The organism is Actinomycetes bacterium, assembly GCA_036000965.1.
GTDB lineage: Bacteria > Actinomycetota > CALGFH01 > CALGFH01 > CALGFH01 > DASYUT01.
The window spans coordinates 1-57,671 of sequence record DASYUT010000188.1 but is presented as its reverse complement, the minus strand read 5'-3'; the positions used below and the strand labels follow the sequence as shown (position 1 = coordinate 57,671).

Here is a 57,671-nt window from a genome sequence, read left to right as displayed (position 1 = left end):
GATCAGCGCGAGCCGGACGACCTCGGGCTTGCCCTCGATCACCCGCTCGATGTTGGCCCGGATCTTGTCGAAGGATCCTGCGAGGTCAGCCATGCCACCCGTGTCGGGGCGCGTCGTTGCCACCGGCCCGGCTCCTTTCCGCTGCGTTCGAGGACTCGATTGTAGAAGGGCTTCGCCGGTTACGAGTCGGATATCCTTTCGCTCGAGATGCCGAGCGCTCCCGAGACCAGAGCGAAGCTGCTGGCCGCCGCCAGGCAGGCCTTCGCCGACCTTGGCTACGGCAAGGCCAGGGTGGAGGACATCGTGAGCCGGGCCGGGGTGGGGCACGGCACCTTCTACGCCTACTTCCCGAACAAGCGGGCCGCGCTGGCCGCCCTCATCCACGAGAACGCGGCCACCCTGGTCGCGCTGGCCGAGCGGCCCTGGGGCGTGGGGGACGTACGGGCCAGCCTCAAGTCGGTGCTGTCGGGGCTGGCCGACCTGTACGACGCCGACGCCGACCTGATCGCCCTGTGGACCGAGGCGTCCATGGGCGACCCCGAGCTCGGGCGCGTGCTCGACGAGGTGCGGCGCCAGTTCGTGGCCCGGATCGCCCGCAACGTCGAGCGGGCGGCGTCCCAGGGGCTGACCCGGCCCGTCGACGCCCACACCGCCGCGACCGCGCTGGCCGCCATGGCCGAGCAGACGATGTTCCTGCGCGCCGTGCGGGCCGAGCCCCTGGACCGCGACCTCACCGTGGAGACCCTGGCCGACCTCTGGTACCACGCGCTCTACGTCGACCGCAGGGACTAGGGCCTGTCGACGCATCCGCCGAGTACCCCGGCCGTGGCACCGGCGCTGTTGGGGGGCGTGGGGGAGCGTGCCACCGAGCGAGCAGAAGCTGGCCGAGCGGGCCAGAGCCCAGCGGGAGCTGGCCGCGGGCCGAGGCGCGCTACCGGGCGCTGCTCGAGCACCCGGCGCCGAATAGGCGAGCGGTGCCCGCCGGAGCACTGGTTATACTTCTGACAGGTGTGACCACGGTACGGAGCGGGAGCGCACATGGAGCGAGCACTCGTCTTGAACGCCTCGTACCAGCCGATCTGTGTCGTGCCGGTGCGCCGGGCGGTCGTGCTCGTCCTCAAGGAGAAAGCCGACGTGCTCGTGCCCGGGGCGAGGCTGGTCCGGGGCGCCACCATCGCCGTCCAGGCCCCCAGCGTGATCCGGCTCCGCTACGTGGTGAAGGTGCCCTTCCGGGCCCGGGCCGGCCTGTCCCGGCGCGCGGTGTTCGTGCGCGACGACTACACCTGCCAGTACTGCGGCGCCCGGGCCGAGAACGTCGACCACGTCATCCCCCGCTCGCGCGGCGGCCTCCACGTCTGGGAGAACGTCGTGGCCGCCTGCCGGCGCTGCAACAGCCGCAAGGAGGACCGCCTGCCCCACGAGGCCGGCTTCCGCCTGCGCCGCGAGCCACGAGCGCCCAGGGAGACGCTCTGGATCGTGATCGCGGTCGGCCACATCGACCCCGGGTGGGCGCCCTACCTCGGCCTGGAGCCGGACGCGGCCCTGCCCGCCTGACCCGCGCCCGATCCAGATGCAACCCCGGCGAGGCGCTCGACCAGACGCTCCGCCGGCCGGCCCCGCCCACCGCGCCCGGCCGGCCCAGGCCGTGCTGGCCGCCCGCCGGGGGGTCGTCCGGGTGGCGCGGGCGCTCGCGCCCTGGGCGCTGCCGCTTGGCGTCGGCGCGGTCGGCGCCCTGCTGCTCGTCACCCTGCTCGGCAGGCAGGACGCCCGGGTCGGCCCGGCCACCGTGCGCCTGTCGGTCCACCCCGCCCTGAGCGGCTCGAGCCGGCTTGCCGTGCCGCCGTTCGGGTCGGTGTCGGCCCGAACCCACCTGGGCCTGGTCCAGTTCCGGGCCACCCTGGACGACGTCGACGTCCCCGCCCTGCGTGACGAGCTGGACGACGACGCGCCCGCCGGCGGGCTGCGCCGTCCCAGCCTCTCCGCGGCGCTGCTCCCGCTCGAGCAGGAGGCCAGGCGGGCTGCCCGCCAGTTCGTCGTCCGCCTCTGCCTGCTCGGCCTGCTCGGCGGGGTGGCCGCCACCCTGCTGTACGCCCGCCGTACCCGCGCGCGGCTGCTCCGCTGCGGGCTGGGCGGCGCCCTGGCCACGGCCGCGCTGCTCGTCCCGGCGCTGGCCACCTACGACATCGGCGCGTTCCGGGCGCCCCGCTACGAAGGCGCGCTGGAGTACGCGCCCGCGCTCATCGGCGACGCCCGGACCGGGCTGGACCGCCTGCGCACCCTGCGCGAGGAGATGGCCCGGATCAGCGAGAACCTCAACCGCGCCTACGACGCGCTCGGCAAGCCGGTACCGGTGCTCGGCGGCGCCACCGTGCGGGTGCTGCACGTCGCCGACGTCCACCTGAACCCCGCCGGCTTCGACCTCGCCCAGCAGCTCGCGACCAAGTTCGACGTCCAGGCGGTGGTCGACACCGGCGACATGGGCACCTGGGGCCTGCCCCCGGAGCGGAGCGTCACCCGCCGGGTCCGGGAGTTCAAGGTCCCCTACCTGTTCGTCAAGGGCAACCACGACAACGCCGCCATGGTCAAGGCGGTCGCCGCCAACCCCAACGCCCGGGTGCTGGACTCCTCGGCCACCGAGGTGGCCGGCATCCGCTTCTACGGGGTCGCCGACCCCGTGTTCTCACCCGGCCAGGGGTACCGGGTCCCGGCCTTCGACCGCCTCAAGGAGCAGCGCAGCGTCGTCGTGGGCGCCGCCCTGGACGGCCTCGCCGAGCGGCCCGACGTCCTGCTCGTCCACGACCCGAGGCTGGCCACCTACGCCCTCGGCCACGTCGCCACCGTGCTCGACGGGCACCTCCACGCCTTCCGAACCTCGCTGGTGAACGGCACCCGGACGCTCACCACCGGGACGGTGGGGGGCGCCGGCCCGGACGGGCTGCGGGCCAAGGAGCCGGTGCCCTACACCGCCCAGGTCATCCACTTCGACCCGGGGACCCGTCGGCCGGTCGCGGTGGACCGCATCACCGTGGGCGCGCTCGAGTCGTCGTTCTCGGTCGACCGCGAGCTGCTCCCGGAGGGCGGCACCGCCTTCACCCCGGCCCCGGTCGAGGTCCCCCCGGAGCTGCTGCCGGCGCCGCCGGCGGACCAGGTCACGGGCGGGCCGGCCCGCCGGCAGCCCCCGCTCGGCCTGCGCGGCCCCTCCGCCCGCTGAGCCCTGTTCCGCCCCCGCGGTGGAGTGGAGTGGAGAAACGGGCACTGGGTGGGCAAGCCTCGAACGCGCGTTCGCATTCGTTCATTTTGCCTGCTCAGAGCCATGAAAGAGCCGTCTCCAGGGGGTCCGTCCTGCGTTGACGGTGGATAGGCGGTGGAGTAAAGTGGCGGCCAGTGGAGGGGAGCGACCGCGGCGAGGGGGATGGCGGGGGTGTTCATTGGCACCTACGACCACTCCCTCGACCCCAAAGGCCGCGTGATCCTTCCGCGCAAGTTCCGCGACGAGCTGGGGCAGGACATGGTCTTCACCAAGGGCATCGAGCGCTGCCTCTACGTCTTTCCGCTGGCCGAGTTCGAGGCCTTCGCGGTCAAGTTGCGCACCCTGCCCCTGACCGAGCGCCCGAGCCGCGACTTCGTGCGCGTGTTCGTCGCCGGGGCGAGCCAGGAGAGCGCCGACGCCCAGGGCCGCGTGGTCATCCCGCAGCCCCTGCGGGAGTACGCCGGCCTGGCCAAGGACGTGGTCGTGGTCGGCCAGCTCTCCCGGATCGAGCTCTGGGACAAGGCCGAGTGGGAGCGGTACATCCCGGCCGCCCAGGCCACCTACTCCGCCGAGACCAACGCCCCCCACCTCGCCGAGCTGGGGATCTGATGGTCTTGACCGCCGAGGGCCACGTGCCGGTCATGCTCGACCGCTGCATCGAGCTGCTGCGGCCGCGTGCCGGCGGGACCTACGTGGACGCCACCCTCGGCCTCGGCGGCCACGCCGAGGCGGTGCTGGCCGCGAGCGCCCCGGGTGGGCGGGTGATCGGCCTCGACCGCGACCCGGACGCCCTGGCCGCCGCGGCTGCGCGCCTGGCCGGCGAGGGCGACCGGCTCACCGCCGTGGCCGCCTCGTTCGCCGACCTGGCCCGGGTCGCCGCCGACCTGGGCGTCGGCGCGGTGGACGGCGTCCTGTACGACCTCGGGGTCTCGTCGCTGCAGCTCGACCAGGCCCGCCGCGGTTTCAGCTACCGCGCCGAAGCGCCCCTGGACATGCGCATGGACCCCACCCAGGGCCCCACCGCTGCCGACGTGGTCAACACCTACCCGCGGGCCGAGCTGGCCCGGGTCCTGCGGGAGTACGGCCAGGAGCGCTTCGCGGGCCGCATCGCCCGGTTCGTCGACGACGCCCGCCGCCGCGCCCCCGTGCGCACCACCTCCGAGCTGGTCGAGCTGGTCAAGGCGGCGGTGCCGGCGGCGGCCAGGCGGACCGGCCCCCACCCGGCCCGGCGCACCTTCCAGGCGCTGCGGATCGAGGTCAACGGCGAGCTGGCCGCCCTGGCCGAGTCCCTGCCCCAGGCGATCGACCTGCTCGCCCCGGGTGGGCGCCTGGTCGTGCTCGCCTACCACTCGCTCGAGGACCGCATCGTGAAGCGGACGCTGGCAGGCGCCGCCGCCGGCGACTACTCGCCTCCCGAGCTGCCCGAGCACGTGGTCCACCGCACGCCCAGCCTGCGCCTGCTCACCCGCGGGCCCGAGACCCCCGGGGCCGGCGAGGTGGCCGCCAACCCGCGCGCCGAGAGCGCCAAGCTGCGCGCGGCCGAGAAGCTCGCCCCGAACAGCCCGAGCGGGGTGGCCGGCGACCCCCACGCCGGGACGTCACGACCCGACTTGCCAGAGGGGGCAGCATGAGCATGGCCGCAACTCGCGCAGCAAGACCGCGCCCGACGCCGCCGCTGCCAGAGCAGCCGCTCGCGCGCCGGCTGCGTGCCGTAAGGCCCGTCCGGCGCGTGCCGAGGCTGCCGTTCCTGCTGCTCACCGTGGCCATCATCGTGGCCGGGGTGCTCGGCCTGGTGTCGCTGAACGTCAGCGTGAACCAGCAGGCGTTCGAGCTGGCCCGCCTGGCCCGCGAGAACCGGGCCGCCGAGCAGCGCTACACCCTCTTGCAGGCCGAGGTCGACCGGCTCAAGGCCCCGGCCCGGATCGTGCGGGTGGCCACCCAGCGGGGCCTGGTCCCGGCTGGACGGCCCCGGCTGGCGACCTGGCCGGGCAGCCGCCCGGCCGGCAAGGACTCCCCGGGGGCGGCGACTTCCCCCGCCGCCCCCGGGGCGCACCAGGCGGGCGACGCGTCCGCGTGGGCCCAGGACCCGTTCCCGATCAAGCCCTACCTGGCTCAACCCTGACGCCGGTCCCCGGGGGCCACTTCCCCGGCTCCCGGGGACCGCTACGCCACACGGACCTGCCGCAAGGTCCCGCATTCGAGCAGCACCGTTCGGGGGGCGAACGGCCAGCAGCTGTACCCCCGCATGCACCGAGAGATGGGGGAGCCAGTGCAGAAGCAGCGACGAGGTCCCGTGCCTCGGGGGGTGCGGGTGCGCCGGCGGCGCTCGCGCCGGGCGACCGGCGCGAACCGGCTGCTGGTCGTGCTCGGCGCGACGGTGCTCGCCTTCCTCGCGATCTCTGGCCGGCTGGTCGTGCTGCAGGTGCTCGATGCCGGCCCGCTGGACCAGGCCGCGGCCAGGCAGCGCCTGCGCGCGGTCGAGCTGCCGGCCGACCGGGGCCGGGTCTTCGACCGCCACGGCGGCGACCTCGCCCTGTCGGTGGACGCCCGCACCGTCTACGCCCAGCCCCGGCTGGTGACCGACCCGGCCGCCAGCGCCCGCCGCCTGGCCCCGCTGCTGCGCCGCCCCGCCGCCGAGCTGCACAGGAAGCTCGCCTCCGGCAAGCCCTGGCTGTACCTGGCCAGGAAGATCCCGGTCGCCCGGGGCGCGGCGGTGGAGCGCCTCCGGCTGCCCGGGATCGGCGTGCTGAACGACACCGTCCGCAACTACCCGTCGGGCACGGTCGCCTCCCAGGTGCTCGGGTTCGTCGGCGACGACGGCCGCGGCCTGGCCGGCACCGAGCTGCAGTACGACTCCCTGCTGCGGGGCCGACCCGGCCGGCTGCTGCTCGAGCAGGACCCGGCCGGCCGGCCCATCCCGCAGGGCCACCGCTCGGTGGAGCCGGCGCAGCCCGGCACCGACGTGGTCCTCACCATCGACCAGCAGCTGCAGTTCGTGGCCGAGCGCTCCCTGTTCCTGGCGGTGCGCAGGTGGCAGGCCAAGGGCGGCTCGGTGGTGGTCCTCAGCCCCTCCACCGGCGAGGTCCTGGCCATGGCCAACGTGCCCGGCTTCGACCCCAACCGGTTCGCGGCGGCCACGCCCGACGCGGTCCGCAACCGGGCCGTGGAGAACGTGTTCGAGCCCGGCTCGACCAACAAGACGATCACGGCCGCGGCCGCGCTGGAGGCCGGCATCGTCACCCCGGGCACCCGCATGCTGGTCCCGTCGCGGATCGAGCTCTGCCCCGGGGTGAAGACCTTCCGCGACTCCCACGAGCACGCCACCGAGTCGATGTCGTTCGCGGACGTGGTGGCCCAGTCGTCCAACGTCGGCACCATCAAGGTCGCCGCCCGGCTCGGCGCCCAGCGGCTGGCCAGGGCCGAGCGCGCCTTCGGCTACGGCAGGCGCACCGGCGTGGACCTGCCCGGCGAGTCCGCGGGCATCGTCACCCCGGTGCGCGACTGGCGCTGCACCGACCTGGGGGTCAACGCGATCGGCCAGGGTGTGGCGGCCACCTCCCTGCAGATGGCGGGGGTCTACGCCGCGGTCGCCAACGGCGGCGTGCTCGCGCCCCCGTCGATCCTGCACGGCACGGTCGACCAGCGCGGGCGGTTCCAGCCGGTGGAGCGCAAGCCCGCCCGGCGGGTGCTGTCGGCCCGCACCGCCCACACCCTGACCCGCCTGCTCGAGGGCGTGGTGCAGGGCAAGGGCACCGGGACCGGGGCGGCCCTGGCCGACTGGTCGGTCGCGGGCAAGACGGGCACCGCGCGCGTGCCCAACCCGAAGGGGCGCGGCTACCTCCCGGGCGCCTACACGGCCTCCTTCATCGGCTTCGCGCCCGCCCAGCGCCCGGCCGTGGTCGTCGCCGTCGTGCTCGACCAGCCGGCCAAGGCGATCTTCGGCGGGGTGGTCGCCGCCCCGGTGTTCCGCGAGGTGGCCGGCTACGCCCTGGCCCGGCTCAAGGTGCCGCCGGACCGGCCGGTCCTCCCGCCTGAGGCGCGCGAGGCCACCGCGGACGCCGGGCCGTCCACCACGGGTGGGACGGCTGCCGCCGGCGGTCCCGGACCCGGGCCGGCCGGCGCGGCGCCGCCGCGACGACACGAACTGTGACCCGGGCGAGGCCACCGGGACATGGCGCGGATGCTAGGCTTTCGCGGGCCCACACCCTGGTGTCGGCCAGCGTTCTGCGGGGCCCGGCGTTCCCGCCGCCGGGCGCCCGGCCCTCCGATGCGGGTTCCCACGTTCATGACCTTGACGCCCAGGCGCGTCCCCCTCACCGCACTCGCCGCCGCCGTGCACGGTACCGTCCGGGGCGCCGGCGAGACCGCCGTCTCGGACGTCGTGCTCGACACCCGCAGGGTCATCCCTGGCGCGCTGTTCTGCTGCGTGCCCGGCGCGCGGGTGGACGGCCACGACCTGGCCCCGGCGGCGCGTGCGGCCGGCGCGGCCGCCCTGTGCGTGGAGCGGCCGCTCGACCTGGCCGCGCCCCAGCTCCTGGTCGGCTCGGTCCGGGCCGCGCTCGCGCCCCTGGCCGGCGCGTTCTACGGCCGGCCGTCGCGCCGCCTGGACCTGGTCGGCGTCACCGGCACCAACGGCAAGACCACCACCACCTTCATGCTGGAGGCGATCTTCCGGGCCGCCGGGCTCGTCCCCGGGGTCATCGGCACGGTCGAGGTGCGCGTCGGCCAGGAGCGCCGCCCGGTCGCCCACACCACCCCGGAAGCCCCCGATCTGCAGCGGCTGCTGGCCGAGATGGCCGACAGCGGCGTGCAGGCGGCGGCCATGGAGGTGTCCAGCCACGGCCTGGCCCAGGGCCGGGTCGACCAGACCCGCTTCCGGACCGCCGTGTTCACCAACCTCACCCAGGACCACCTCGACTACCACCCCGACCTCGAGGCGTACTTCCTGGCCAAGCGGAAGCTGTTCACCCGCGCGTTCACCGGGCTCGCGGTGGTCAACACCGACGACCCCTACGGGCGGCGCCTGGCCGGGCCGGACGGAGAGGTCCCGGTCGTCACCACCGGGACCGGCCCGGCGGCGGCCTGGCGGGCCTCGGCGGTCGACGCGTCGCTCGAGGGCAGCAGCTTCCGGCTCGACAGCCCGGCCGGGTCGCGCACGGTCCGGCTCCGCCTGGCCGGCCACTTCAACGTTGCCAACGCGCTCGGCGCCCTGGCCGCGGCCGACGCCCTCGGCATCGACCTGGACGCCGGCGTCGCCGGCCTGGCCGGCCTGGCCGGCGTGCCCGGCCGCTTCGAGCGGGTCGACGCCGGCCAGCCGTTCACCGTGCTGGTCGACTACGCCCACACCCCCGACTCGCTCGACAACGTCCTGCGGGCCGCCAGGGCCGTCACCGCCAAGCGGCTCATCGTGGTGTTCGGCTGCGGCGGCGACCGCGACCGGGCCAAGCGGCCGCTCATGGGGGAGATCGCCGGGCGCCTGGCCGACCTGGCCATCGTCACCTCCGACAACCCACGCTCCGAGCCGCCCGATGCGATCGTGGCCGAGGTGGCCGAGGGCGTCCGGCGCACCGCGGCGCCCGGCGCGTGGGCGGTCGAGGTCGACCGGCGCGCCGCGATCAGGCAGGCGCTCGCCGCCGCCGGCCCGGGCGACGCGGTGATCGTGGCCGGCAAGGGCCACGAGCAGGGCCAGGAGTTCGCCGGTGGGCATACGATCCGGTTCGACGACCGCGCGGTGGCCGCCGAGGAGCTCGACCGCCTGGCCGGCCAGGCGAGCGGGGGCGGCCCGTGACCAGCCCCACCGCACCCGCCCGCACCCGTCCTGGACCTGCACCAGCTGCGAGCGGGGGCGGCCCGTGATCAGCCTCACCCTGGCTGAGGTGGCCGTCGCGGCCAGGGGCGCGGTGTGCGACGCCGACCCTGCGACGCTGGTCACCGGTCTGTCCACCGACTCCAGGGAGACCTCCCCGGGCAGCCTGTTCGTCGCCCTGCGGGGCAGCCGCACCGACGGTGCCCGCCATGCCGGCCAGGCCCTCGTCGCCGGTGCCGTGGCCTGCCTGGCGCGCCCCGGCGCGGTCACCGGGGGCCCTCGGGTCGAGGTCGCCGACCCGCTCGCCGCGCTGGCCGCGGTGGCCGGCGAGGTGCGCGCCCGGTCGGGCGCCCGGGTCGTCGGGATCACCGGCTCGGTCGGCAAGACCACCACCAAGGACCTGCTCGCCGCCGTCCTGGCCACCCGCTTCGAGACCGTCGCCAACCTGGCCTCGTTCAACAACGAGGTGGGCCTGCCCCTCACCCTGGCCCGGCTGGAGCCCTCCACCGAGGCCCTCGTGGTCGAGATGGGCGCCCGCGGCCCCGGCCACATCGCCATGCTCGCCCGGCTGGCGCGCCCGGGTGTCGGCGTCGTCCTCAACGTCGGCGAGGCCCACGTCGGGCTGTACGGCTCCCGGCAGGCCGTCGCAGAGGCCAAGGCCGAGCTGGTGGTGGGGCTCCCGGGCGACGGCGTGGCCGTGCTGAACGCCGACGACCCGCTGGTGGCCGCCATGGCCGCGCGGACCGCGGCCCGGGTCGTGACCTTCGGCCTGGGTGCCGGCGCCGACGTGCGTGGCGAGGGGGTGGAGCTCGACGGCCAGGGCCGGGCCGTGTTCCGGCTGGTCGCCGGGGGCGTGGGCGCCGACGTCGCCCTGCCCGTCGTGGGGGAGCACCTGGTCTCCGACGCGCTCGCCGCCGCGGCCGCCGCCGGCGTGCTCGGCATGGGCCCGGAGGAGGTCGCGGCCGGGCTCGGCAAGGCCAGCCTGTCGCCCGCGCGGATGCAGGTGACCCGACGGGCGGACGGCCTCACGGTCATCAACGACGCCTACAACGCCAACCCGACCTCGATGGCGGCCGGGCTCAAGGCGCTCGCCGCCGCCGGCAGCGGCGGCCGGCGGACCGTGGCCGTGCTCGGCGAGATGGCCGAGCTGGGCGACACCGCCCTGGCCGAGCACGACCGCATCGGCCGCCTGGTTGCCCGGCTCGGCATCGACCGCCTGGTCGGGGTGGGCGAGCTCGGCCAGGTGATCGTGCGCGCGGCCCGCATGGAGGGCATGTGGCCCGAGGAGGCCGTGGCGGCCGCCGACGCCGACGCCGCCCTGGCCGCCGTCGAGCAGGCGCTCGGCACCGGCCCGGGCGACGTCGTCCTGGTCAAGGCGAGCCGGGTGGTCGCCCTGGACCGGGTCGCCGAGCGCCTGCTCGACGGGCCGGGCGGGAGCGGCTGACGTGGTCGGCATCCTCATCGCCGCCGCCGTGGCCCTGGCCGTCGGGCTGGTCGGCACCCCGCTCGCCATCCGGACGTTCCGGCACCGCGAGCTCGGCCAGCTCATCCAGGTCGACCTGCCCGACTCCCACCAGACCAAGCGGGGCACCCCGACGATGGGCGGGACGGTGATGATCCTCGGCGCGGTCGTCGGCTACGTGATCGTCCACTTCTTCATCAGGGTGCCGTTCACCCCCGGCGGCCTCATGGTGATGATCACCATGGTCGCCCTGGGCGCGGTCGGTTTCGTCGACGACTACCTGAAGATCCGCAACCAGCGCAGCCTCGGCCTGACCAAGACGGCCAAGTTCGCCGGGCAGGCGCTGGCCGCGGTCGGGCTGGGCATGGGCGCCTGGTACTGGGCCGACGCCTGGCGGGGCGTCTCGTTCATCCGGCCCCTTGCCGGGACCGCCCTGCCCCTCGTCCTGTTCCTGATCTGGGTCTTCCTGATCGTGTCGGCGACCTCCAACGGCGTGAACCTGACCGACGGCATGGACGGGCTCGCCTCTGGCTCGACCGTGCTGGTGGTCAGCGCCTATGTGGTGATCGCCTTCTGGCAGTTCCGCCACTCCTGCTTCGCGCCGCCCCTGAACGCCGCCGGCTGCTACCGCGTCCAGTCCACCGAGTCGCTGGACCTGGCCGTGGCCGCGGCCGCGATGATGGGCGCGACCGCCGGCTTCCTGTGGTGGAACGCGCCCCCGGCCCGGATCTTCATGGGCGACACCGGCTCGCTGGCGCTCGGCGGCACCCTCGCCGCGCTCGCCCTGTTCACCAACACCCAGCTCCTGCTCGCCGTGCTCGGCGGGATCTACGTGGTGGAGACCCTGTCGGTGATCCTGCAGATCGCCTCGTTCCGCATCCTGCACCGCCGCGTGTTCAAGATGGCCCCCATCCACCTGCACTTCGAGCTGTCGGAGTGGCCCGAGTTCACCGTGATCGTGCGGTTCTGGATCCTCGCCGGGCTGGCCGTGGCCTTCGGCCTCGGCCTGTTCTACGCCGAGTTCATCGCCCAGGGGGGGACCAGTGGCTGAGCCGCGGCTGTTCTCCGTGTCGGGCTGGCCAGGTCGCCTGAAGCGCGACTGGCCCGACCGCTGCTCGCCGGAGTGGTTCTCGGGGCTGCCCGTGCTCGTGGCCGGCCTGGGCCGGTCCGGGCGGGCGGCCGCCAGGCACCTGGCCGAGTTCGGCGCCGACGTGACCGCCTGCGACGACGCCGTCCGCCTCGAGGTCGGCGACCTCGACGCGCTCGGGGTCAGGACCCACCTGGGGCCGGGCGCCGTCGACCTGCTCGAGGGGCGCCAGCTCCTGGTCGTCGCCCCCGGGCTGCCCGAGCGCCACCCGGTGATCCAGGCCGCCCTGGCCGCCGGCGTCCCGGTGTGGAGCGAGGTCGAGCTGGCCGCCCGCGTCGCCGGCTCCCCGATGGTCGGGGTCACCGGCACCAACGGCAAGACCACCACCACCGAGCTGGCCGCGGCCATGCTGGCCGCGACGGGCCTCGCCACCGTGGCGGCCGGCAACCTGGGCCTGCCCCTGGTCGACGCCGTGCTGGCCAAGCCGCGGCCGGACGCGGTCGTGGTCGAGCTGTCCAGCTTCCAGCTCCGCTTCTGCCACACCTTGCACCTGGCCGCCGGGGCATGGCTGAACCTCGCCCCCGACCACCTCGACTGGCACCCGGACCTGGACGCCTACGCGGTGGCCAAGGCGCGGGTGTGGGCCAACCAGAGCGGCGGCGACTGGTCGCTCTACGCGGCCGACGAGCCCGAGGTGGCCGCCTGGGCCGCGCACGCCTCCGGCCGGCCGGTACCGTTCACCACCGGCCGGGCCGAGCCCGGCGGGCTCGGGGTCGAGGCCGGCATCGCCGTGTCCAAGGTCCCCGGGCTCGAGGGCGGCCTGTGGCGGGTTGCCGCCCTGCGCCTGCCCGGCCGGCACAACCTGGCCAACGCGCTCGCCGCCTCCGGGCTGGCCCTCGCCCTCGGCGCCCACCCCGCCGCCCTGGCCAGGGCGGTTGCCGCCTTCCGGGCCGGGCCGCACCGGCTGGCCAAGGTGGCCGAGGTGCGCGGGGTGACGTTCGTGAACGACTCCAAGGCGACCAACCCGCACGCCGCCCAGCGCGCCATCGCCGCCTTCCCCCGGGTGGTCTGGGTCGCCGGGGGCCGTAACAAGGGGCTCGGGTTCGACGAGGTGGTTGCCTCCGGGCTCGACCGGCTGGTCGGGGTGGTGCTGCTCGGCGAGGCCGCCGGCGAGCTGGCCGGCGCCCTCGAGCGGGCCGGCTTCGCCGGCCCGGTGGTGCGCGCCGCCTCGATCGGCGAGGCCGTGACGGTCGGGTTCGGCCTGGCCGAGCCGGGCGACACCGTGCTGCTCGCGCCGGCCTGCGCCAGCCAGGACATGTTCACCGACTACGCCGAGCGCGGCGACGCGTTCGCGGCCAGCGTGGCCCGGCTGGCCCAGCGGCACCGGGAGGGGGGCGGCGGCCATGGCGCCCATCGCGGTCCCTGACGGGCTCGCCCGCGCCCTGGCCGCGCGCCGGGGGCGGCGGCCCACCCCGGCGTCCGGGTCCAGCTACTACCTGCTGCTCGCGGTGGTCGGCACGCTGCTCGCGATCGGCTTGGTGATGGTGTTGTCGTCCTCCTCGGTGATGGCGTTCGCCAAGACCGGCGACTCCTACGTCTACTTCAAGAAGCAGGCGACCTGGGCGGTGGCCGGGGTCGCGGTGATGCTCGCGGTCAGCTGGATCGACTACCGGCGCTGGCGGCGGCTTGGCGCGCCCCTGCTGGTCCTGTCGGCCGGCATGCTGGTGTTCGTGCTGGTGCACCCGAGGGGAGTCTCCGCCTACGGCTCGACCCGGTGGATCGCGGTTGGCGGGCTCACCTTCCAGCCGGCCGAGTTCGCCAAGCTCTCCCTGCTGCTGTTCTCGGCCGACGTGCTGGTCCGCAAGGAGCGCCTGCTCGGCGACGTCCGCCACGTGCTCGTGCCGGTCGTCCCGGTCATGCTCCTGCTCGCCCTGCTGGTCCTGGCCGAGCCCGACCTCGGCACCACCATGCTGCTCTGCTCGATCGCGTTCAGCCTGCTGTTCCTGGCGGGGGCGCCGGTCGCCGTGCTCACGGGGCTCGGCCTCCTCGGCCTCACCACCGCCTACGCGACCCTGCGCGGCTACCAGCGCGCCCGGCTGACCTCGTTCCTGGACCCCGGGGCCGACTACCAGGCCGCCGGCTACCAGCTCATCCAGGGCCGCCTGGCCCTCGGCTCGGGCGGGCTGCTCGGGGTCGGCCTGGGCCAGTCGTACGCCAAGTGGTCGTTCCTGCCCAACGCCCACACCGACTTCATCTTCGCGATCATCGGCGAGGAGCTGGGCCTGGTCGGCAGCCTCGCGGTCATCGCCCTCTTCGTCACCCTGGCCTACGCCGGCGTGCGGGTGGCCAGGCGTGCCCACGACTCGTTCGGCCGCTACCTGGCCGGCGGCATCACCGTCTGGATCATGGTCCAGGCGCTGGTCAACATCGGCGCGGTGGTCGGCGTGCTGCCCATCACCGGGGTGCCGCTGCCGCTGGTGTCGTCCGGAGGCTCCAGCATGCTCGTGCTCCTGGCCGCGGTCGGCATGCTGCTCAACGTGGCCAGGCAGGAGGCTTGGCGGTCGCGGGCGGCGGTGGTCGCCACGGCCGCGCCGGCCGACCGCCGCGGCCGCCGCCGTCCCGCGGCGGGCTCGCCCCGCCGCGCCCCGGCCGGCGCCCGCCCGGGCGACGGCGGCCGGCCGGCAAGGCCGCCCGCGCGTGATGGTGGGGCACGCCAGACACCGGCCCAGAAGGCGAGGGCGGACGCAGCCCGGGCACCGGCCCGGCCCGGTCCCCAGCCGACCGCGAGGCGGCCGCCCCGCCCCCCGGGCGATCGCCGCAGGAGGTACCAACATGACACCTGACTCCAACCGCCCACCGGCCACCCGCGCCGCCAGGCGCGGCGGCCCCCGGGTGCTCGTGGCGGCCGGAGGGACCGGCGGCCACGTCGTGCCCGGCCTGGCCGTGGCCCGCACGATCCTCGAGCGCGAGCCGGCCGCCACCGTGACCTTCGCGGGCACCTCGCGGGGGATCGAGACCAGGGTCGTGCCCGAGGCCGGCTACGCCCTCGACCTCCTGCCGGTGCTGCCCCTGTCGCGCCGGCTGTCGCTCGAGACCGTCCTCGCGCCGTTCGCCGCGCTGGCCGGCACGGTAGCCGCCTGGCGGCTGATCCAGCGCCGCCGGGTCGACGTGGTCGCCGGCATGGGCGGCTACGTCACCCTGCCCGTGGCCGTGGCCGCCCGGCTGGCCGGAGTGCCGGTCGTGCTCCACGAGCAGAACGCCGTGGCCGGCCTGGCCAACAAGCTCGCGGTCCGGGTCGCCAGCCGGGTCGCCCTCGGGGTGGCCGAGGCGGCCAGGGCGTTCCCAGCCGGCAAGACGGTGGTGGTCGGCAACCCGGTCCGGCCCGAGCTGCTCCGGCTCGACCGGGCCGCCCTGCGCACCGAGGCACTGGCAGCCTTCGGCCTGGAGCCCGGCCGGCGCACCCTGCTGGTGTTCGGCGGCAGCCAGGGCGCCCGCCGGGTCAACCAGGCGGTGGTGGCCGCCACCGCGAGCTGGCCCCACCCGTGGGGCATGCAGGTCCTCCACGCCTGCGGGCGCCGGGACGAGGCTGCGGTGCGCGAGGCCTGGCAGGCCGCCAACCCCGAGGCACGCGGCCTGGTCGTCCGGGTCACCCCCTTCGTCGACCGCATGGACCTCGCCTATGCCGCCGCCGACCTCGCCCTCACCCGGGCCGGCGCCATGACCATGGCCGAGCTCACCGTGGTCGGCATGCCGGCCGTGCTGGTGCCCCTGCCCCACGCCACCAACGACCACCAGCGGGGCAACGCCCGGGCCGCCGCCGATGCCGGCGGCGCGCTGGTCGTCGAGGACGGCGACCTCGACGGCCCGGCCCTGGCCGCCGCGGCCGCGCCGCTGCTCTCCGACCCGGGCACCCTCGCCCGCATGGGCCGGGCCATGCTCTCGCTCGCCCACCCCCGGGCCGCCGAGGACATGGCCTCCCTCGTGCTCGACGCGCTGCCCGCCGGCCGCCGCCCCGCACCGCGGTCCCTCGGCGGCGGGCGGGGGCCGCAGCCACCACCTGGCCCGGGCCAGGACCAACAGCCGGGCCCGCGCCCGGACCAACAGCCGGGCCCGCGCCCGGACCAACAGCCGGGCCCGCGCCCGGACCGGCGGCCGGGCACGGACGCGGACCGGCAGCCGGGCACGGGCCCGGACCAACAGCCGCGCCCGGACCGGCGGCCGGGGGCGGACGCGGACCGGCCGCTCGCCAGGCCGGGCCCCGCAACCGACATCGCCTCCACCCAGGAGTTCGTGGGCTGGTTCCAGGGCGGCGACCAGACCGACCCCGGAGGCCGGCGGTGACCCCCGGACCCGGGCAGGCACCCCACGACGACGCAGTGCCCGCCGTCGACCTGGACGCGGCGCCCCGGCGGGTGCACCTGATCGGCGTGGGCGGCGTCGGCATGAGCGGGCTGGCGCGCCTGCTGCTGGCCCGTGGCCACGCCGTCACCGGGTCCGACCAGAAGGAGTCGGCCGCGCTCGCCACCCTGCGCGAGCTCGGGGCCGACGTGTGGGCCGGGCACGACGGGTCCCGGCTCGGCCGTCCGGACCTGGTGGCGGTCTCGACCGCGATCCGGGCCCAGAACCCCGAGCTGGTCGCGGCGGCGCTGGCCGGCGTGCCCGTGGTGCGCCGGGCCCGGCTCCTCGCCATGCTGATGGCCGGCCAGACCGCGCTGGTGGTGGCCGGCACCCACGGCAAGACAACCACCACCGGGATGGCCACGGTGATCCTCCAGGAGGCCGGGTTCGACCCTTCGTTCGCCGTGGGCGGCGACTTCAAGTCGACCGGGGCCAACGCCCAGGCCGGCACGGGCCGCCACTTCGTCGCCGAGGCCGACGAGTCGGACGGCTCGTTCCTGGAGCTGTCGCCGGCGGTGGCCGTGGTCACCAACGTCGAAGCCGACCACCTCGACCACTGGGGCAGCCTCGAGGCCATCCAGGCCGGCTTCCGGCAGTTCGTCGCCCTGCTCCCACCCGACGGGACCGCGGTGCTCTGCGCCGACGACCCCGGCGCGCTCGCGCTCGCCGGGGACGCGCCCTGCCCGGTGGTCACCTACGGTCTCGGTCCCGGCCCCGACGTGCGGGCGGCCGGCGTGGCCGCCGACGGCGCCGGCTCGCGCTTCACCGTGACGGCCGGGGGCGAGGAGCTCGGCCGGGTCCGCCTGCTCGTGCCCGGCCGCCACATGGTGGCCAACGCACTCGCCGCCATCGCCGCCACCCGCGTCCTGGGCGCGCCGTTCGGGGCCGCGCAGGCCGCCCTGGCCGGCTTCACCGGCGCGGCCAGGCGCTTCCACCTCCGCCACGAGCTGGGCGGGATCACCGTGGTCGACGACTACGCCCACCACCCGACCGAGGTGGCGGCGACCCTGGCCGCGGCCCGGCTCGGTCAGTGGGCCCGGGTCGTCGCGGTGTTCCAGCCCCACCTGTACTCGCGCACCCGGGTGTTCGCGAACGAGCTCGGCCAGGCCCTGTCCGTGGCCGACGTGCTGCTGGTCACCGACGTGTACGGGGCGCGCGAGGACCCCCAGCCTGGCGTCGACGGCGCCCTCGTGGTGGCGGCCGCGCTCGAGGCCCGGCCGAGCCTGGACTGCGCCTACGTGCCCGACCGCAGCGAGCTCGCCAAGCACGTCGCCGCCGTGCTGCGCCGCGGCGACCTGCTGCTCACCCTCGGCGCCGGCGACATCACCACGCTGGCCGACGAGGTGGCCGAGCTGCTCCCGGCCAGCCCCCGGGCTGCAGCCGGAGCGCCACCGCCACCCGCCAGGCCCGGCCCGGGCCACGACCCCGAGGGTCCGGGATGAGCCTGCCCAGGCGCTGGCAAGGCGCGAGCGTCGCCGGTCCCGGGCAGCCGCCCGGTCCGGAGGATGCCTCGAGGGTGCCCGGCCCGGGGGGTGCCTCGGGGCTGCCCGGCCCGGGGGGTGCCTCGGGGCTGCCCGGCCCGGTCGACGCCGCGGCCCTGGAGGAGGCCTGGGCGCTGCTGTCGGTGCGCTGCCCGGGGCGGGTGCGGCGCGACCTCGCGCTGGCGCCGCTCACCACGTTCCGGCTCGGGGGGCCGGCCCGGCTGTTCCTGCGGGCCGAGCAGGTCGCCGACCTGGCCGCCCTGGCCGCGACCCTGGCCGAGGTGCCGCTGCCCCTGCTGGTCGTCGGGCGCGGCTCCAACATGCTGGTCGCCGACGCCGGCTGGCCAGGCGTCGCGCTCCACCTCGGGCAGCGGTTCCGCGGCATCCGGATCGAGGGCGAGGAGCTCGAGGCGGGCGGGGCCACGCCGCTGCCCAGCGTGGCGTCCCGCTCCGCGGCGGCCGGGCTCGGCGGCATCGCCTTCGCCGTGGCCATCCCGGGCAGCGTCGGTGGCGGCGTCCGCATGAACGCCGGCGCCCACGGCTCGGAGCTGGCCGACCGGCTGGTCTGGGCCGAGGTGGTCCCGCTGGCCGGCCCGTCGGCGGGGGAGCCGGAGCGGATGGAGCCGGACGAGCTCGGCTTCGGCTACCGGCGCTCGGCCCTGCCGGCGGGCGCGGTGGTGACCGCGGCCCGGTTCGCGCTCCATCCGGCCCCCGAGGCCGAGGTGCGGGCCGAGATCGACGAGGCGCGCCGCTGGCGGCGCGACAACCAGCCCGTCAACCAGCCCAACTGCGGCAGCGTGTTCGCCAACCCGCCCGGGACGGCCGCCGGCCGGGTGGTCGAGCAGCTCGGCCTGAAGGGGGAGCGGCGCGGGGGCGCCCGGGTCAGCGAGGTCCACGCGAACTTCATCGTGGCCGCCGAGGGCGCCACCTCGGCGGACGTGCTGGCGCTCATCCGGCTCGCGCAGCGCCGCGCCCGCGACGAGCTGGGCATCTCCCTGCGCACCGAGGTGCAGCTCGTCGGCGACTTCGACGCCCCTGCCGCGGAGGTCGAGCGTTGACCTCGCAGCGGACCAGGGGCCGGCCGCCCGACGCGGCCGCCGGCCAGCGGACCCCGGGACCGGCCGGGCGGGCGGCCGCCGACCGCCGCATCATCGAGCGCCGGCGCCAGGTCGCCGCCGACCGGGTCCGGCGCCGCCGCCGGCAGCTCGCCGGCGGCGTGGGCGCGATCCTGCTCGCGGTCGGCGTCGTCAAGCTCGTCGACTCCCCGCTGTTCTCGCTCACCTCGGTCACGGTGCGGGGGACCGCCGCCCTGACCCCAGCCCAGGTCATCGCCGCCTCCGGGGTCCGACCCGGCCAGCCCTACCTCGCCATGGACCCGGGCGCGATCCGCCGCCGGGTCGAGACCCTGCCCCGGGTCGCGCGAGCCGAGGTGCGTCGCGACTACCCGTCGAGCCTGCGCATCACCGTGGTCGAGCGCCGGCCCACGGCCACCATCAGCGCCGGGGGCCACTGGTGGCAGGTGGCGGCCGACGGGACCGTGCTCGACGCGGGCGCGGCCCGGCCAAAGGGCATCCCGTTCGTGGCCCACGTGCCCGTGCCCCCGGGGCTCCGCCCCGGCACCAGGCTCCCGGCCGGCGGGCCGCTCGCCAATGCCGTCGCCGCGCTCGGTGGGCTCCGCCCGGAGCTGGCCAGGCTCGTGACCGGGGTCGAGGCCCGCTCCATCGACAGCCTCGAGTTCCAGCTGCGGGGCGGCTCGCGGGTCCTGTACGGGCTCGCCGAGGCGCAGCCGGCCAAGGACGCGGCAGCCCTGCTGCTGCTCGGCAAGCTCTCACGGCAAGGAAGGGAGGTGCTGCTGGTCGACGTGCGGAACCCGTCCGCGCCAACGGTTACCCAGGGAAGGACGCCGAGGGTGGTTGACCGGCCTCCGGGCCACCGGTAGCATCCGCCGCGACTTGAGGTTGACATAACGGTGAACCTTAAGTAGAGGCTGAGGCATAGGTGCAGAGTCCCTGCCGACCTGAACGCCGCTCAGCGGTCACGGACCGTGGCGGTGGCATCGGGGAAGCGGGCACACTGGCTGCGGGGGTCCCCTCGGCAACTCCCCCTCTTTCCCTGGTCCTCGGCGCCGGGTGGTGCGGCGGATGCGGGCTGGCCGGCGCGGTCCCGACGAGTACGACCGCGAAGGGACGAGAACGTCCGGGAACCGGGCGAAGGAGGACGATCGAATGATGGCGGCGCCGCAGAACTACCTGGCCGTGATCAAGGTGGTCGGGATCGGGGGCGGCGGCGTCAACGCCGTCAACCGGATGATCGACGCAAGCCTCAAGGGCGTGGAGTTCATCGCGGTGAACACCGACGCCCAGGCCTTGCTCGCCTCCGACGCCGACGTGAAGCTCGACGTCGGCCGGGAGCTGACCCGAGGGCTCGGCGCGGGGTCCAACCCCGAGGTGGGCCGGCAGGCCGCCGACGACCACGCCGAGGAGCTCGAAGAGGTGCTCAAGGGCGCCGACATGGTGTTCGTCACCGCGGGCGAGGGGGGCGGCACCGGCACCGGGGGCGCCCCGGTGGTCGCCCGCCTCGCCAAGGCCCAGGGAGCGCTCACCATCGGCGTGGTCACCAGACCGTTCGCGTTCGAGGGCCGGCGCCGCTCGGCCCAGGCCGACCAGGGCATCGAGCGGCTCAAGGCCGAGGTCGACACCCTCATCATCATCCCCAACGACCGCCTCCTCCAGGTGGCCGAGCGGACCACCTCGATGCTCGATGCGTTCATGCTGGCCGACCAGGTGCTCCTCCAGGGGGTGCAGGGGATCACCGACCTGATCACCATCCCCGGCCTGATCAACCTCGACTTCGCCGACGTGCGGGCCACGATGCGCGAGGCGGGCACGGCCCTGATGGGCATCGGCCAGGCCCGCGGCGAGGACCGCGCGGTGGCAGCGGCCCAGCAGGCCATCTCCTCGCCGCTGCTCGAGGCGTCGGTCGACGGGGCCAGGGGCGTGCTCCTCAACATCTCCGGCGGCAGCGACCTCGGGCTGTTCGAGGTCAACGAGGCCGCCGAGGTGATCGCCTCGGCGGCCCACCCCGACGCCAACATCATCTTCGGGGCGGTCATCGACGACGCCCTCGGCGACGAGGTCCGCGTCACCGTGATCGCGGCCGGGTTCGACCGTACCAAGGAGGCCGAACCGGAGCCGGCCCCGCCTGTGGCCAGGCCCACCAGGGCCGAAGAGGAGAGCGTGTGGCCGAGCGCCGGGTCCCGCCGGGTCGAGGAGCACCGCCCGCCCGAGCCCCCGAGCCGCGAGCCGCCCCGCAGGCCGGCCCTGGACAGCGATGACGACCTCGACATCCCCTCCTTCCTCAAGCGCTGAGCGGGGCGCGCCCACCCCTGCGGCCCCGGCGCCGGCGGGGGTGCCGACGCGTCCGGCGCCCCCCGCCCCAAGCCTGGTCTGGCGGCCGGCACCGCCCGCCCCCACTCCGGAGAGCACCGGCACCTTGCCCGCGGCCGGGCCCGTCCCAGCCCCAGAGGCCGCCGGAGCCCCAGAGGCCGCCACGACCTTGCCCGCGGCCGGGCCCGTCCCGGCTGGAGGCGCCGGCCCGTCCGGCCAAGCGGCATGGCCGGCGTGGCCGCCCGTGCTGGTTGCCGAAGACCTGCTCGAGCACGGCGTGGTCGCGGCCTTCACGTCCCGCGCCGGCGGGCGCGGGGGGCCGCCCTACCAGAGCCTCAACCTGGGCCTGCACGTCGGCGACGACGTGCGCACGGTGCTCGCCAACCGGCGCCGGGCGGCCACGGTGCTCGGCCTGGCCGGGCTGCCCTGGGCGACCGTGCGCCAGGTCCACTCCGCGGCCGCGGTGACCGCGGCCCGGGACCGCCTGGGCCAGGGACCGCCCGAGGCCAAGCCGGCCCTGGCCGAGGCCGACGCCCTGGTGACTGCCGAGGCCGGCCTGGTCCTCGCCGTCCTCGCCGCCGACTGCGTGCCGGTCCTGCTGGTCGACCCGGCCGGCCGGGTCGTCGCCGCGGTCCACGCGGGCTGGCGCGGCCTGGCCGCCGGGGTGGTCGAGGCGGCCGCCGCCGGGTTCGCCCGGGCTGGCGGCGAGCCGGCCGGCCAGGCCGCCGTCGCCCTGATCGGCCCGGCCGTCGGGCCTTGCTGCTACGAGGTCGGCCAGGAGGTGCGCGACGCGGTCGCCACCCGCTACCCGGGCGCAGCCGCCACGACCAGGGCGGGCCGGCCCTCGCTGGACCTGGCCGCCGGGACTGCCGAGGCGCTGCGGCGGTCGGGGTTCGAGCGGATCCGGGTGGCGGGGGAGTGCACCTTCGACCACCCCGAGCGGTTCTTCTCCTACCGTCGGGACGGGCCCACGGGCCGCCAGGCCGGCCTGGTCGCCCTGGTCCCGCCGGGGACGGGACCGCGATGAGCACGGCGGGCGGCACTGCCGCCGTCGCGGGCCGGGTCGAGCGCGTGCGCGAGCGCATCGCCGCCGCGGCGGCGCGGGCAGGGCGCGACCCCGCCGAGGTCACCCTCGTGGCCGTGGCCAAGCTGCACCCGGTCGAGGCGATTCGGGCCGCCCTGGCCGCCGGCGTGGCCGACGTGGGCGAGAGCTACGCCCAGGAGCTCGAGGCCAAGGCGGCCCGGCTCGCCGGGACCGGGGTGCGCTGGCACTTCGTCGGCCGGCTGCAGCGGAACAAGGCCGGGACGGTGGTGGCCGCCGGGGCGCTGGTCCACTCGCTCGCGTCGGTGCCGACCGCCCGCGCACTCGGGCGCCGGGCCCACGACAGGGGGACCGTTGCCCAGGCCCTGGTCCAGGTCGAGCTGGACGAGCGGCCAGCCGCCCACGGGGTCCGGCCAGCCGAGCTGGAGGGGTTCGTGGCCGCGTGCCGGGCGGTGGAGGGACTGGAGCTGGCCGGCCTCATGGTCATGCCGGCCGCCGCGACCGACCCGGAGGCGTCCCGGCCCGCCTTCCGGCGCGCCGCCGAGCTGGCCCGGAGCCTGGGGCATGGCATGCGACACTTGTCGATGGGCATGACCGCCGACCTGGAGGTGGCTGTTGAGGAGGGGGCGACCCTGGTCCGGGTCGGCACCGCCGTGTTCGGCCCCCGGCCGCCGCGGCGGTCCGGGGACCAGGGCCCGGAGCGCCTCCCCCGGCCGGGCGGGCGGTCCGGGGACCGGGGCGCAGAGGGCCTCCCCCGGCCGGCGCGGCGGTCCGGGGACGCTGGGGGCGGTCCGTGAGCGCGGGCCCGCGGCCGTGCGCCGCCCCCGCGGCCCGGGACCGGTCCATCAACCGGAGCCGGTCCATCACCCGGACGAAGGGAGCGAAGCGGCACCCCCGTGGCGGTGCGCCGCGAAGTTCGTCATGCTCGGACGGGATCCATGATTTGCTACTCGACGATTGTGGTGGTTGAAAGCCGGCGGCTCGGTACACACTGGGGCGGATCGGACCGTCGGTTCGGAGTGCGTCCCTCGTCGGTTCGGAGTTTGCCCCTTCGAGGACGTAGGATCTCAACGCAAGGTAGGTGAGGTGCGTGCCCGGGGCGTTCAAGAAGAGCTTGGTATGGCTTGGGCTGGTCGAACCGGAAGAAGAGGAGGAGTTGGCCGATGTGGTGGAATCGGCAGGGGGAAGGGCGCCGGCCGGCTCGGCGTCCATCCGGCGCGTGCGCGAGGAGCCGCTCGACCCTCGACGGCGGGACGGCGTCCGGCTCGAGGAGCCGGTCGAAGCAGTGATCCGCCCGATCCCGACAGCAGCCGCCGGCAAGGTGCACCTCATCGAACCGTCCGGCTTCAACGATGCGGAGGAGATTGGCGAGAAGTTCAAAGCGGACATCCCGGTGATTGTTAATCTTCAAGCGATGGAGGCAGATACAGCCAAACGACTTATCGATTTCGCGGCCGGGCTGACGTTCGGGCTCGACGGACGCATCCAGCGCGTGGCCGACAAGGTGTTCCTGCTCACGCCGGCCAACGTCGAGGTCTCGGCCGAGGAGCGGCGCCGCCTGCAGGAACGCGGCTTCTTCAACCAGGCATGACCAAGTGAATCTGCTACTTTTCCTCCTGTCCCTGCTGCTGTCGCTGTACTGGCTTGTCCTTCTCGGCCGCATCGTGTTCGACTTCATCATCTCGTTGAACGGCGGCCGGGGGCTCCAGGGTATGGCGATCCTCTACGGAATCCTGTATGACCTGACCGAACCTGTCCTCCGTCCGATCCGGCGACTCCTTCCCCCACTGCGAGTCGGTGCAGTAGCCCTCGATCTCTCCCCGTTCATCGTGTTCGTGCTGATCGCCCTGTTGAGAAGCGTGGTGAGTTAGCAGGTAGGCAGCCCAACAACGACGATCGAGCGGTGCTCGGTTACAATGACCGATCACTTGCAGCAAGGAGCCACAGATGCCGCCACTGACGCCGTTGGACATCCAACATAAGGAATTCACCAAGGCCATGCGTGGCTACGCCATGCACGAGGTGGATACCTTCCTCGACCAGGTCACAGAGGAATTCACCCGGCTCCAGGACGAGGTGAGCCGGCTTCGCGAGCAGGCCGCGAACGGAGGGATGACGGCAGCGCCTCCACAGCCCCCGCCCCCGTCCGTCGCGCCGGTGCCGCCCCCCATGTCCCAGGCTGAGCCTCGGGCCGGGGAGGAGGCCATCGCCCGGGCCCTGGTGATGGCCCAGCGCATGGCGGACCAGACGGTCGAGGAGGCCAAGTCCAAGGCCAAGTCAATGGTGACCGAGGCCGAGGCGCGCTCGAAGAACACGACCGAGCAGACGCAGATGCGCGCCCGCGAGGTCACCGAGGCCGCCCAGATGCGCGCCCGCGAGGTCACCGAGGCCGCCCAGATGCGCGCCCGCGAGGTCACCGAGACCGCACAGGCTCGCGCCCGCGAGCTGACCGAGGGGCTCGAGACCCGCTACAAGGAGCGCATCCAGTCGGCCGAGGCGCGCGCCCGCGTGGCCGAGGAGCAGGCCCGCATGCAGATTGCCCAGGCGACCGAGCAGGTGGCCCGTCGCCGGCAGGAGCTCGAGAGCTCGATCGAGGCGCTGCGCGCCTTCGAGCGCGACTACCGGGCCCGCCTCCGCGGCTTCGTGGAAGGCCAGCTCAAGGCACTGGAGGACGCGGCCCCGTCCGGTCCGGTGGCCCCGAGCCCGCCGCCCGGGCTCGGGAGCAACAACTCGCGACCGCTGCCGGGTAGCGACGACCTTCCCGCCCTGCCCACCGGCGCCAGGCAGACCAACTCCTACCAGGCTCTGCGCGAGGGCGACCAGCTCGGCCACAACGGCCGCGACCGGGTGGACCGCCTGCGCCACGACGACTGACCGGAGCAGCCCTCACCGGGCCTTCCCCTGACGCCCGGCTGTGATCGCCGCCGCCGTGCTGGCCATGGCGGTCGCCATTGGGCTGCTTGCCCTGTCGCTGTTCCGGCCTGACGGGCTGGCCTTCGTCTGGTGGTCCCTGGCCGCCGACGCCGTCGCCGTGATCTTGCTCGTGCGCGCGCTTGTCCGGCGCGGCAGCCGGAGCTGACGCAGCCCTGGTAGATGTCCGCCGCGACCGGGGTGCGCGCCGCGGGCCCGCTTGGGGCGGTCGGCCAGCCGGACCACGAAGCGCACGCTCATCCAGGTCGCGTCGACGTCGGCGACACCCCTCAACGGTGGTCGTGGCCGGCCTGGCGAGACAGCGCGGTCACCGCGTGCCGCTCGGCGGCCCGCTCGAACGGGTTGCGCCGGTAGCCGCCCAGGCTCGTGAGCAGGTAGGCCGGGTAAAACAGCAGCCCCCAGCGCTCGTGCTGGCGGACGTGGCCGAGCTCGTGGGCGAGCACGTGGTCGCCGAGCCGCTCCGTGGTCACGATCACGTGCCCGAGGGTGATGGCGCTGAACCCCCGCTTGGCCAGGAACCAGGCCAGCCCCTTGCTGCCGCCCTCGCACAGCAGCACCCCCCGCCAGCGTACCGGCCGGGCGCCGGCCGTCAACGCCCCGACCAGCCCGACCAGGCTGTTCGGGGCCGCCCACACGTACCCCCACCATGGCCGGGCGTCGGGCAGGAGCCTCCCGATGCCGTCCTCACGTCCCCGCATGCCCGCCTCCTCGCCGCGCCCACCCACGGCAGCACACGGCAGCGCGCTCGGCCGGCGCACGAGCGCAGCCCATCCACGGCGCGGTTACGCGCGCGGCCGGGGGCGGAGCCAGATCCGCACCGGCTGCCCGTCCAGCTCCACCCGGGCATCGTAGCCGTCGCCCTGGGGGGTCCGGTACAGCGAGGCGGCCAGGGTCTCGCCGAGCACGTACTCCTGGTGGTCCTCGAGCGCCCGGGCCACCTCGCCCTCGGCCTTGACGGCGAGGTCGATGCGGTCGTCCACCGCCAGCCTGGACGACTTGCGCAGGTCCTGGACGGCCCGGACCACGTCCCTGGCCAGCCCCTCCCGGCGCAGCTCGGGGGAGACGTCGAGGTCGAGGGCGACGCTGGCGGCCCCGTCGCGGACGACCCGCCAGCCGACCACCGGCTCCTCGGTCACGCCGACCTCCTCCGGCCCGAGCCGGACCGGGCCGGCGCCGGGCAGGTCGACCTCGACCGACTCGCCGGCCAGCAGCTCCAGGGCGAGCGCACCGGCGTCGGCGGCGCGCACCGCCGCGGCGACCGCCTGGGCCTGCTTGCCGAACCGCGGCCCGAGCGCGCGGAAGTTGGGCGTCAACCGGTACGCGACCAGCCCGGCCGCACCGCCCGAGGCCCCGCCGCCCGAGGCGCGCGAGGCCCCGCCGCCCGAGGCGCGCGAGGCCCCGCCACCAGAGGCCCCGCTGGTAGAGGTACGCGAGGCCTCGGCGAACTCGACCCGTTTCACGTTCAGCTCGGTGGCGACCAGGTCGAGCAGCGGCTCGACCGCCGGGCGGAGGGCCAGGTCGACGCTGACCAGGGCCCGGGCCAGCGGCTGGCGCACCTTCACCCGCGCCTCGGCGCGGGCCTGGCGTCCGAGCCCGACCAGCCGGCGCGCCTCGGCCATGGCGGCCAGCAGCTCGGCGTCGCCCTCGGCCGGCCGGTCCGCCGGCCAGCTCTCCAGGTGGACCGAGTCGCCGGCGTCCGGGTCGACCGCGACCACCAGCCCCTGCCAGAGCTCCTCGGCCACGAACGGCGCGTACGGGGCCAGCAGCAGGGCCGTGGTGCGCAGGCAGGTCCACAGGGTCCGGAAGGCGGCCGCAGCGTCGGCCCCGGCCCCGGCCGCGCGCCAGAAGCGGCGCCGCGACAGGCGCACGTACCAGTTTGACAGGTCGTCCACGAGCGCCGACAGCCGGCGCGCGGCCGCGGTGGCGTCGTAGGCGTCCAGGTCGGCGGTGACCCCGGCCACGGTCTCGCGCAGCCTGGCCAGCGCCCAGCGGTCGAGCAGGCCCGCCTCGCCCTGCTCTGGCGCTTTCGGGTCGAACCCTTCCAGCCGGGCGTAGAGGGTGAAGAAGGCATAAGTGTTCCACAGGGTGAGGAAGAACGACCGGGTGACCTCCCCGAGCGCCTCGGGCGACAGGCGACGCGACACCCACGGCGAGCCCGTGGCCAGCATGAACCAGCGCAGCGGGTCCGCCCCGTAACGGTCGAGCAGGTCGAACGGGTCGAGCACGTTGCCGAGGCTCTTGGACATCTTGCGCCCGTCCCGGTCCACGATGTGCCCCAGGCAGACCACGTTGCGGTAGGGCGACCGGTCGAACAGCAGCGTGCTCACGGCCAGCAGCGAGTAGAACCAGCCGCGGGTCTGGTCGATCGCCTCGGAGATGAAGTCGGCCGGGAAGGCCCGCTCCAGCTCCCTGCTGCCCGTGTGCGGGTGGCCCCACTGGGCGAAGGGCATGGAGCCGGAGTCGAACCAGGCGTCGATCACGTCGGGCGCGCGGCGCGCCTCGAGGCCGCACACCGGGCAGGCGAACGCCACCTCGTCGACGTATGGCCGGTGCGGGTCGAGCCCGGACAGGTCCCGGCCCGCCCTGGCTGACAGGTCGGCCAGGCTCTCGACCGCGGTGACGTGGCCATCGCCGCAGCGCCAGAGCGGCAGCGGCGTGCCCCAGTAGCGCGCCCGCGACAGGGCCCAGTCCACGTTGTTGGCCAGCCAGTCGCCGAAGCGGCCGTCACGGATGTGCTCCGGCCGCCAGCCCACCTGCGCGTTCTCGGCCAGCATGCGGTCGGCCACCGCCGTGGTCCGCGCGTACCAGGAGGTGAGCGCGTAGTACAGCAGCGGCGTCTTGCAGCGCCAGCAGTGCGGGTAGTCGTGGCGGTAGGTCTCCTCCCGCCACAGCACCGCGTCCGCCCAGAGCCGCTCGATGATCACCGGGTCGGCCGCCTTCACGTGCAGTCCCGAGAGGTCGCCGGTGCCTTCGGCGAAGCGGCCCTCCCGGTCGACCGGGTGCAGCACCGGCAGCCCCTCGCGCCGGCCCACCTCCAGGTCCTCGGGCCCGTAGGCGGGAGCGGTGTGGACCAGCCCGGTCCCCTCGGTGGTGGTGACGTAGTCGGCCGTGACCACCCGCCAGGCGCGCTCGGCCTCCTCGGGGGCCACCTCGACCAGCTCGAACGGCCGCTGGTAGGTGGTGCCGACCAGCTCCTCGACAGGCACCCGGCGCAGCACGCGGGGCCGGGCGCCCTCGCCGACCACCTCGGCCACCCGGGCCTCGGCGAGCACCATGCGGTAGGTGCCGCCGCCCGGCCCGGCCGCCTCGACCAGGACGTAGTCGATCCCCGGGCCGGCTGCCACGCCCGCGTTCGACACCAGCGTCCACGGCGTGGTCGTCCACACCAGCAGCGCGGCCCGCTCCTCGGCCAGCCGCCCGGAGGTCACCGGCAGCAGCACGTACACCGAGGGGTCGTCGACCTCCCGGTAGGCGTCCAGCCCGAGTTCGGCGTCGGACAGGCCGGTGCCGCATCGCGGGCAGTAGGGGAGGACCTTGTAGTCTTCGAACAGGAGGTCCCGGCGGTACAGCTCGGCCAGCGCCCACCACACCGACTGGACGTAGGACGAGTCCATCGTGCGGTAGGCCTGGCCGGTGTCGATCCAGAAGCCGATCCGCTCGGTCAGGTCCTCGAACACGTCGACGTAGCGCTCGACCGATTCCCGGCAGCGGGCGTTGAACGCCTCGATGCCGTACGCCTCGATGTCCCGCTTGTGGGTGAGGCCGAGCTCCTTCTCCACCTCCAGCTCGACCGGCAGCCCGTGGCAGTCCCAGCCGCCCTTGCGGTCGACCCGGTAGCCGCGCATCGTCTTGAACCTCGGGAACAGGTCCTTGAAGACCCGGGCCTCCACGTGGTGCACGCCAGGCCGGCCGTTGGCGGTCGGCGGGCCCTCGTAGAAGACGAACGGCTCGGCGCCCACCCGCTGGTCCAGGGAGCGCTCGAAGACCTTGCGCTCGCGCCACAGGGCGAGCACCCGCTGGTCCAGGGCGGGCAGGTCGAGCTGGGGGTCGACTTCGGGGAACTGCCCCATCGTTGGTCTCCTCCGCGGTCACGTCGCCGGTGTCTCGCGAAGGGACGAGGCCGTGCGGCCCCGCGGTACCACCCCTCTTGCCGGCCTGTCCCCGCGCCCGGGGACGCGGGACCACGCCGGCCCCTCACGGTCCACCCCGGAGGATGGCCTCCCGCTGTCACGGGCGGGCCCGGCTGCGTCTACTTGGCGGCCCGGTCGCTCGACCGGGGCTGTTCGGGCAGCGGCTCGGGGAGGATCTTCGCGGGTGCCGTGCCACCGGGCTTCCACCGTCCCCGGCTCGCTGGCGGCCGTGCCGCCCGCTACTCGTTCCCGTCGTCGCCTGTACGCCCAAGTGTACCGTCGCGGGCAACCGGGTTGCCCACGCCGCCGGTGGCGAGGCCGCGCCGGTCACGATCTCGACCGGGAGGCGCCGGGCATCGTCGGTGGCCGGCGGGACCGCCGGATCCCCGGGCGACCTCCCCTCCCGTGGGCGAGCCGCCGGTACAATGCGCTGTCACGACCAGGCCGGCTCGACCCGGGTCGAGGTCGCGGCCGGCCCACGCCGGCCGGCGGCCCGGCCGGGCCCTGGCCGACGCCGGCCGGGGAACGGGAGGAGCCGCCATGGCACGCAACAAGCAGCCCAGGGCTGCCTCCAGCCCGGCCCAGGGTGGTCCCGAGCCCGGGACCACCCTGGCCGAGGACGCCTTGGGGCGCTACCGCGAGCGGCTGCAGGCCGAGCTCGACGAGCTGACCGTCCAGGCCGAGGAGCTCGAGCAGGCGGCCAACGCCAACACCCCCGAGGGGTCGGGTGAGGTCGGCTTCGACGAGGAGTTCTCCGACGCCGGCTCCTACACCTTCGAGCGGGAGCGCGACCTGTCGCTGTCCAACAACGCCAGGGACCTGATCGAGAAGATCCGGCACGCCCTCGCCCAGATCGACCGCGGGACCTTCGGCCGCTGCGAGACGTGCGGCGACCCCATCGAGCCCGACCGCCTGGACGCGCTCCCGTACGCCACCCTCTGCCTGGCCGACGCGCGGCGCCAGGTGCGGCTGCGGTGATGAGGGGGACCGCCGGGCGGCTCGCCCTCGTCTACGGCACCGCCGCGCTGATCGTGGCGGTCGACCAGCTCACCAAGCTCGTGGTCGTGCGCACCCTGGCCGGCCGGCCGCCGCTCCGGCTGGTCGGCAGCTTCGTCGACCTGCGCTACACCACCAACTCCGGGGGCGCCTTCTCGCTGTTCACCGGCGCCCCGTACTTCTTCGCGGTGATGGCGGCGGTGGTCACGGTCGCGATCATGTGGAGCGCGCGCCGGGCCAGGGGCCGGCCGGTGCTGCTCGCGCTCGGGCTGCTGCTCGGCGGCGCCATCGGCAACTTGCTCGACCGCCTGTTCCGCGGCGACGTCCCCCTGCGGGGTGAGGTGGTCGACTTCGTCAAGGTTGGGCCGTGGCCGGTGTTCAACGTGGCCGACTCCTGCATCGTGATCGGCGGGCTGCTGCTCGCGTTCCTGCTCGGCCGCGCCGAGCCGGCCGGCCAGGAGGGCGGCGACCGGGGCCCCCCCGCCTCCGACGCCAGCGACGTCGGTACCGGCACCGGCCCGCGCTCCACCCCCCGGGCGTGAGCCCCGCCCGCACCTGGCCGGTGCCCTCCGGGAGCGCGGGGCGGCGGCTGGACGAGGTGGTGGCCGAGCTCGCGGGTGTGTCGCGCGCTGCCGCCGCCCGCTGGGCGGCCGACGGCCGGGTCCTGGTCGACGGCCGGCCCCGCCCCAAGTCGCACCGGCTCCACGGCGGGGAGGTTCTGGCCTGGGACCCGCCGCCCGAGCCCGAGGCCGGCCCGCCGGCCGGCGAGGCCGTGCCGCTCGCGGTCCGCTGGGAGGACGATCACCTGCTGGTGGTGGCCAAGCCGGCCGGGCTGGTCGTCCACCCCGCCCCCGGGCACCCCGCCGGGACCCTGGTCAACGCCCTGCTCGGCCGGGCCGCACCGGCTTCGGGCGAGGCAGCCCCATTAGCTTCGGGGGAGGTGGCCCCCCCGGCTGCAGGGGAGGTGGCCTCGCGCGCTTCAGGCGATTCGGCCTCGCGCGCTTCGGGCGAGGTGGCCGGCACCGGCCTGTCGGCGGCGGGCGGGAGCGACCGGCCGGGGATCGTCCACCGCCTCGACAAGGACACCTCCGGGCTGCTCGTGGTGGCCAAGGACGACGCGACCCACCTCGCGCTCGCCCGCGAGCTCGCCGCCCACCGGGTCGAGCGGGGCTACCTGGCGCTGGTCCAGGGCCACCTGGCCGCTGGCAGCGGGACCGTGGACGCGCCGGTCGGCCGCCACCCGCGCGACCGCAAGCGCATGGCGGTGGTGGCCTCGGGCCGGCGGGCGGTCACCCACTGGCAGGTCGAGGAGCGGCTGCGGGCCGCCGACCTGGTCGAGGCCCGGCTCGAGACCGGCCGCACCCACCAGATCCGGGTCCACCTGGCCCACCTGCGCCACCCTGTCGCCGGCGACCGCACCTACGGCGCCGACCCGGCGCTGGCGGCCAGGCTCGGCCTCGGCCGCCCGTTCCTGCACGCCTGGCGGCTGGCGTTCCGGCACCCGGCCACCGGCCAGGAGGTGACGGTCACCGACCCCCTCCCCGCCGAGCTCGGGGCCGTCCTCGACCGGCTCCGCCAGGAGGGCTGAAGGCCTCCGGATTCCTCATTGGCTGACCAGAATGGCTGACCAGGCGCTTCCCGCTGAAACCCTTGTGGCGCAAGCGTTTCAGCCCTCGCGGGACCGTTGCCACCCCCCGCGCCAGGGTGTAGGCTCCCCCAAAGTTACAGCCGTGTAATTTTGTCCACAGCCTCGGCTAGGCTTGTGGAGAACCCTGTGCACGGGCGTCGCAGCGATCGAGTCACGAGCTGGTGGGGGAGTGAGACCGGTGCCGGACAGCTTCGCCCACCTCCACGTCCACACCGAGTACTCGATGCTGGACGGGGCCGCCCGGGTCGACGACCTGTTCGTCGAGGCGGCCCGCATGGGCATGCCGGCGCTGGCAATGACCGACCACGGCTTCCTGTTCGGCGCGGTCGACTTCTACCAGGCCGGCAAGAAGCACGGCGTCAAGCCCATCCTGGGCGCCGAGGCCTACCTGGCCCCCGGCTCCCGGTTCGAGAAGCAGCGGCGCGACTCAGCCGAGCCCTACACGCACCTCACCCTGCTGGCCGAGAACCAGACCGGCTACCACAACCTGCTGCGGCTGGTCTCCCATGCCTCCATCGAGGGCTTCTTCTACAAGCCGCGCATGGACCGCGAGCTGCTCGCCCGCCACCACGAGGGCGTCATCGCCACCTCCGGCTGCCTCGGCGGCGAGGCCTGCCAGCGCCTGCTCAAGGGCGACCAGGCCGGCGCGAAGGCGGTGCTCGCCGAGTTCCGTGACCTGTTCGGGCCCGACAACTACTTCGTCGAGCTGATGGACCACGGCCTGCCCGAGGACAAGCGGGTCAACCTGGAGCTGGTCGCCTGCGCCCGCGACCTCGGCATCCCGCTGCTCGCCACCAACGACCTGCACTACACCCGCAAGGCCGACGCCGTCCCCCACGAGGTGCTGCTCTGCATCCAGACCGGCGCCGTGCTGGCCGACCCCAAGCGGTTCAAGTTCGACGCCGAGGAGTTCTACCTCAAGTCCCCGGCCGAGATGCGCGCCCTGTTCGGTGAGGTTCCGGACGCATGCGACAACACGCTGGCGGTGGCCGAGCGCTGCGACGTCGAGCTGAGCTTCGGCGGCAACCACCTGCCCGAGTTCGACGTGCCCGAGGGCCACACCCTCGAGTCATGGCTGCGCGAGGAGACCATGCGGGGGGCGGCCGGGCGCTACGGCGACCCGCTGCCCAGGGCCGCGCAGGAGCGGCTCGACTACGAGCTGTCGGTCATCAACCACCTCGGCTTCGCCGGCTACTTCCTGATCGTGGCCGACCTGTGCCGCCACGCCCGCGAGCACGGCATCCGGGTCGGGCCCGGACGGGGCAGCGCGGCCGGCTCCTGCGTGTCGTACTGCCTGCGCATCACCGAGCTCGACCCGATCGCCTACGGGCTGATGTTCGAGCGCTTCCTGAACCCCGAGCGCCGCGAGATGCCCGACATCGACATGGACTTCGACGAGCGCCGGCGCGGCGACATGATCCGCTACGCGACCGAGAAGTACGGCGAGGACCACGTCGCCCAGATCGTCACCTTCTCCACCATCAAGGCCAAGCAGGCCATCCGCGACTCGGCCCGGGTGCTCGGGTACCCGTACAAGCTGGGCGACGACCTGGCCAAGATGATGCCCCCGCCGGTCCTGGGCAAGGAGTTCCCGCTCGCCGAGGCGTACAAGCTCTCGGGCGACCTGCGGGCGGCCAGGGACAACGACCCCGACGCACGCAAGGTGCTCGACACCGCCGAGGGCCTGGAGGGGCTGCGCCGGCAGTGGGGCGTGCACGCCGCCGCGGTGGTGATCTCCCGCGTCCCCCTGATCGAGGCCGCGCCGGTCATGAAGCGCGAGGCCGACGGGGCGATCATCACCCAGTACGAGATGAACGGGGTCGCCAAGCTCGGGCTGCTGAAGATGGACTTCCTGGGCCTGCGCAACCTCACCGTGCTCGACGACACCCTGAAGCACCTGCGGGCGGCCGGGGCCGAGCTCGACCTCGGCACCCTCCCCCAGGACGACCAGGCCACCTTCCAGATGCTGCAGGCCGGGGACTCCGACGGGGTGTTCCAGATGGAGTCGGAAGGCATGCGCCGCCTGCTCCGCCAGCTCCGCCCGGACCGCTTCGAGGACATCGTCGCCCTGATCGCCCTGTACCGGCCGGGGCCGATGGAGCAGATCCCCACCTACATCGCGGGCAAGCACGACCCCAGCAAGGTCACCTACCTGCACCCGCTGCTCGAGGAGATCACCGCCGACACCTACGGCGTCATGGTCTACCAGGAGCAGATCATCACGCTGCTGCAGAGGGTGGCCGGCTACTCGGCCGGCGAGGCCGACATCGTCCGCAAGGCGATCGGCAAGAAGATCGAGGCCCTCATGCGCAAGGAGGAGCCCCGCTTCCTGGCCGGCTGCCAGGACAAGGGCCTCACCGCTGAGCAGGCCAGGACGCTCTGGCGGCTCATCCAGCCGTTCGCCGGCTACTCGTTCAACCGGGCCCATGCGGCCGGCTACGGCCTGGTCGCCTGGCAGACCGCCTACCTCAAGGCGCACCATCCCGTCGAGTACATGGCGGCGCTGCTCACCAGCGTCAAGGACGACAAGGACGCGCGCCCCAAGTACCTCGGCTCCTGCCGCCGCATGGGCATCACCGTACTGCCGCCCGACGTCAACGACTCCGACTCCGACTTCACCCCGGCCGGGGCCGGGGCGGCACCCGGCCCGGGCGCCCCGGCCGAGAGCTCGCCCGCCGCAGCGGGCGGGCGGGGCCGGGCGATCCGGTACGGCCTGTCGGCCGTCCGCAACGTCGGCGAGCAGGTCGTGCAGGCAATCATCGCCGCCAGGCACGACAAGGGCAGCTTCACCGACTTCTTCGACTTCTGCGACAAGGTCGACGCCGGCGTGCTGAACAAGCGGGTGGTCGAGTCGCTGATCAAGGCGGGCGCGTTCGACTCGCTCGGCCACCCCCGCAGGGCCCTGATCGAGCAGTACGAGGACCACGTCGACCAGGTCCTGAGCCGCAAGCGGGCCGAGGCGGCCGGCCAGTTCTCGTTCTTCGACCTCGGCGAGACCGACGTGCCCGTGCCCCGGCCCACGCTCGGCCAGGACGACTGGGACAAGGCGCAGCGGCTCGCCTTCGAGAAGGAGATGCTCGGCCAGTACGTCTCCGACCATCCCCTGCTCGGGCTCGAGCGGGTGCTCGCGGCTGCGGCCGACACGAGCCTGGCCGTACTGGCCGAGCGGGCCGACGGCGCGATGGTGACGGTCGCCGGAATCCTGGCCAAGCTGACCAAGAAGTTCACCAAGCGGGGCGAGACCTACGTCGTGGCCGACCTGGAGGACCTCGACGGGACGGCCGAGTGCATCTTCTTCCCCCAGACCTACCAGCAGCACCAGGGCCTGCTCGCCCAGGACGCCGTGGTGGTGGTCAAGGCCCGGGTGGACGCCCGGGACGAGACCCCGAAGCTGATCGCGGTCGAGGTCAAGCCGCCGAACCTGAGCGAGCCGGGAACCGAGCCGGTCGTGCTCAACCTGGAGGCACGCGCCTGCGACGACAGCACGGTCAACCGCCTCAAGCGCATCCTCGGCTCCCACCGGGGCAAGGCACCCGTGCACCTGCAGATCCGCGGTGCCCGCTCGACCATGATCGTCCGCCTCGGCGACCAGTTCCGGGTCGATCCCCGCAACGGTCTCTACGCCGAGATCAAGGCCGAGCTCGGTCCCGACGCCCTGCTCGCCTGACCCGACCCGACCCGGCCGCAGGCCACAGCGCCTCGGTGGTGCTGGCGCGCCGACCTCACCGCGGCGTGCCAGGGCGCCAGGGGGCGCCAAGGCGACGCCCTGCTCGCCTGACCGGCGCCGGTCAGCCGTGGAGCCTGACCGGCGCGGGTCAGCGTGGAGCGTGACCGGCGCGGGTCAGCCCGTGGAGCTGGACCGGCCGCCGCGGCGGGGATCGGCGGCTCGGCCGGGAGGGGCGTGCCCGGGCTGCTCGGCCCGGCCTGGGGCGGGGGAGGGCGGCTGCCCGGCGCCGGAGCGGCGCCGGCGCCGGCGGCGGCTTGGCGGCGTGGCCCGGGCACGCGCCTCCTCGTCTCGCGCGACGCGGGCCGACCCGATGGCAGCGACGACCGTGAGCAGACCGAGCGCGAGGAAACCCCCGACCGCGATCAGCAGCACCACACGCATGGCGAAGCGGGACCTCGTTTCGTGCGGGGCAGGGCACCTTCGACTTCGTCCGAACGCTTCAGACGGTTCGATCCATATGAGCAGATTATCATGAGCAGAGTATCGGGACGGCCGTCCACCCTCGCTCAAGGGCCTTCGACCGGGCCGTCCGATCGAGTAGCGTCGTCGCCGGTTCGCCGTCGAGCTTATCCCGTAGGGAGCGTTCATGGGCCAGCAAGTCCGCGGAGTCAGGCGGGGGTCGCCCGAGTCACCTTCGAGCCTGCCGGCTGCTCGGCTCTGACTGCTCGAGCCAGGGTCCGCGCGACCCCGGGCGGCGGGAGCCCCGGTCAGTTCAACGAGAACGGGCCGGTCATGCGGGCCGGGCCGGCGGCCTGCAGCCGCTCCAGGAGGGCGAGCTCGCGGCGGAGCAGGATGGTCGAGGCCTGCAGCCGCTCGGCGGCCGTGGGGGCGATCAGGAGCCGCTGCTTGTCGGCCACGTCGATCTGCAGGCCGGCGGCGACGAAGTAGGAGGCGGGCAGCGGGTCTGCCGGGACCTCGAACTCGCCGCCGTCCTCCCCGGCCAGCTCGAGCAGGGCCGAGACGTACCGGGTGAACAGCCGGCCGGCCCGCTTGGCGTGCCGCTCGGCGTCCTCGCCGGCCTCCTCGGGCAGCGTCGTCACCTCGGCGACGATGTAGGGGCGCGGCTGCACGACCCCGCCGATCTCGAAGCGGCTGGCCCCCTGCGCGACCACGTCGAGCCGGCCGTCCGGGTAGGGCCGGACCTCCCTGACCTCTGCCAGGCAGCCGACCGGATGGTAGGTGGCCGCGCCGCCGACCTCGAACCCCTCGACGATCGCGACCACGCCAAAGCGCTGGTCGCTGTCGAGGATGCGGGCGAACATCTCCCGATAGCGCTCCTCGAACACGTGGAGCGGGATCGGCAGGCCCGGGTAGAGCACGGTGGACAGAGGGAAGAGCGGGAGTTCCACGACCAGCCTCGCAGCGAGAGGGTCCTGCCCTCCATGGTAGTGGCTCGCCCCCGGCGCGTCGCACCGGACACGAGCCCGGGGCTGTGGAAACCGGCTTCGCCCCCTCACCGGCACTGCGGTACCTTGGGCCCTCGTCGGGCCGGTCGCGCACACGGCCGGCCCACACGCCAACGTCTGCCCATCCGCCTGGAGCCTGCACGTGCTGCCCCTGATCGACCTGCGAGGCTGCGACCGCGACCCGGCCGGCCTGCTGCCGCGCGCGCCCGCCGCCGACGTGGCCGCCGCCCGGGCCAGCGTCCGCGCGCTCGTCGACGACGTCGCCGTCCGCGGCGACGAGGCGGTGGCCGAGGCGGCCCGCCGCTTCGACCAGGTCGACACCCCGCCCGCCCGGTGGCGCGCCACCAGGCAGGAGCTGGCAGCGGCCGAGCGGGCCCTCGACCCCGCGGTGCGCGCCGCCCTGCGCGACGCGGCCGAACGGGTCCGCGCCTTCCACGAGGCCCAGCGGCCGTCCCCGGTCACCTTCACCGCCCGGCCCGGCGTCCGCCTGGTTCAGCGCTTCGAGCCGCTCGGGCGGGCCGGGGTGTACGCGCCCGGTGGTCTCGGCGCCTACCCGTCCAGCGTGGTCATGAACGTCGTCCCGGCCCAAGCCGCCGAGGTGGGCGCGGTCGCGCTGGCCACCCCGCCCGGCCCCGGCGGCCGTGGCCACCCGGCCGTGCTGGGCGCCGCCGCGCTGCTCGGGGTCGACGAGGTCTGGCTGCTCGGCGGCGCCCAGGCGGTCGCCGCCCTGGCCCTCGGCACCGCCACCGTGCCCGCCAGCGACTCGGTGACCGGACCGGGCAACCTCTACGTCGCCCTGGCCAAGCAGGAGGTGGCCAGCCGCGTCCGCACCGACGCCTTCGCCGGCCCCACCGAGATCGCCGTGCTTGCCGACGCCACCGCCGACCCCGGGCACGTCGCCGCCGACCTGGTCGCCCAGGCCGAGCACGACCCGCTGGCCGCATGCCTGCTCGTCACCGACGACCCGGACGTCTGGAAGGCGGTCGAGCCCGTCCTGGCCGAGGAGGCCGCGGCCACCGCCCACCGGGAGCGGGTCGAGGCGGCGTTCGCCGGGCAGTCGGCGGTGGTGCTCTGCGACGACCGGGCTGCCATGCTCCGGGTCGTCGAGGCGTTCGCCCCCGAGCATCTCGAGCTGCTGGTCGCCGACGCCGGCGAGCTGGCCGCGCGGGTCCGCAACGCCGGTGCCGTCTTCGTCGGCCCGTGGACGCCGGTGTCGCTCGGCGACTACGCGGCCGGCACCAACCACGTGCTCCCCACCGCCGGCACCGCCCGGTTCTCGGCCGGCCTGTCCACCCTGGACTTCCTCCGCCCGGTGCAGGTGGCCGAGTTCGACCGCGACGCGCTGGCCGCGGCCGCGCCCACGGTGGCCGCCCTGGCCCGCGCCGAGGACCTGCCCGCCCACGGCCGGGCCGTCCAGGTCCGGCTCGGCGTGCGCCCGTGGTCGGCCGAAGGAAGCACCCGATCCGAGCACGAGGAACCCAGCCCCCCTCCGAGCGCGAGGAACCCAGCCCCGACCCGGGAGGCGCCGCCATGACCACGCCAGGCAGCCCGGCCAGCCGTGGCGTGCTGGCCACGGCCGACCCCGCCCGCTCGGACCCGGACCGGCCCGGCACCGGCCGGATGCCGGTCGCCGCCGACCGCGTCCGCGTGCGCGACGACCTCGCCGGCCTCATCCCCTACGGCGCGCCCCAGCTCGACGTGCCGGTGCGGCTGAACACCAACGAGACGCCCTGGCCGGTACCCCAGGGCGTGCTCGACGACCTGGCCGAGGCCGTGCGCCACCTTGAGCTGCACCGCTACCCGGACCGGGAGGCGACCGAGCTGCGCGAGGCGCTGGCGCTGCACGCCGGGCACGGCTTCGAGGGGACCTGGGCCGCCAACGGCTCCAACGAGGTGCTGCAGCAGCTCCTCATGGCGTTCGCCGGGCCGGGCCGCTCCGCCCTGGTGGTCGAGCCGACCTACGCGATGCACTCGCTGCTGGCCCGGGCCACCGGCACCCGGGTCGTCACCGAGGTCCAGCCGCGCGACGTGCCCATCACCGCAGAGGTGGCCGCCGACCTGGTGGCCGGAGCAGGCGCCGACCTCACCTTCTGGTGCTCGCCGAACAACCCGACCGGCGAGGCGACCGGGCCCGACGTGCTCGCCGCCGTCTGCCGGGCCGCGCCCGGCCTGGTCGTGGTGGACGAGGCGTACGGGGAGTTCGGGACCGCGCACGCCGCAGCGCTGCTCTCCCGCCACCCCAACCTGGTCGTCACCCGCACCTTCTCCAAGGCGTTCCGGATGGCGGGCGTCCGCCTCGGCTACCTGCTCGCCGACCCGTCCGTGGTCGACGGGATCCGCCTGGTCCGCCTGCCCTACCACCTGTCCACGCCGACCCAGGCGGTCGGGCTGCGCGCGCTCGCCCATGTCGGGGACCTCATGGGCCACATCGCCGCCACCGAGCGCGAGCGCGACCGGCTCGCCGCCGGGCTGGCCCGGCTCCCGGGCGTCGAGGTGCTGCCCAGCGACGCGAACTTCCTCTGCTTCGCCCCGGGCCGGCCGCCCAGGACCGTCTGGCAGGGCCTGCTGGACCGGGGGGTGCTGGTCCGCGACGTCTCCACCTACCCGACCCTCGAGGCATACCTGCGGGTCACCGTGGGCACGCCCGAGGAGGACGACACCTTCCTGGCCGCCCTCGGGGAGGTGCTCGCCTGATGGCCGGGCCGCGCCGAGCCCGGGTCGAGCGGCGCACCAGCGAGGTGGCGGTCACTGTCGACCTCGACCTCGACGGCAGGGGCCGGTCCGGGAGCGACACCGGCGTGCCCTTCCTCGACCACATGCTCGCCCAGCTCGGCAGGCACGCCCGCTTCGACCTCGACGTGCGGGCCAAGGGCGACCTCGAGGTCGACGCCCACCACACGGTCGAGGACACCGGCATCGCGATCGGGCAGGCGCTGGCCGAAGCCCTCGGCGACAAGGGCGGGGTGCGCCGGTTCGGGGACGCGGTCGTGCCCCTCGACGAGGCCAGGGCACGGGCCGCCGTGGACCTGTCCGGCCGCCCCTACCTGGTCTGGGACGTGCGGGTCGACGCCCGCCCGGGCGAGCTGGGCGGCTTCGACCCCAGACAGGCCCGCCACCTGCTCGAAGGCCTGGTCGCCCAGGCCCGCTGCACCGTCCACGTCGTGCTCGAAGCGGCCGACCTGCCCCATCACGCCCTGGAGGCCTGCTTCAAGGCGCTCGCCCGCGCCCTCGGGGACGCCTGCGCGCCCGACCCGCGCGCCGGCAGCGGCTCGACCAAGGGGACGCTGGCATGACCGTGCGGCGGCCCCCCGCCGGGCACGCCGGCATGACCAGGCCACGGCCTGCCATCGCGGTGCTCGACTACGGGGTCGGCAACCTGCACTCGGCCACCAAGGCGCTCGACCGGGCCGGAGCCGACGTGCGGGTGGTGCCCTCGGTGGCGGCGGCCGCGGGCGCGGCCGGGCTGGTCGTGCCCGGCGTGGGCGCGTACGGCGCCTGCCTGGCCGGGCTCGGGTCGGCCGGTGGGGCAGGCGCGGTGGCCGGCTGGCTCGCGGCCGGCCGGCCCCTGCTCGGGATCTGCGTAGGGATGCAGCTCGCCTTCGAGGCGAGCGAGGAGGGCCCGGTCACCGGCGGGATCGGCGTGGTGCCCGGCACCGTGCGCCGGCTCGCCGGCGGCGTGAAGGTGCCCCACATCGGCTGGAACGAGGTGGCCGTCCGCAACGGCAGCCGGCTGTTCGCCGGCCTGCCGAGCGGCACCCGCTTCTACTTCGTCCACTCCTACGCGCCCGAGGCGGGCGGGGACGCGGTCGCGGCCGTCTGCGACTACGGCGCGCCGTTCGCGGCCGCCATCGAGCGGGGCAACCTGTTCGGCACCCAGTTCCACCCCGAGAAGTCCGGCGCCAGCGGCCTCGCCCTGCTGGGCAACTTCGTCGAGGTCTGCGCCACATGACCTTGGAGCTGCTGCCCGCCGTCGACCTGCTGGGCGGCCAGGCCATCCGGCTCGTGCGGGGCGAGCTCGGCACCGAGACCGGCTACGGCGACCCGGTGGAGGCCGCGCAGGCGTTCGCGGCCGGCGGCGCCTGCTGGCTCCACGTCGTCGACCTGGACGCCGCCTTTGGGCGCGGCCCGGTCAACCGCGACCAGATCGGCCGGATCGTGGAGGGGGTCGCGCCCGTGCGGGTCGAGGCCAGCGGCGGCGTGCGCGCCGCCGGCGACCTGCAAGCCCTGCTCGACCTGGGCGCGGCCCGGGTGGTGATCGGCACCGCCGCCCTTACCGACCCCGCCTGGGTGGCCGAGGCGTGCGCCCGCCACGGCGACGCGGTCGCCGTGGGGCTGGACGCCCGCGGCCGCACCCTGCAAGCCCGGGGCTGGACCGAGAGCGGCGGCGACCTGTTCGAGACGCTGCGCCGGCTGGAGGCGGCCGGATGCGAGCGCTTCGTCCACACCGAGGTGTCCAGGGACGGCATGCTGACCGGCCCGGCCGTCGACAGCCTCGAGGCGGTGCTCGCCGCCACCGACCGCCCGGTGATCGCCTCCGGCGGGGTGGCCGTCCTGGACGACCTGACCGCCCTGACCAGCCTCGAGCCCCTCGGCCTTGAAGGGGTGATCGTCGGCAAGGCCCTCTATGCCGGCCGCTTCACCGTCACCGACGCCCTGGCCCTTCTCGCCGGGGCGCGGCCGTGACCCGGGCGGGCGCACTCGGGGCCTTGCGTGGGCGGTGCCGGCGCCGGGCAACGGACGCGCGGGCGGGCTCCCGCTGGCCGATGGCACGCTGATGACCCTGGCCCGGCGGGTGATCCCGTGCCTGGACGTGACCGCCGGGCGGGTGGTCAAGGGCGTCTCGTTCGTGAACCTGGTCGACGCCGGCGACCCGGCCGCGCTGGCCGCTGTCTACGACGCCCAGGGCGCCGACGAGCTGGTCTTCCTCGACATCACCGCCACCGTCGAGGCCCGCACGACCCTGTTTGACGCGGTCGGGCGCACCGCCGAGCAGGTCTTCATCCCGCTCACGGTCGGCGGCGGGGTCCGCACCCCGGCCGACGTGCGGGCGCTGCTGCGGGCCGGCGCGGACAAGGTCTCGGTCAACTCGGCCGCCGTGCGCGACCCCGACCTGCTGTCGGCAGGTGCCGACACCTACGGGGTGCAGTGCATGGTGCTGGCCATCGACGCCAGGCGCCGCCCAGACGGCCGCGGCTGGGAGGTGGTGGTCGACGGCGGCCGTACCCCGACCGGCCGGGACGCCCTGGCCTGGGCCGAGGAGGGCGCGGCCCGGGGCGCCGGCGAGCTGCTGGTGACCAGCATGGACGCCGACGGGCAGAAGACCGGCTACGACCTGGACCTGGTCCGCGCGATGACCGCCGCGGTCGACCTGCCGGTGATCGCCAGCGGCGGCGCCGGCGACGTCAGCCACTTCGTGGACGCCTGCCTGGCCGGTGCGGACGCCGTGCTCGCAGCCAGCGTGTTCCACTTCGGCCAGCTCTCGGTTGCCGACGTCAAGCGCGGCCTGGCCGGGGCCGGGCTGCCCGTCCGGTCCTGACCATCCCGAGGCGCCAGCTGCGCTCCGCGACGGGCCGGTCAGCCGCTCCGGGACGCGGTCGCGGCGGCCGCCTCGGCGGCGCTGGTCTGGTTCAGGTTGCGGATCTCGCGCAGCGCGACCGACAGCATCGCGACGTCGAGCGACTCGGCCTCCCGCAGGTCCTCCAGCAGCTCTTGGCTGCGTGCCACCGACGAGCGGTTCTCGTCCAGCCAGGCGTCGATCCGCGCCTCGGCGTCACCCAGGTGGCTGCCCAGCCGCAGCACCTGCCCGGTCAGGTCCTGCTGCTCGGAGTACAGGTCGTCGCGGAGCGCGCCCTTGGCAAGCGCCTGCCAGCGGGTCTCGGCCGGGAGCCTGGCGATCTGGTCGCGCAGCCAGTGCAGGTCGAGCCTGGCCCCGAGCGCGAACCAGACCCCGGCCACCGCCTCCACCGGCTCGCCGCTCGCGCTGGCCACGTCGATGACGTTGAGACCGGAGAACAGCGCGTCCAGGCTCGCCACCCTGGCCGCCAGCTCCTCGGGCACGCCCTGGCCGGCGAACCGCTCGGCCGCCTCCACGACCCTGTCCAGGTCGGCCTTTGCCAGCAGGTGGGGGAGCTGGTCGGCCATCACCCGAACCCCGGGCTCGAACTGGGCCACGGTGGCCGCGATGTCGAGCGGCTGGCGCCGGTTGCGCAGGAACCACAGGGCGGCCCGCTCCAGCAGCCGCTTGCCCTCGATCATCAATTCGTTCTGCACGCTCGACTCGACCTTGTTGTCGAGCTGGCCCATCTCCTTCCAGAGCCGGCGCATGTCGAACACCTCCCGGGCCACCGTGTAGGCACGGGCGATGTCGGGCGCGTCCACGCCCGTCTCCTCCTGGAGCCGGTGCGCGAAGGTGGGGCCGGCCCGGTTCACCATGCTGTTGATGACGTAGGTGGTGATGATCTCCCGGCGCAGCGGGTGGCTGCGGATCTGCTCGGGGAACCGCTCCCGGAGAGTCGGGGGCAGGTAGCGCTCCAGGTCGTTGGCAAGGTAGGGGTCCTCCGAAAGGTCCGAGGCGACCAGCTCGTCCTCGAGGGTCACCTTGCTGTAGGCGAGCAGCACGGCCAGCTCGGGGCGGGTGAGCCCGAGCCCGGCGGCCCGCCGCTCCGCCAGCCCCTCGCGGTCGGGCAGGAACTCGAGCTGCCGGTCGAGCTTGCCGGCCCGCTCGAGCGCCCGCATCATGCGGGCCTGCTCGTCGAGCAGGGCGGGCGCCTGCGCCTCGGTGAGGCTGATCGCCTGGGCCTGCCGGTAGTTGTCCAGCAGCACGCTCTCGGCCACGTCGTCGGTCATCGCCGCGAGCAGCTCGTCGCGCTGCTTGCGGGTCATGTCGCCGGCGGCCACCACCGAGTTCAGCAGGATCTTGATGTTGACCTCGTGGTCGGAGCAGTCCACCCCGCCGGAGTTGTCGATGAAGTCGGTGTTGATGCGGCCCCCGGCGAGCGCGTACTCGATCCGGCCGAGCTGGGTGAGCCCGAGGTTGCCGCCCTCGCCAACCACCTTGCTGCGCAGCTCCTTGCCGTCGACCCGCACGCCGTCGTTGGTGCGGTCGCCGACATCGCCGTGGCTCTCCCTGGACGCCTTCACGTAGGTGCCGATGCCGCCGTTCCAGAGCACGTCCACGGGCGCCTTGAGCAGTGCCTGGATCAGCTCGTTGGGGGGCAGCGCCTCCGCGTCCACGCCAAGGGCCTGCCTCGCCTCGGGCGACAGCGGGATCGATTTGGCCGTGCGCGGGAACACCCCGCCGCCGGCCGAGAGCGCCTTCTCGTCGTAGTCGGCCCACGACGAGCGGGGCAGCCCGAACAGGCGCTGCCGCTCGGCGAAGCTCGCCTCCGGGTCGGGGTCCGGGTCGACCAGGATGTGCTGGTGGTTGAACGCGCCGACCAGCTTGATGTGGCGGGAGAGCAGCATCCCGTTGCCGAACACGTCGCCCGACATGTCGCCGACGCCGACCACCGTGAAGTCGGTCGTCTGGGTGTCCACGCCCAGCTCCCGGAAGAGCCGCTTGACCGACTCCCAGGCGCCCCGGGCGGTGATGCCCATCTTCTTGTGGTCATACCCGGCCGACCCGCCCGACGCGAACGCGTCGTCGAGCCAGAACCCGTACTCGCGGGCGATCGAGTTGGCGATGTCGGAGAACGTGGCCGTGCCCTTGTCGGCCGCGACCACCAGGTAGGGGTCGTCGCCGTCGTGGCGGACGGTGTCGGCCGGGGGCGCCACCTCGCCGTCCACGCGGTTGTCGGTCAGGTCGAGCATGCCCCGGATCAGGGTCGAGTAGCAGGCCACGACCTCCTCGGCCAGGGCCTCGCGGCTCCGCTCGGCGGGCGGGCGCTTGACCACGAAGCCGCCCTTGGCGCCGACCGGCACGATCACCGCGTTCTTCACCATCTGGGCCTTCATGAGCCCGAGGATCTCGGTGCGGAAGTCCTCCCGCCGGTCCGACCAGCGGATCCCGCCCCGCGCCACGCGGCCACCGCGCAGATGGACCCCCTCGGTCCGGGGCGAGTACACGAAGATCTCGAACATCGGGCGGGGCGCGGGCAGGGCCGGGCACTTGGCCGGGTCGAGCTTGAACGACAGGTACGGCTTGCGCTGCCGGTCCGCCCCGGTCTGGTAGTAGTTGGTCCGCAGGGTCGCCTCGATCATGCTGAGGAAGCTGCGCAGGATGCGGTCCTCGTCGAGGTTGGCGACCTTGTCGATGGCCACCTCGACCTGGTCGCGGAGCCGCTCCGCGGTGCTGGCCGGCTGCCCGCCGTCGCCCGCCCTGGCCGGGTCCAGGCGGGCCTCGAACAGCTCCACCAGCAGGCGCGCGACCCCCGGGTTGCCGGCCAGGGTCTCCTCCATGTAGTCCTGGCTGAAGGTGAGCCTGGTCTGGCGCAGATACTTGCAGTAGGCGCGCAGCACCACGATCTGCTGCCAGGTGAGCCGGGCCGCGAGCGCCAGCCGGTTGAAGCCGTCGCTCTCGACCTCCCCGCGCAGGATCCGCGCGAACGCGTCCTGGAACAGGTCGCGCACCTGGTGCAGGTCGACCTCCCCGCCAGGGTGGAGCAAGCCGAAGTCGTGGATCCAGACCGGAGGCCGGCCGGGCATCCGGATCTCGTAGGGCCGTTCCTCCACGACCTCCACGCCCATGTCCTCGAGCATCGGCACGGCGTCCGACAGCGGCAGCGGGTGCGCCGACCAGAACAGCTTGAGCCGGAGCTGCCCGGGGAGTGCCTCCAGCGGCCGGTACAGGCTCATGTCGATGCCGCCGCGGTCGTCCAGCTCCTCCATGTGCCGGATGTCGTAGACCGCGTTGCGGGCCAGGAACTGCTCCCGGTAGGCGGCCGGGAACGCGTCCGCGTAGCGGCTGGTGAGCTGGTTGCCGACCTCCTCGCCGTGCTGCTCGAGCAGGTAGTCGTGCAGCTCGTCGCGCCACGAGCGGGTCGCCTCCACCAGCTGCCGCTCGATGTCGCGGACGTCGTAGTCGGGCAGCTCGCCGGGGGGGATGCGGATGATGAACTGCAGCCGCGCGAGCACCGACTCCGACAGCTGGACCGCGAAGTCGTCCAGGGTCGCGCCCTGGAAGGCGCGCTGCAGCACCCGCTCGATCCGCATGCGGACCTCGGTGTTGTAGCGGTCGCGGGGCACGTAGATCAGGCAGGACAGGAAGCGCCCGTAGGCGTCGCGCCACAGGAACAGGCGGACGCGGCGGCGCTCCTCGAGCCGCAGGATGCCCATGGCGACCTCGAACAGCGTGTCCTCGGAGATCTGGAACAGCTCGTCGCGAGGGAACGTCTCGAGGATGTTGATGAGCGCCTTCTCGTCGTGGCTGCCGGGCGGGAAGGCAGCCTGCTCGAGCACGCCCTCGACCTTGCGGCGCAGGACCGGGATGTCGCGCGGGTTCCGGTTGTAGGCTGCCGAGGTGTACAAGCCGAGGAAGCGCCACTCGCCGACGACCTGCCCGTCCTCGTCGAAGCGCTTGACCCCGACGTAGTCGAGGTAGGACGGCCGGTGCACGGTGGCGCGCGAGTTCGCCTTGGTGAGCACCAGCGGGTGCCTGGCCCGGGCGAGCTTGCGCACCTCGGGCGGCAGCTTGGCGAAGCTGACCGACACCGGGGGCTGGCCCTGGTCGCGCAGGATGCCGAGGCCGGTGCCTGGCACGGACCGCAGCGTGTCCTCGCCGTCCAGCGTGACCAGGTCGTACTGGCGGTAGCCGAGGAAGGCGAAGTGGTTGTCGGCGATCCACTCGAGCAGCGCCCGCGTGTCCTCCACCGCCGCCTGGTCGATCGCTGGCGGGCGCTCGGTGTACTCCGCCAGCACGTCGGCGACCCGCTCGCGCATCTTCGGCCAGTCCTCGACCGCCGCGCGGACGTCGGCGAGGACCCGCTCGAGCCCCTCCCGCAGGTCCTCCAGCACCTCCGGCTCGGTCAGGCGGTCGATCTGCATGTGCAGGATCGACTCCTGGATGGCGTCGTCGGCCTCGCTGCCGTCGGGCAGCACCTCGAGCAGGTTGCCCTCGGCGTCGCGGCGCACGGCCAGCACCGGGTGGATCGGCAGGTGGATGGTGAGCCCGTGCCGGTTCAGCTCGATCGTCACCGAGTCGACCAGGAACGGCATGTCGTCGGTGACGACCTCCACGATCGTGTGGACCGAGCGCCAGCCGTGCTCCTCGAACCGGGGGCTGTAGATACGGACCTTGGTGGTCCCGGGCGTGCGCTGGCGGGTGAAGGTCCAGTGGGCAAGCACCGCGCCATACAGGTCGGGGAGGTCGTGCTCGGCCAGGTCCTCGGGGTCGACCCGGCTGTAGTAGCGGCGCGCGAACGCCTCGACCTGGGCCGCCTCCTCGGGCGGCACCCGCTCGTGGACGGTCGCGACGATCCTGTCGAGGATTTCCGCCTTGGCCTGCTCGGGTTTCGTCGCCATGAGTCCTCCGGGTGTCGCTCCGTGCCCAGGGTCGTTCTCGGCGCTCGGTGTCGATGCGAGGCACGCTTCCCAGTGTCTCGTACCCAGCCAGCCGCGACTACACCCTGGACACGGCCGGCACGTGAGATCCGCCGCCACGCCGTAGCATGGACCCGGCTGTCCGACCCCGGAGGCGCCGCCTCCCTGCCCCGTCCCGAGGAGCACCCGTGCCCGACGACCTGCCCGATGCCATCTCCGGCCTGCGCTTCGACGCCCAGGGCCTGGTTCCCGCGGTGGTCCAGGACGACGCCGACGGGACCGTGCTGATGGTCGCCTGGATGGACGCCGAGGCCGTGCGCCGCACGCTGGCCACCGGGCGGACCTGGTTCTGGAGCCGCTCCCGGCGGGAGCACTGGCAGAAGGGCGAGACCTCGGGCCACCGGCAGTACGTCCGCTCGGTGGCCGCCGACTGCGACCGCGACACCCTGCTGGTCCGGGTCGAGCAGGTCGGCGCGGCCTGCCACACCGGCACCCGCAGCTGCTTCAGCACCCCGCTGCCGGCCTTCAGCGCGCCGCTGCCGGCCGTGCCCGGCGACTCCATGGTGCCCGGCGACTCAGGCTCGATGGCGCCCGGGGCGCCTGGCGACTCCATGGTGCCCGGCGACTCAGGCTCGATGGCGCCCATGGTGCCTGGCGATTCCATGGCGCCTGGGGTGCCTGGCGACTCCATGAAGAGGGCGCCGGCATGATCCGGCACCCGCTCGCCGGTGACCTGCGGCCGTCGCTCGACGAGTTCACCCGGCTGGCCGCGTCCTACTCGGTGGTGCCGGTCTGGCGCGAGCTGCTCGGCGACCTCGAGACGCCGGTCGGCGCCTTCCGCAAGCTGGGCGACGCCGACGGCTCGGTCCTGCTCGAGAGCGTCGAGCACGGGGAGCGCTGGGGCCGGTACTCGTTCATCGGCACCGACCCGTTCGCCACGTTCACGGTCCAGGACGGGCGGGCGGCCTGGACCGGGGCGCCGCCGTCCGGGCTGCCGGACGGCCCGCCCCTGGCCGTGCTGCGCGCCGCCCTCGAGCACCTCCGCTCGCCCTCCCTGCCCGGCCTGCCGCCGCTGTTCGTCGGCGCGGTCGGCTACCTCGCCTACGACATCGTGCGCGAGCTGGAGCGCCTGCCCGACGGGACCGAGGACGACCTGGGGCTCCCGGACGGGGTGCTCGTGTTCCCGCGCTCGGTGGTGGTCTTCGACCATCTCGGCCAGCGGCTCGTGCTCGTCGCCAACACGGTCACCGACGCCTCGCGCGACCCGGGCGAGGCCTACCTGGAGGCGGCACGGCGCCTGGACGACCTGGCCGACCGGCTCTCGGTCGCCACCCCGGCGCCGGCCACCCCGCTGCCCGCGGCCGGCCCGCCGGCCGCGGCCGAGAGCGACCTGCCGCCCGGCCGCTACCAGGAGATGGTCGAGACCGCCAAGGAGCACATCCGGGCCGGCGACGTCTTCCAAGTCGTGCCGTCGCAGCGCTTCTCGGTGCCCACCACCGCCGACCCGCTCGACGTCTACCGCGTGCTCCGGGTGGTGAACCCGTCGCCCTACATGTACTTCCTGCGGCTGCCCGGGGTCACGATCGCCGGCTCCTCGCCCGAGGTGCTGGTCACCGTGCAGGGCCGCTCGGCCACCATGCGGCCGATCGCGGGCACCCGGCCCCGGGGCGCCGACCCGGCCGTGGACGACGCCCTCGAAGCCGAGTTGCGGGCCGACGACAAGGAGCGGGCCGAGCACGTCATGCTCGTCGACCTGGCCCGCAACGACCTCGGCCGGGTCTGCCGGCCGGGCACCGTCCGGGTGGCCGACCTCATGCGGGTCGAGCGCTACTCCCACGTCATGCACCTGGTCTCCGACGTGGTCGGCGAGCTGGCCGACGGGGTGTCCGCGTTCGACGTGCTCGCGGCCGCCTTCCCGGCCGGCACGGTGTCCGGGTCGCCGAAGGTCCGGGCCATGGAGATCATCGACGCGCTCGAGCGCCACCGGCGCGGCCCCTACGCCGGCTGCGTCGGCTACTTCGACTTCTCGGGCAACCTCGACACCTGCATCACCATCCGGACCTGCGTGTTCGTCGGCGACGTCGCCTACTGCCAGGCCGGGGCGGGGGTGGTGGCCGACTCGGTCCCCGAGCGGGAGGAGCGCGAGACCGAGGCGAAGGCGCGCGCGCTGCTGGCCGCGGTCGCCGCCGCCGAGGCGCTCGGGGGCCGCCATTAGCGCGCGCGCTTCGCTGCGGGCGACCCTGCTCGCCGTCGCGACCGGGGTCGTCCTCACGGTCGTGGGCGCGGGCCGGCCCTGGGCCACCGTGTCGGGCGCGGTCGACCTGCCCGGCCTCGGCGCCGGCCGCTTCGGCGGGGCCCGGCTCACCGGCAACGACCTCGCTCCGCTGTCCGCGCTCGCCCTGCTCGCGCTCGTGCTCGTGCTCGGCGTGGCGTTCACGCGGGGCCGGGGCCGCTGGGCGGTCGGTGCCGGGCTGGTCGTGGTCGGGGTCGTGCTCGCCGCCCAAGCCCTGACCTGGGCCGGCCGGGCCGGCGCGGAGGCGGGGGAGCGGCTGCGGCGCGGGGAGCTCGAGGGCGTCACCCCGGGTGCGGCCCAGGTCACGACCTCCCGGGTCACGACCTCCCAGGTCGGGCCGGCCCTGGCCGTGACCGGCGGGCTGCTCGTGGCTGCCTGCGGGCTCGAGGTCGCCCGCCGCGGTCCGGGGTGGCCCGCGATGGGCGCCGCCTTCCGTGCCCCGCCCGACCGGCCGGCCGTGGTCGAGGCCGAGGGCGAGCCGCCCTGGGAGGGAGACTGACCAGCGGCTTCACCTGCCTCGAACATCGGGTCGACGTTGCCCCGAACCTGGCCGGGCGAGACTTGCAGCGCGAGGGAACCAAGAGAGGAAGGCCGGTGGACCAGGCCAAGCACCGTGACGGCAAGGGCACCGTCCTGGTCGTGGAGGACGAGGCCTCGATCGCCCAACTCGTCCGCCTCTACCTGGAACGGGAGGGGTTCCGGGTGGTGTGGCGCACCGACGGCGGCTCCGGGCTGGCCGCGGTCGAGAGCGAGCGGCCCCGGCTCGTCGTGCTCGACCTGATGCTGCCCGGCCTGGACGGCTTCGAGGTGACCCGGGCGCTGCGGGCCGGCGGCGGCCGCGTGCCGATCATCATGGTCACCGCCCGCGAGGAGGAGGCCGACCGGGTCCTCGGCCTCGAGCTCGGGGCCGACGACTACGTGACCAAGCCGTTCTCGCCCCGCGAGCTGGTCGCCCGGGTCAAGGCGGTGCTGCGGCGGACCGAGACCGAGCCCGGGGACGGGCCCGAGCCCGCCCTGCACCTGGGCGACCTCACCGTCGACCCCGCCCGCCACGAGGTCACCTTCGAGGGCCGGCCCGTCGGCCTCACCGCCCGCGAGTTCGAGCTGCTCTGCTACCTCGTGCGCAACCGCGGCTTCGTGCTCACCCGCGACCAGATCCTCGAGCGGGTCTGGGGGTACGCGTTCCCGGCCGACACCCGCACCGTCGACGTCCACATCCGGCAGCTCCGGGCCAAGCTCGGCGAGCGCGCGCCCATCCGCACCATCCGGGGCGTCGGCTACAAGGCCGACGACCGGCCATGAGACCGGCGGGCGCACCCGAAGGCCCGGGCTGGGCGGGTGGGGCGCCTGGCTGGCTGGCGGGCGCACCCGGCGGCCCGGGCCGGGCAGGCGCACCCGGCGGCCCGGGCCGGGCGGGTGCCGCGCCAGGCTACAGCGAGGGCGGCCCAGAGGACCCGGGGTGGGCGGGCGGTGCGCCAGGCTGGCGGGCGGGCGGCACCGGGGATCCGGTGTGGGCCGGCGGGGGGCCGTCCCGGGCGGGCGCCCGGGGGTCGTTCCGGGCCCGGCTGGTGTGGTCGTTCGTGGCCGTGGTGGCCGGGGTCGCCGTGCTGATCGGCGTGATCACCCTCTCGCTCGTCCGCCTGGTGCCCGCCCGAGGGCTCGAGCAGCAGCTCGCCGACCAGGCCGAGGCGATCACGGGCAACCCCCGCGGGTTCGAGCCGTGCCTGGCCGCGGCCGCGCTCCAGCCCGTCGGAACCGAGCTGTACCTGGTCGGCGCGGACGGCGCCACCCGCCGCCCAGGCTGCGCGGGCCTCGGCCGCCGCCGGCCCGGCTGGCCGCAGGTCCCTGCGCCCGCCGGCGTGCGCGGCACCGACCTGGCCGCCGGCGCGACCGTGACCGGGGTGCGGGACGGCATCGCCTACGCGCTCGCCCCCGTGCCCCGGCCCGGCCTCCGCTCCGCCGCCGGAGTGCTGCTGGTCCACCGCACCACCGCGCTCGGCTCCGGCCTGGTCGGCCTGATCGGCCGGCGCCTGCTGCTCGCCGCGCTGCTCGCGGTCGCCGTGGCCGCTGGCGTGGCCTGGCTCGTGGCCGACCGGCTCACCGCGCCGCTGGCGCGGCTGGTCGCGGCCGCGCGCCGGCTCGGCGCCGGCGACCTCTCCACCCGGGTCGGCCCCGGCGGCGACGAGGACGTGGCCGAGCTGGCCGAGCTGGCCGTGGCCTTCGACGACATGGCGGCCGCCCTCGAGCACGAGCAGGCCGAGCAGAAGGCGTTCCTGGCCAGCGTCGGGCACGAGCTGAAGACGCCGCTCACCACCGTGCAGGGCTGGACCGAGGCGCTCCTGGACGGCACCGCCGACACCCCGCAGGCGCGGCGGCAAGGCCTCGAGCGCATCCACGCCGAGACGCTCCGCCTGGCCCGGCTCGTCCAGGACCTGCTCGACCTGGCCCGGCTCGGGCGGGGCCAGTTCGCCGTCGCGCTCGTCGACGCCGACGTGGCCGCGGTCCTGCACGAGGCGGCCGGTGCTGCCGCCGACCGGGCCGCGCGGGCCGGCGTGCCCGTCCAGCAGCTCCTCGAGGGGCCGCTGGACGCCCACGTCGACCCCGGCCGGCTGCGCCAGGTGCTCGACAACCTGCTCGACAACGCGACCCGGTCCAGCCCGGCCGGCCAGCCGGTCGTGGTGATGGCCCGCTCCCTGCCCGGCGGCCAGGTCGAGGCGGCGGTGGTCGACCGGGGCCCCGGCATCGCCGCCGAGGACCTGCCGCGCGCGTTCGACCGCGGCTACCTGTGGTCCCGCTACCGGGGCACCCGCACGGTCGGGTCGGGGCTGGGCCTGGCCATCGTCAAGGCGCTCTGCGACGCGATGGGCATCGCGATCCGGGCCGAGGAGGCTCGCGGCGGCGGCACCGTCTTCCGGCTCCTTCTGCCCGCCCCCCGCGGCGCGGCCACCTGGGGCCCGGCCCGGGTGGACCTCCCCGCCACCCCTGACCGAAGCTGACCGGTCACCCCGGCTACAATTCCCGCGTGCCGTCCTCACCTGCCACCCCGTTCCTGGCCCGCGCGGTCGCCGACACGCGCGCGGCCAGCGAGCGCCGCGCCGCCGGGCTGCCCCTCGGCGAGCTGCGGGCCAGTGCCGCGGCCGCGCCGCCCGCCCGCGGCCTGCGCGCGGCCCTGGCCCGCCCCGGGACGGCGGTGGTCGCCGAGGTGAAGCGGCGCTCGCCCTCCAGGGGCGACATCCGGGCCAACCTCGACCCGGCCGCGCTGGCCGGGGCCTACGAGCGTGGGGGCGCGGCCGCGGTCAGCGTGCTCACCGAGCCGGTCCACTTCGCGGGCAGCCCCGAGGACCTCATGGCGGTGCGGGCCGCCGTGGACCTGCCCGTGCTCCGCAAGGACTTCGTCACCACCCCCTACCAGGTCTGGGAGGCCCACGCCTGGGGGGCCGACGCCGTGCTCCTGATCGTGGCCGCGCTCGAGCCGGCCCTGCTCGTCGACCTGCTCGACGAGGCCAGGGCGGCTGGCCTGGACGCGCTCGTGGAGGTCCACACCCGCGAGGAGGCGGCCGTGGCCGAGCTGGCTGGAGCCGCCCTGGTCGGCGTGAACGCGCGCGACCTGGCCACCCTCGAGGTCGACCTGGGCCGTTTCGTCCAGATCCGGGAAGCCCTGCCCGCTGGGGCCACCGTGGTCGCCGAGAGCGGGATCTCCACCCGGGCCCAGGTCGAGGCGGCGGCCGCCGCCGGTGCCGACGCCGTGCTGGTGGGGGAGTCGCTGGTCCGCTCCGACGACCCCGAGGAGCTGCTCGCCGTCCTGCTCGGCCAGCGGAGCGGCAGCCTCCGGTAACGACAACGGGTCCAGGGGCTCAGGCAGCGGAGCGGTAGCCCCGGCGACGAGAGGGAGGAAACATGGCAGAGCCGAGGAAGATCCTGCTCAGCGAGGACGAGATCCCGACCGCGTGGTTCAACGTCATGCCGGCGCTGCCCACCAAGCCCGGCCCCTACCTGCACCCGCAGACCCGGGAACCGGTCGGGCCGGACGCGCTCACCCCGCTGTTCCCGATGGACCTGATCATGCAGGAGGTCTCGACCGACCCGTGGGTCGACATCCCGGGCCCGGTCATCGACGCCTACCGGCTGTGGCGGCCCACCCCGCTGATCCGCGCCCTCGACCTCGAACAGGCCCTCGGGACCCCGGCCCGGATCTACTACAAGTACGAGGGCGGCTCGCCGGCCGGCTCCCACAAGCCGAACACCGCCGTGCCCCAGGCCTACTACAACGCCCAGGCGGGCATCCGGCGCCTGACCACCGAGACCGGGGCCGGGCAGTGGGGCAGCGCCCTCGCGTTCGCCTGTGCCCGGTTCGGGCTGGAGTGCAAGGTCTACATGGTGCGGGCCTCCTACGACGGCAAGCCCTACCGGCGCTCGATCATGGAGACGTGGGGCGCCTCGGTCGTCCCCTCGCCGTCGGACGAGACCAGCGCCGGCCGGGCCGTGCTCGCCGAGGACCCGGACTCACCCGGCTCCCTCGGCATCGCGATCTCAGAGGCGGTCGAGGTGGCCGCCCAGTCCGACGACACCCACTACGCGCTCGGCAGTGTGCTCAACCACGTCCTGCTCCACCAGACCGTGATCGGGCTGGAGCTCAAGGCCCAGCTCGCGCGGGTCGGCGTCGAGCCCGACGTGCTCGTGGCCTGCGTCGGCGGCGGATCGAACTTCGGCGGCTTCACCTTCCCGATCCTGGCCGACAAGCTGGCTGGGAAGTCCGACGTCCGGGTGGTCGCGGCCGAGCCGACCGCGGCGCCCACCCTCACCAAGGGCCGCTTCGAGTACGACCGCGGCGACCAGGCCGGCATGACCCCGCTCATGCCCATGTACACCCTGGGCGCCGACTTCATCCCGGCTCCGATCCACGCCGGCGGCCTGCGCTACCACGGCGACTCGCCGATCGTGTCCCTGCTCGCCAAGGAGGGCCACGTCGAGGCGGTCGCCTACCCGCAGTCCAAGGTGTTCGACGCGGCGGTGCAGTTCGCCCGCACCGAGGGCGTGCTGCCAGCGCCAGAGCCCGCGCATGCCATCCGCGCCGTCATCGACGAGGCCCTGCGCTGCAAGGAGGAGGGCCGCGAGGAGACGATCGTGTTCAACCTCTGTGGCCACGGCCACTTCGACCTCAAGGCCTACGAAGACTACCTCTCCGGGAACCTGCTCGATGTCTGAGGCGCCGCCGGTCCGCGGGACGACCATTGCCGAGGCGCCCGGGGCGGCGGACCCGGGCCCGGGCGGCGCCACGGGCGAGCGGGTGGGCGGCGGAGGCGGTCTGGCCGCGGTCCCGCACCCGCCCGACCCGGGCGGCCACTTCGGGCCCTACGGGGGTCGCTTCGTCCCTGAGGTGCTCATGGCCGCCCTCGACGAGCTGAGCGCCGCCTTCGCCGAGGCCACGGCCGACCCGGCGTTCGGGGCCGAGCTGGACCGGCTCAGGCGTACCTACGCCGGGCGGCCCACCCCCCTGTACCTGGCCGGGCGCCTCTCCGCCGAGCTCGGCCTCAGGGTCTGGGTCAAACGCGAGGACCTGCTCCATACCGGCGCCCACAAGCTCAACAACTCCCTGGGCCAGCACCTGCTCACCAAGCGGATGGGCAAGCCGCGGGTGATCGCCGAGACCGGGGCCGGCCAGCACGGGGTGGCCACCGCCACCGTGGCCGCCCTGCTCGGCCAGGAGTGCGTGGTCTACATGGGCGAGGAGGACACCCGCCGCCAGCGCCTCAACGTGGTCCGCATGCGCATGCTGGGCACGGACGTGCGGGCGGTCGCCACCGGCACCGCCACCTTGAAGGACGCGATCAACGAGGCGCTGCGGGACTGGGTCGAGTCGGTCGGCACGACCCACTACGCGATCGGCTCGGTGGTCGGGCCCCACCCGTTCCCGGTCATGGTGCGCGAGTTCCAGCGGGTGATCGGCGAGGAGGCCCGAGCCCAGGTCCTCGATGCCGAGGGGCGGCTGCCCGGGCTGGTCGTCGCCTGCGTCGGCGGCGGCTCCAACGCCGCCGGCGTGTTCGCCCCGTTCGTCGACGACGACGTGCCGCTCGTGGGCGTCGAGGCGGGCGGCCGGGGCCCCGGGCCGGGCGACAACGGCGCCCCGCTCAACTTCGGCCAGGCCGGCGTGCTCCACGGCGCCCGATCCTACCTGCTGCAGGACGCCGACGGGCAGGTGCTGCCGACCCACTCGATCTCGGCCGGCCTCGACTACCCGGGCGTCGGGCCGGAGCACGCCTGGTGGCGCGACACCGGCCGGGTCGCCTACCGGCAGGTCGGCGACGCGCTCGCCCTGGACGGGTTCCGGCTCTTGGCCCGCACCGAGGGGCTGCTGCCCGCCCTCGAGCCAGCACACGCGATCGGCTGGCTGGCCGAGGCGGCCCGGACCGGCGAGGTGGCACCCGGCACGGTGGTCGTGCTCAACCTCTCCGGCCGCGGCGACAAGGACGTGGACACCGTCGCCGCCCTGCTGGAGGACGCCGATGCCTGACGCCCCCGTGACCAGTGGCCCAGGCACCCCGGGGCCGCCCGGGCCAGGCACCCCGGCGTCATCCGGGCCAGGCACCCCGGGGCCGCCCGGGCCAGATGCCCGGGCTGGCCCCTCGGACCTGCTCGCCGGGTCAGGCGTCCCGGGCGTCCCCAGCCGCGGCACTGCCGGCGCCGGCGGGTCCGACGGCGTCCCGCCGGTCGAGCGGCTGGAGGCGCACCTGGCCAGCCTCCGCGCCGAAGGCAGGGCGGCGCTGGTCGCCTACGGGGTGGCCGGCTACCCGGACCTGCCCGGGTCGCTGGCCGCCTTCCGGGCCATGGCCGAGGCCGGCGCCGACGTGCTGGAGGTCGGCCCGCCCTACTCCGATCCGCTGATCGACGGGCCGGTCATCCAGCGGGCGGTGCAGACCGCCCTCGACCGCGGCATCCGCCTCGACGACGTTCTCGGCATGGTCGCCGAGCTGACCAGAAGCGTCGACACGCCCGTGGTGCTGCTCGTCTACTACAACCTGGTCGCCCACCGGGGCCCCGAGCGCTTCGCCCACGAGCTGGCCGAGGCGGGTGCGTGCGGCGCGGTCGTGCCCGACCTCCCACCCGAGGAAGCTGGGCCCTGGATCGAGGCGGCCGGCCGCGCCGGGATCGCCCCGGTGTTCCTGGCCGCGCCGACCTCCACCGACGACCGGCTCGAGGCAGTCGCCGCGGCCGGCCGCGGGTTCGTGTACGCACAGGCGTCCCTCGGCGTCACCGGTTTGCGGGCGTCCCTCGCGGCCGGCATCGACGAGCTGGTCGCCCGCGTTCGCACACACGCCGACCGCGCCGTCTGCGCCGGCATCGGGGTGTCCAACGCCGAGCAGGCCGCCGCGGTGGCCCGCTTCGCCGACGGGGTGATCGTCGGCACCGCCCTGGTCCGCCGGCTCGGCGAGGCCGGCGTCGACGGCGTCCGCTCGCTCACCCGTGAGCTGGCCACGGCCGTGCACGGCGCCCGGGCCGGCGACCCTGCCCCAGTGTCCCGGCCGTAGCCGGTCCCCGGTCCGGCGACCAGTCCCCGAGCCCCGTCCCGGCGGGCCTCCCCATCCGGCGGGCCTCCCCATCCGGCGGGCGGGTGGGGTTGGGCCCTTGCCGTCCGGTTCGGGCGGTATCATCGGCGGTCGCCCGCGAGTGGCGCCGGGGTTTCCCCGGGGCGTCGGCGGGCAGCAACCCATCTTCGTGACCTTCCTCCAGGCGCACGAACGGCAAGGAGACCCCATGCGAGGTGCACAACGCATGTCCGGTTCCGGGTCCACGGCCGGGCGGGGCCGCAACGGCCGGGACCCCGCCGGGCCGTCCGGCTCCGCTTCTGTCCCCTTGGCCGCGGCCGAGGCCGGTCCCGCCGGCTCTGGTCCCGCTGCTGCCTCTGGTCTCGCCGCTGAGGCCGGAGGCGCCGCCGCCTCTGGTCGCGCCGCTGGGGCTGGTCGCGCCGCCGCCTCTGGTCCCGCCGCTGGGGCCGGAGGCGCCGCTGCCTCTCGTCCCGCCGCTGGGGCAAGTCCCGCCGCTGGGGCCGGCCGCGCCGCCGGGGCCGGGCGGTCCTGGCGCGGCCGGGCCTGGCGCCTGGCCGGCCTGGCCGCCGCGGGCTGGGTGCTGCTGTTTGGAGGCGTCCTGATCGGCG

General features: G+C 75.0%; 48 protein-coding genes (1 of these 48 running past the window's edge). 42 read left to right on the top strand and 6 right to left on the bottom strand.

From position 1 onward, the window contains the following. A protein-coding gene (locus VG276_17705; protein HEV8651168.1) for a MoxR family ATPase crosses the window boundary here: on the bottom strand, positions 1-93 show its beginning. 861 nt of this gene lie to the left of the window's left edge; the window shows 93 of its 954 coding nt (coding positions 1-93); it begins with the start codon at positions 91-93; the stop codon falls past the left edge of the window. Positions 94-207: 114 nt separating this feature from the next. On the opposite strand from VG276_17705, the gene VG276_17700 reads away from it, so the two are divergent. The 23 genes from VG276_17700 (at position 208) to VG276_17590 (ending at position 24,991) form a co-directional block, all read left to right on the top strand. After that, positions 208-792: a helix-turn-helix domain-containing protein gene (locus VG276_17700; protein ID HEV8651167.1), complete on the top strand. Its 585-nt coding sequence runs from the start codon at positions 208-210 to the stop codon at positions 790-792. Between the two features lie 246 nt (positions 793-1,038). Further along, complete coding sequence (locus VG276_17695) at positions 1,039-1,554, top strand: HNH endonuclease (protein ID HEV8651166.1); 516 nt, start codon at positions 1,039-1,041, stop codon at positions 1,552-1,554. A gap of 16 nt (positions 1,555-1,570) precedes the next feature. Beyond that, positions 1,571-3,211, top strand: a complete 1,641-nt coding sequence (locus tag VG276_17690; GenBank protein HEV8651165.1) for a metallophosphoesterase — start codon at positions 1,571-1,573, stop codon at positions 3,209-3,211. A gap of 210 nt (positions 3,212-3,421) precedes the next feature. Beyond that, positions 3,422-3,859: a division/cell wall cluster transcriptional repressor MraZ gene (mraZ, locus tag VG276_17685; GenBank protein ID HEV8651164.1), complete on the top strand. Its 438-nt coding sequence runs from the start codon at positions 3,422-3,424 to the stop codon at positions 3,857-3,859. Next, the gene (rsmH, locus tag VG276_17680) at positions 3,859-4,881 is read left to right on the top strand and encodes a 16S rRNA (cytosine(1402)-N(4))-methyltransferase RsmH (protein HEV8651163.1); all 1,023 of its coding nucleotides are present in this window, start codon (positions 3,859-3,861) and stop codon (positions 4,879-4,881) included. The genes mraZ and rsmH overlap by 1 nt, the downstream gene beginning before the upstream one ends. A gap of 98 nt (positions 4,882-4,979) precedes the next feature. Then, positions 4,980-5,372 (top strand): hypothetical protein, encoded by a 393-nt coding sequence (locus VG276_17675; GenBank protein ID HEV8651162.1) that lies wholly within the window; start codon positions 4,980-4,982, stop codon positions 5,370-5,372. 171 nt (positions 5,373-5,543) lie between these two features. After that, positions 5,544-7,400, top strand: a complete 1,857-nt coding sequence (locus tag VG276_17670; GenBank protein ID HEV8651161.1) for a penicillin-binding protein 2 — start codon at positions 5,544-5,546, stop codon at positions 7,398-7,400. Positions 7,401-7,535: 135 nt separating this feature from the next. Next, positions 7,536-9,038 carry a UDP-N-acetylmuramoyl-L-alanyl-D-glutamate--2,6-diaminopimelate ligase gene (locus VG276_17665; protein HEV8651160.1) on the top strand — a complete coding sequence of 501 codons (1,503 nt, stop codon included), beginning with the start codon at positions 7,536-7,538 and terminating at the stop codon, positions 9,036-9,038. Between the two features lie 64 nt (positions 9,039-9,102). Further along, positions 9,103-10,500, top strand: coding sequence for a UDP-N-acetylmuramoyl-tripeptide--D-alanyl-D-alanine ligase (gene murF / locus VG276_17660; protein HEV8651159.1), 1,398 nt, complete (start codon positions 9,103-9,105; stop codon positions 10,498-10,500). Position 10,501: 1 nt separating this feature from the next. Continuing rightward, positions 10,502-11,569 (top strand): phospho-N-acetylmuramoyl-pentapeptide-transferase, encoded by a 1,068-nt coding sequence (mraY, locus tag VG276_17655; GenBank protein ID HEV8651158.1) that lies wholly within the window; start codon positions 10,502-10,504, stop codon positions 11,567-11,569. After that, positions 11,562-13,031 carry a UDP-N-acetylmuramoyl-L-alanine--D-glutamate ligase gene (gene murD / locus VG276_17650; protein HEV8651157.1) on the top strand — a complete coding sequence of 490 codons (1,470 nt, stop codon included), beginning with the start codon at positions 11,562-11,564 and terminating at the stop codon, positions 13,029-13,031. The genes mraY and murD overlap by 8 nt, the downstream gene beginning before the upstream one ends. Beyond that, positions 13,009-14,448, top strand: a complete 1,440-nt coding sequence (gene ftsW / locus VG276_17645) for a putative lipid II flippase FtsW (protein ID HEV8651156.1) — start codon at positions 13,009-13,011, stop codon at positions 14,446-14,448. The genes murD and ftsW overlap by 23 nt, the downstream gene beginning before the upstream one ends. After that, on the top strand, positions 14,438-15,946 hold the full coding sequence (murG, locus tag VG276_17640) for an undecaprenyldiphospho-muramoylpentapeptide beta-N-acetylglucosaminyltransferase (protein ID HEV8651155.1): 1,509 nt from the start codon (positions 14,438-14,440) through the stop codon (positions 15,944-15,946). The genes ftsW and murG overlap by 11 nt, the downstream gene beginning before the upstream one ends. Next, positions 15,943-17,445, top strand: a complete 1,503-nt coding sequence (gene murC / locus VG276_17635) for a UDP-N-acetylmuramate--L-alanine ligase (GenBank protein ID HEV8651154.1) — start codon at positions 15,943-15,945, stop codon at positions 17,443-17,445. The genes murG and murC overlap by 4 nt, the downstream gene beginning before the upstream one ends. 74 nt (positions 17,446-17,519) lie before the next feature. Further along, positions 17,520-18,542 (top strand): UDP-N-acetylmuramate dehydrogenase, encoded by a 1,023-nt coding sequence (gene murB / locus VG276_17630; GenBank protein ID HEV8651153.1) that lies wholly within the window; start codon positions 17,520-17,522, stop codon positions 18,540-18,542. Beyond that, entirely contained in the window at positions 18,539-19,423 is an 885-nt protein-coding gene (locus VG276_17625; GenBank protein ID HEV8651152.1) for an FtsQ-type POTRA domain-containing protein, read from the top strand. The genes murB and VG276_17625 overlap by 4 nt, the downstream gene beginning before the upstream one ends. 289 nt (positions 19,424-19,712) lie before the next feature. Further along, entirely contained in the window at positions 19,713-20,852 is a 1,140-nt protein-coding gene (ftsZ, locus tag VG276_17620) for a cell division protein FtsZ (GenBank protein ID HEV8651151.1), read from the top strand. A gap of 262 nt (positions 20,853-21,114) precedes the next feature. Next, a complete protein-coding gene (gene pgeF / locus VG276_17615; GenBank protein HEV8651150.1) occupies positions 21,115-21,897 on the top strand; it encodes a peptidoglycan editing factor PgeF in 783 nt (260 codons plus the stop codon). Beyond that, complete coding sequence (locus tag VG276_17610) at positions 21,894-22,709, top strand: YggS family pyridoxal phosphate-dependent enzyme (protein ID HEV8651149.1); 816 nt, start codon at positions 21,894-21,896, stop codon at positions 22,707-22,709. The genes pgeF and VG276_17610 overlap by 4 nt, the downstream gene beginning before the upstream one ends. A 293-nt stretch (positions 22,710-23,002) precedes the next feature. Next, complete coding sequence (sepF, locus tag VG276_17605; GenBank protein ID HEV8651148.1) at positions 23,003-23,503, top strand: cell division protein SepF; 501 nt, start codon at positions 23,003-23,005, stop codon at positions 23,501-23,503. A gap of 4 nt (positions 23,504-23,507) precedes the next feature. Next, complete coding sequence (locus tag VG276_17600) at positions 23,508-23,783, top strand: YggT family protein (protein ID HEV8651147.1); 276 nt, start codon at positions 23,508-23,510, stop codon at positions 23,781-23,783. 76 nt (positions 23,784-23,859) lie between these two features. Beyond that, positions 23,860-24,786: a DivIVA domain-containing protein gene (locus VG276_17595; GenBank protein HEV8651146.1), complete on the top strand. Its 927-nt coding sequence runs from the start codon at positions 23,860-23,862 to the stop codon at positions 24,784-24,786. 40 nt (positions 24,787-24,826) lie between these two features. Beyond that, entirely contained in the window at positions 24,827-24,991 is a 165-nt protein-coding gene (locus VG276_17590; protein HEV8651145.1) for a hypothetical protein, read from the top strand. A 121-nt stretch (positions 24,992-25,112) separates the two neighbouring features. On the opposite strand, the gene VG276_17585 is transcribed toward VG276_17590, so the two are convergent. Together VG276_17585 and ileS are read right to left on the bottom strand one after the other, a co-directional pair. Beyond that, a complete protein-coding gene (locus VG276_17585) occupies positions 25,113-25,541 on the bottom strand; it encodes a hypothetical protein (protein ID HEV8651144.1) in 429 nt (142 codons plus the stop codon). Between the two features lie 84 nt (positions 25,542-25,625). Beyond that, positions 25,626-28,913, bottom strand: coding sequence for an isoleucine--tRNA ligase (ileS, locus tag VG276_17580; GenBank protein HEV8651143.1), 3,288 nt, complete (start codon positions 28,911-28,913; stop codon positions 25,626-25,628). A 600-nt stretch (positions 28,914-29,513) separates the two neighbouring features. On the opposite strand from ileS, the gene VG276_17575 reads away from it, so the two are divergent. The 4 genes from VG276_17575 (at position 29,514) to dnaE (ending at position 35,284) form a co-directional block, all read left to right on the top strand. Then, on the top strand, positions 29,514-29,951 hold the full coding sequence (locus VG276_17575; protein HEV8651142.1) for a TraR/DksA family transcriptional regulator: 438 nt from the start codon (positions 29,514-29,516) through the stop codon (positions 29,949-29,951). Beyond that, on the top strand, positions 29,951-30,511 hold the full coding sequence (gene lspA / locus VG276_17570) for a signal peptidase II (GenBank protein HEV8651141.1): 561 nt from the start codon (positions 29,951-29,953) through the stop codon (positions 30,509-30,511). The genes VG276_17575 and lspA overlap by 1 nt, the downstream gene beginning before the upstream one ends. Further along, positions 30,508-31,557, top strand: a complete 1,050-nt coding sequence (locus VG276_17565; protein ID HEV8651140.1) for an RluA family pseudouridine synthase — start codon at positions 30,508-30,510, stop codon at positions 31,555-31,557. The genes lspA and VG276_17565 overlap by 4 nt, the downstream gene beginning before the upstream one ends. Before the next feature lie 238 nt (positions 31,558-31,795). Next, positions 31,796-35,284, top strand: a complete 3,489-nt coding sequence (gene dnaE, locus VG276_17560) for a DNA polymerase III subunit alpha (protein HEV8651139.1) — start codon at positions 31,796-31,798, stop codon at positions 35,282-35,284. 174 nt (positions 35,285-35,458) lie between these two features. Here the strand turns inward: dnaE and VG276_17555 are convergent, their stop codons facing one another. Further along, on the bottom strand, positions 35,459-35,725 hold the full coding sequence (locus VG276_17555; protein ID HEV8651138.1) for a hypothetical protein: 267 nt from the start codon (positions 35,723-35,725) through the stop codon (positions 35,459-35,461). Positions 35,726-36,051: 326 nt separating this feature from the next. Then, complete coding sequence (locus VG276_17550) at positions 36,052-36,693, bottom strand: LON peptidase substrate-binding domain-containing protein (GenBank protein ID HEV8651137.1); 642 nt, start codon at positions 36,691-36,693, stop codon at positions 36,052-36,054. A 199-nt stretch (positions 36,694-36,892) separates the two neighbouring features. Here VG276_17550 and hisD point away from each other — a divergent pair, with 199 nt between their 5' ends. The 6 genes from hisD (at position 36,893) to hisF (ending at position 42,286) form a co-directional block, all read left to right on the top strand. Then, positions 36,893-38,284, top strand: coding sequence for a histidinol dehydrogenase (hisD, locus tag VG276_17545; protein HEV8651136.1), 1,392 nt, complete (start codon positions 36,893-36,895; stop codon positions 38,282-38,284). Further along, positions 38,281-39,444 carry a histidinol-phosphate transaminase gene (locus VG276_17540; protein ID HEV8651135.1) on the top strand — a complete coding sequence of 388 codons (1,164 nt, stop codon included), beginning with the start codon at positions 38,281-38,283 and terminating at the stop codon, positions 39,442-39,444. The genes hisD and VG276_17540 overlap by 4 nt, the downstream gene beginning before the upstream one ends. Then, positions 39,444-40,043 (top strand): imidazoleglycerol-phosphate dehydratase HisB, encoded by a 600-nt coding sequence (gene hisB / locus VG276_17535; GenBank protein ID HEV8651134.1) that lies wholly within the window; start codon positions 39,444-39,446, stop codon positions 40,041-40,043. The genes VG276_17540 and hisB overlap by 1 nt, the downstream gene beginning before the upstream one ends. Next, positions 40,040-40,699: an imidazole glycerol phosphate synthase subunit HisH gene (gene hisH, locus VG276_17530; protein HEV8651133.1), complete on the top strand. Its 660-nt coding sequence runs from the start codon at positions 40,040-40,042 to the stop codon at positions 40,697-40,699. Before hisB ends, hisH begins: the two co-directional genes overlap by 4 nt. After that, a complete protein-coding gene (locus VG276_17525; GenBank protein HEV8651132.1) occupies positions 40,696-41,433 on the top strand; it encodes a HisA/HisF-related TIM barrel protein in 738 nt (245 codons plus the stop codon). The genes hisH and VG276_17525 overlap by 4 nt, the downstream gene beginning before the upstream one ends. Before the next feature lie 91 nt (positions 41,434-41,524). After that, positions 41,525-42,286 (top strand): imidazole glycerol phosphate synthase subunit HisF, encoded by a 762-nt coding sequence (hisF, locus tag VG276_17520; GenBank protein ID HEV8651131.1) that lies wholly within the window; start codon positions 41,525-41,527, stop codon positions 42,284-42,286. Between the two features lie 38 nt (positions 42,287-42,324). Here the strand turns inward: hisF and VG276_17515 are convergent, their stop codons facing one another. Beyond that, positions 42,325-47,208, bottom strand: coding sequence for an NAD-glutamate dehydrogenase (locus VG276_17515; GenBank protein HEV8651130.1), 4,884 nt, complete (start codon positions 47,206-47,208; stop codon positions 42,325-42,327). Between the two features lie 146 nt (positions 47,209-47,354). On the opposite strand from VG276_17515, the gene hisI reads away from it, so the two are divergent. The 9 genes from hisI (at position 47,355) to trpA (ending at position 57,045) form a co-directional block, all read left to right on the top strand. Next, entirely contained in the window at positions 47,355-47,936 is a 582-nt protein-coding gene (gene hisI, locus VG276_17510; protein ID HEV8651129.1) for a phosphoribosyl-AMP cyclohydrolase, read from the top strand. After that, complete coding sequence (gene trpE, locus VG276_17505; protein HEV8651128.1) at positions 47,933-49,441, top strand: anthranilate synthase component I; 1,509 nt, start codon at positions 47,933-47,935, stop codon at positions 49,439-49,441. The genes hisI and trpE overlap by 4 nt, the downstream gene beginning before the upstream one ends. Then, positions 49,437-50,018 (top strand): Trp biosynthesis-associated membrane protein, encoded by a 582-nt coding sequence (locus VG276_17500; protein HEV8651127.1) that lies wholly within the window; start codon positions 49,437-49,439, stop codon positions 50,016-50,018. Before trpE ends, VG276_17500 begins: the two co-directional genes overlap by 5 nt. Before the next feature lie 95 nt (positions 50,019-50,113). Continuing rightward, entirely contained in the window at positions 50,114-50,821 is a 708-nt protein-coding gene (locus VG276_17495; protein ID HEV8651126.1) for a response regulator transcription factor, read from the top strand. Then, positions 50,818-52,515, top strand: a complete 1,698-nt coding sequence (locus tag VG276_17490) for a HAMP domain-containing sensor histidine kinase (protein ID HEV8651125.1) — start codon at positions 50,818-50,820, stop codon at positions 52,513-52,515. The genes VG276_17495 and VG276_17490 overlap by 4 nt, the downstream gene beginning before the upstream one ends. 26 nt (positions 52,516-52,541) lie before the next feature. Then, the gene (gene trpC, locus VG276_17485; protein ID HEV8651124.1) at positions 52,542-53,354 is read left to right on the top strand and encodes an indole-3-glycerol phosphate synthase TrpC; all 813 of its coding nucleotides are present in this window, start codon (positions 52,542-52,544) and stop codon (positions 53,352-53,354) included. Between the two features lie 62 nt (positions 53,355-53,416). After that, entirely contained in the window at positions 53,417-54,724 is a 1,308-nt protein-coding gene (locus VG276_17480; GenBank protein ID HEV8651123.1) for a TrpB-like pyridoxal phosphate-dependent enzyme, read from the top strand. Beyond that, positions 54,717-56,030 carry a tryptophan synthase subunit beta gene (trpB, locus tag VG276_17475; GenBank protein ID HEV8651122.1) on the top strand — a complete coding sequence of 438 codons (1,314 nt, stop codon included), beginning with the start codon at positions 54,717-54,719 and terminating at the stop codon, positions 56,028-56,030. The genes VG276_17480 and trpB overlap by 8 nt, the downstream gene beginning before the upstream one ends. Further along, the gene (gene trpA / locus VG276_17470; GenBank protein HEV8651121.1) at positions 56,023-57,045 is read left to right on the top strand and encodes a tryptophan synthase subunit alpha; all 1,023 of its coding nucleotides are present in this window, start codon (positions 56,023-56,025) and stop codon (positions 57,043-57,045) included. Before trpB ends, trpA begins: the two co-directional genes overlap by 8 nt. The last annotated feature ends 626 nt before the right edge of the window (positions 57,046-57,671 follow it).

Coding starts and splice junctions, on each gene's coding strand:
- VG276_17700 (HEV8651167.1), top strand. CDS start 208: ATGCCGAGCGCTCCCGAGACCAGAGCGAAGCTGCTGGCCGCCGCCAGG.
- VG276_17695 (HEV8651166.1), top strand. CDS start 1,039: ATGGAGCGAGCACTCGTCTTGAACGCCTCGTACCAGCCGATCTGTGTC.
- VG276_17690 (HEV8651165.1), top strand. CDS start 1,571: ATGCAACCCCGGCGAGGCGCTCGACCAGACGCTCCGCCGGCCGGCCCC.
- rsmH (HEV8651163.1), top strand. CDS start 3,859: ATGGTCTTGACCGCCGAGGGCCACGTGCCGGTCATGCTCGACCGCTGC.
- VG276_17665 (HEV8651160.1), top strand. CDS start 7,536: ATGACCTTGACGCCCAGGCGCGTCCCCCTCACCGCACTCGCCGCCGCC.
- ftsW (HEV8651156.1), top strand. CDS start 13,009: ATGGCGCCCATCGCGGTCCCTGACGGGCTCGCCCGCGCCCTGGCCGCG.
- murG (HEV8651155.1), top strand. CDS start 14,438: ATGACACCTGACTCCAACCGCCCACCGGCCACCCGCGCCGCCAGGCGC.
- ftsZ (HEV8651151.1), top strand. CDS start 19,713: ATGGCGGCGCCGCAGAACTACCTGGCCGTGATCAAGGTGGTCGGGATC.
- VG276_17610 (HEV8651149.1), top strand. CDS start 21,894: ATGAGCACGGCGGGCGGCACTGCCGCCGTCGCGGGCCGGGTCGAGCGC.
- VG276_17595 (HEV8651146.1), top strand. CDS start 23,860: ATGCCGCCACTGACGCCGTTGGACATCCAACATAAGGAATTCACCAAG.
- VG276_17585 (HEV8651144.1), bottom strand. CDS start 25,541: ATGCGGGGACGTGAGGACGGCATCGGGAGGCTCCTGCCCGACGCCCGG.
- ileS (HEV8651143.1), bottom strand. CDS start 28,913: ATGGGGCAGTTCCCCGAAGTCGACCCCCAGCTCGACCTGCCCGCCCTG.
- VG276_17575 (HEV8651142.1), top strand. CDS start 29,514: ATGGCACGCAACAAGCAGCCCAGGGCTGCCTCCAGCCCGGCCCAGGGT.
- lspA (HEV8651141.1), top strand. CDS start 29,951: ATGAGGGGGACCGCCGGGCGGCTCGCCCTCGTCTACGGCACCGCCGCG.
- VG276_17555 (HEV8651138.1), bottom strand. CDS start 35,725: ATGCGTGTGGTGCTGCTGATCGCGGTCGGGGGTTTCCTCGCGCTCGGT.
- VG276_17540 (HEV8651135.1), top strand. CDS start 38,281: ATGACCACGCCAGGCAGCCCGGCCAGCCGTGGCGTGCTGGCCACGGCC.
- hisB (HEV8651134.1), top strand. CDS start 39,444: ATGGCCGGGCCGCGCCGAGCCCGGGTCGAGCGGCGCACCAGCGAGGTG.
- hisH (HEV8651133.1), top strand. CDS start 40,040: ATGACCGTGCGGCGGCCCCCCGCCGGGCACGCCGGCATGACCAGGCCA.
- VG276_17525 (HEV8651132.1), top strand. CDS start 40,696: ATGACCTTGGAGCTGCTGCCCGCCGTCGACCTGCTGGGCGGCCAGGCC.
- hisF (HEV8651131.1), top strand. CDS start 41,525: ATGACCCTGGCCCGGCGGGTGATCCCGTGCCTGGACGTGACCGCCGGG.
- VG276_17515 (HEV8651130.1), bottom strand. CDS start 47,208: ATGGCGACGAAACCCGAGCAGGCCAAGGCGGAAATCCTCGACAGGATC.
- hisI (HEV8651129.1), top strand. CDS start 47,355: ATGGACCCGGCTGTCCGACCCCGGAGGCGCCGCCTCCCTGCCCCGTCC.
- trpE (HEV8651128.1), top strand. CDS start 47,933: ATGATCCGGCACCCGCTCGCCGGTGACCTGCGGCCGTCGCTCGACGAG.
- VG276_17490 (HEV8651125.1), top strand. CDS start 50,818: ATGAGACCGGCGGGCGCACCCGAAGGCCCGGGCTGGGCGGGTGGGGCG.
- VG276_17480 (HEV8651123.1), top strand. CDS start 53,417: ATGGCAGAGCCGAGGAAGATCCTGCTCAGCGAGGACGAGATCCCGACC.
- trpB (HEV8651122.1), top strand. CDS start 54,717: ATGTCTGAGGCGCCGCCGGTCCGCGGGACGACCATTGCCGAGGCGCCC.
- trpA (HEV8651121.1), top strand. CDS start 56,023: ATGCCTGACGCCCCCGTGACCAGTGGCCCAGGCACCCCGGGGCCGCCC.